The 43,786-nt window shown below is 72.0% G+C and carries 45 protein-coding genes; 28 read left to right on the top strand and 17 right to left on the bottom strand.

The window, feature by feature from the left end:
* The first annotated feature begins 71 nt into the window (after positions 1-71).
* The 4 genes from IPZ69_RS32085 (at position 72) to IPZ69_RS32100 (ending at position 3,968) form a co-directional block, all read left to right on the top strand.
* Positions 72-770: a hypothetical protein gene (locus IPZ69_RS32085; RefSeq protein WP_235458163.1), complete on the top strand. Its 699-nt coding sequence runs from the start codon at positions 72-74 to the stop codon at positions 768-770.
* A gap of 92 nt (positions 771-862) precedes the next feature.
* Positions 863-2,461: an ABC-F family ATP-binding cassette domain-containing protein gene (locus IPZ69_RS32090; RefSeq protein WP_235458164.1), complete on the top strand. Its 1,599-nt coding sequence runs from the start codon at positions 863-865 to the stop codon at positions 2,459-2,461.
* 335 nt (positions 2,462-2,796) lie between these two features.
* Positions 2,797-3,018, top strand: coding sequence for a helix-turn-helix domain-containing protein (locus IPZ69_RS32095; RefSeq protein ID WP_004002281.1), 222 nt, complete (start codon positions 2,797-2,799; stop codon positions 3,016-3,018).
* 146 nt (positions 3,019-3,164) lie between these two features.
* Complete coding sequence (locus IPZ69_RS32100) at positions 3,165-3,968, top strand: enoyl-CoA hydratase/isomerase family protein (RefSeq protein ID WP_235458165.1); 804 nt, start codon at positions 3,165-3,167, stop codon at positions 3,966-3,968.
* A gap of 429 nt (positions 3,969-4,397) precedes the next feature.
* Here IPZ69_RS32100 and IPZ69_RS32105 read toward each other — a convergent pair whose 3' ends face one another.
* The gene (locus IPZ69_RS32105; RefSeq protein ID WP_235458166.1) at positions 4,398-5,129 is read right to left on the bottom strand and encodes a nucleopolyhedrovirus P10 family protein; all 732 of its coding nucleotides are present in this window, start codon (positions 5,127-5,129) and stop codon (positions 4,398-4,400) included.
* An 89-nt stretch (positions 5,130-5,218) separates the two neighbouring features.
* On the opposite strand from IPZ69_RS32105, the gene IPZ69_RS32110 reads away from it, so the two are divergent.
* The 5 genes from IPZ69_RS32110 (at position 5,219) to amaP (ending at position 7,643) form a co-directional block, all read left to right on the top strand.
* The gene (locus IPZ69_RS32110) at positions 5,219-5,704 is read left to right on the top strand and encodes an Asp23/Gls24 family envelope stress response protein (RefSeq protein ID WP_235458167.1); all 486 of its coding nucleotides are present in this window, start codon (positions 5,219-5,221) and stop codon (positions 5,702-5,704) included.
* 67 nt (positions 5,705-5,771) lie between these two features.
* A complete protein-coding gene (locus IPZ69_RS32115) occupies positions 5,772-5,966 on the top strand; it encodes a hypothetical protein (protein WP_235458168.1) in 195 nt (64 codons plus the stop codon).
* A complete protein-coding gene (locus IPZ69_RS32120) occupies positions 5,963-6,385 on the top strand; it encodes an Asp23/Gls24 family envelope stress response protein (protein WP_235458169.1) in 423 nt (140 codons plus the stop codon). The genes IPZ69_RS32115 and IPZ69_RS32120 overlap by 4 nt, the downstream gene beginning before the upstream one ends.
* On the top strand, positions 6,382-7,059 hold the full coding sequence (locus IPZ69_RS32125) for a DUF6286 domain-containing protein (RefSeq protein WP_235458170.1): 678 nt from the start codon (positions 6,382-6,384) through the stop codon (positions 7,057-7,059). Before IPZ69_RS32120 ends, IPZ69_RS32125 begins: the two co-directional genes overlap by 4 nt.
* The gene (gene amaP, locus IPZ69_RS32130; protein ID WP_235458171.1) at positions 7,056-7,643 is read left to right on the top strand and encodes an alkaline shock response membrane anchor protein AmaP; all 588 of its coding nucleotides are present in this window, start codon (positions 7,056-7,058) and stop codon (positions 7,641-7,643) included. The genes IPZ69_RS32125 and amaP overlap by 4 nt, the downstream gene beginning before the upstream one ends.
* A gap of 36 nt (positions 7,644-7,679) precedes the next feature.
* Here the strand turns inward: amaP and IPZ69_RS32135 are convergent, their stop codons facing one another.
* The 5 genes from IPZ69_RS32135 to IPZ69_RS32155 all read right to left on the bottom strand — a co-directional run bounded on the left by IPZ69_RS32135 (position 7,680) and on the right by IPZ69_RS32155 (position 12,482).
* Positions 7,680-8,435, bottom strand: a complete 756-nt coding sequence (locus IPZ69_RS32135) for an SDR family oxidoreductase (protein ID WP_235458172.1) — start codon at positions 8,433-8,435, stop codon at positions 7,680-7,682.
* A gap of 4 nt (positions 8,436-8,439) precedes the next feature.
* Entirely contained in the window at positions 8,440-10,224 is a 1,785-nt protein-coding gene (locus IPZ69_RS32140; protein ID WP_235458173.1) for a glycoside hydrolase family 15 protein, read from the bottom strand.
* A 73-nt stretch (positions 10,225-10,297) separates the two neighbouring features.
* Complete coding sequence (locus tag IPZ69_RS32145; RefSeq protein WP_235458174.1) at positions 10,298-11,089, bottom strand: SURF1 family cytochrome oxidase biogenesis protein; 792 nt, start codon at positions 11,087-11,089, stop codon at positions 10,298-10,300.
* Between the two features lie 48 nt (positions 11,090-11,137).
* Entirely contained in the window at positions 11,138-11,371 is a 234-nt protein-coding gene (locus tag IPZ69_RS32150) for a hypothetical protein (RefSeq protein WP_235458175.1), read from the bottom strand.
* Between the two features lie 79 nt (positions 11,372-11,450).
* The gene (locus IPZ69_RS32155; protein ID WP_235458176.1) at positions 11,451-12,482 is read right to left on the bottom strand and encodes a DEDDh family exonuclease; all 1,032 of its coding nucleotides are present in this window, start codon (positions 12,480-12,482) and stop codon (positions 11,451-11,453) included.
* Positions 12,483-12,673: 191 nt separating this feature from the next.
* Here IPZ69_RS32155 and IPZ69_RS32160 point away from each other — a divergent pair, with 191 nt between their 5' ends.
* The 8 genes from IPZ69_RS32160 to IPZ69_RS32195 all read left to right on the top strand — a co-directional run bounded on the left by IPZ69_RS32160 (position 12,674) and on the right by IPZ69_RS32195 (position 20,476).
* Complete coding sequence (locus IPZ69_RS32160) at positions 12,674-13,474, top strand: acetoacetate decarboxylase family protein (protein ID WP_235458177.1); 801 nt, start codon at positions 12,674-12,676, stop codon at positions 13,472-13,474.
* Positions 13,474-14,358, top strand: coding sequence for an SDR family NAD(P)-dependent oxidoreductase (locus tag IPZ69_RS32165; protein WP_235458178.1), 885 nt, complete (start codon positions 13,474-13,476; stop codon positions 14,356-14,358). Before IPZ69_RS32160 ends, IPZ69_RS32165 begins: the two co-directional genes overlap by 1 nt.
* Positions 14,359-14,370: 12 nt before the next feature.
* The gene (locus tag IPZ69_RS32170) at positions 14,371-15,654 is read left to right on the top strand and encodes an amidohydrolase family protein (RefSeq protein ID WP_235458179.1); all 1,284 of its coding nucleotides are present in this window, start codon (positions 14,371-14,373) and stop codon (positions 15,652-15,654) included.
* Positions 15,651-16,889 (top strand): amidohydrolase family protein, encoded by a 1,239-nt coding sequence (locus IPZ69_RS32175; RefSeq protein ID WP_235458180.1) that lies wholly within the window; start codon positions 15,651-15,653, stop codon positions 16,887-16,889. The genes IPZ69_RS32170 and IPZ69_RS32175 overlap by 4 nt, the downstream gene beginning before the upstream one ends.
* 102 nt (positions 16,890-16,991) lie before the next feature.
* Positions 16,992-17,711 carry a VIT1/CCC1 transporter family protein gene (locus IPZ69_RS32180; RefSeq protein ID WP_374294570.1) on the top strand — a complete coding sequence of 240 codons (720 nt, stop codon included), beginning with the start codon at positions 16,992-16,994 and terminating at the stop codon, positions 17,709-17,711.
* Positions 17,712-17,791: 80 nt separating this feature from the next.
* Positions 17,792-18,694 (top strand): sterol desaturase family protein, encoded by a 903-nt coding sequence (locus tag IPZ69_RS32185; protein ID WP_235458182.1) that lies wholly within the window; start codon positions 17,792-17,794, stop codon positions 18,692-18,694.
* Complete coding sequence (locus IPZ69_RS32190) at positions 18,691-19,359, top strand: lysoplasmalogenase (protein WP_235458183.1); 669 nt, start codon at positions 18,691-18,693, stop codon at positions 19,357-19,359. The genes IPZ69_RS32185 and IPZ69_RS32190 overlap by 4 nt, the downstream gene beginning before the upstream one ends.
* A gap of 70 nt (positions 19,360-19,429) precedes the next feature.
* Positions 19,430-20,476: a zinc-dependent alcohol dehydrogenase family protein gene (locus tag IPZ69_RS32195; protein ID WP_235458184.1), complete on the top strand. Its 1,047-nt coding sequence runs from the start codon at positions 19,430-19,432 to the stop codon at positions 20,474-20,476.
* Here the strand turns inward: IPZ69_RS32195 and IPZ69_RS32200 are convergent, their stop codons facing one another.
* The 4 genes from IPZ69_RS32200 to IPZ69_RS32215 all read right to left on the bottom strand — a co-directional run bounded on the left by IPZ69_RS32200 (position 20,477) and on the right by IPZ69_RS32215 (position 26,210).
* On the bottom strand, positions 20,477-21,508 hold the full coding sequence (locus IPZ69_RS32200) for a CopD family protein (RefSeq protein ID WP_235458185.1): 1,032 nt from the start codon (positions 21,506-21,508) through the stop codon (positions 20,477-20,479).
* A gap of 100 nt (positions 21,509-21,608) precedes the next feature.
* On the bottom strand, positions 21,609-22,994 hold the full coding sequence (locus tag IPZ69_RS32205; RefSeq protein ID WP_235458186.1) for a CoA transferase: 1,386 nt from the start codon (positions 22,992-22,994) through the stop codon (positions 21,609-21,611).
* 106 nt (positions 22,995-23,100) lie between these two features.
* A complete protein-coding gene (locus IPZ69_RS32210) occupies positions 23,101-24,618 on the bottom strand; it encodes a S8 family peptidase (RefSeq protein WP_235458187.1) in 1,518 nt (505 codons plus the stop codon).
* A 65-nt stretch (positions 24,619-24,683) separates the two neighbouring features.
* Positions 24,684-26,210, bottom strand: coding sequence for a S8 family peptidase (locus tag IPZ69_RS32215; RefSeq protein ID WP_235458188.1), 1,527 nt, complete (start codon positions 26,208-26,210; stop codon positions 24,684-24,686).
* 250 nt (positions 26,211-26,460) lie between these two features.
* Here IPZ69_RS32215 and IPZ69_RS32220 point away from each other — a divergent pair, with 250 nt between their 5' ends.
* The 3 genes from IPZ69_RS32220 to moaA all read left to right on the top strand — a co-directional run bounded on the left by IPZ69_RS32220 (position 26,461) and on the right by moaA (position 29,590).
* Positions 26,461-26,817: a DUF485 domain-containing protein gene (locus IPZ69_RS32220; protein WP_235458189.1), complete on the top strand. Its 357-nt coding sequence runs from the start codon at positions 26,461-26,463 to the stop codon at positions 26,815-26,817.
* Positions 26,814-28,445, top strand: a complete 1,632-nt coding sequence (locus IPZ69_RS32225) for a solute symporter family protein (protein ID WP_235458190.1) — start codon at positions 26,814-26,816, stop codon at positions 28,443-28,445. The genes IPZ69_RS32220 and IPZ69_RS32225 overlap by 4 nt, the downstream gene beginning before the upstream one ends.
* A 155-nt stretch (positions 28,446-28,600) precedes the next feature.
* Positions 28,601-29,590 (top strand): GTP 3',8-cyclase MoaA, encoded by a 990-nt coding sequence (moaA, locus tag IPZ69_RS32230; RefSeq protein WP_235458191.1) that lies wholly within the window; start codon positions 28,601-28,603, stop codon positions 29,588-29,590.
* A 291-nt stretch (positions 29,591-29,881) separates the two neighbouring features.
* Here moaA and IPZ69_RS32235 read toward each other — a convergent pair whose 3' ends face one another.
* Positions 29,882-30,115 carry a hypothetical protein gene (locus IPZ69_RS32235; RefSeq protein WP_235458192.1) on the bottom strand — a complete coding sequence of 78 codons (234 nt, stop codon included), beginning with the start codon at positions 30,113-30,115 and terminating at the stop codon, positions 29,882-29,884.
* Positions 30,116-30,342: 227 nt separating this feature from the next.
* Positions 30,343-30,741 carry a DUF3099 domain-containing protein gene (locus IPZ69_RS32240; RefSeq protein ID WP_235458193.1) on the bottom strand — a complete coding sequence of 133 codons (399 nt, stop codon included), beginning with the start codon at positions 30,739-30,741 and terminating at the stop codon, positions 30,343-30,345.
* Between the two features lie 260 nt (positions 30,742-31,001).
* Here IPZ69_RS32240 and IPZ69_RS32245 point away from each other — a divergent pair, with 260 nt between their 5' ends.
* On the top strand, positions 31,002-31,286 hold the full coding sequence (locus IPZ69_RS32245; RefSeq protein WP_235458194.1) for a GlsB/YeaQ/YmgE family stress response membrane protein: 285 nt from the start codon (positions 31,002-31,004) through the stop codon (positions 31,284-31,286).
* A 58-nt stretch (positions 31,287-31,344) separates the two neighbouring features.
* Here the strand turns inward: IPZ69_RS32245 and tyrS are convergent, their stop codons facing one another.
* Genes tyrS through IPZ69_RS32260 form a run of 3 tightly spaced genes read right to left on the bottom strand, consistent with a single transcriptional unit; the run spans position 31,345 to position 35,580 of the window.
* Entirely contained in the window at positions 31,345-32,613 is a 1,269-nt protein-coding gene (gene tyrS / locus IPZ69_RS32250; RefSeq protein WP_235458195.1) for a tyrosine--tRNA ligase, read from the bottom strand.
* Positions 32,614-32,656: 43 nt separating this feature from the next.
* On the bottom strand, positions 32,657-34,060 hold the full coding sequence (locus IPZ69_RS32255; RefSeq protein WP_235458196.1) for a metallopeptidase TldD-related protein: 1,404 nt from the start codon (positions 34,058-34,060) through the stop codon (positions 32,657-32,659).
* The gene (locus IPZ69_RS32260; protein WP_235458197.1) at positions 34,057-35,580 is read right to left on the bottom strand and encodes a TldD/PmbA family protein; all 1,524 of its coding nucleotides are present in this window, start codon (positions 35,578-35,580) and stop codon (positions 34,057-34,059) included. Before IPZ69_RS32260 ends, IPZ69_RS32255 begins: the two co-directional genes overlap by 4 nt.
* Before the next feature lie 238 nt (positions 35,581-35,818).
* On the opposite strand from IPZ69_RS32260, the gene fabG reads away from it, so the two are divergent.
* The 3 genes from fabG to IPZ69_RS32275 all read left to right on the top strand — a co-directional run bounded on the left by fabG (position 35,819) and on the right by IPZ69_RS32275 (position 37,801).
* On the top strand, positions 35,819-36,523 hold the full coding sequence (gene fabG / locus IPZ69_RS32265; RefSeq protein ID WP_235458198.1) for a 3-oxoacyl-[acyl-carrier-protein] reductase: 705 nt from the start codon (positions 35,819-35,821) through the stop codon (positions 36,521-36,523).
* 5 nt (positions 36,524-36,528) lie between these two features.
* Positions 36,529-37,296 (top strand): enoyl-ACP reductase FabI, encoded by a 768-nt coding sequence (gene fabI, locus IPZ69_RS32270; protein WP_235458199.1) that lies wholly within the window; start codon positions 36,529-36,531, stop codon positions 37,294-37,296.
* 160 nt (positions 37,297-37,456) lie between these two features.
* The gene (locus IPZ69_RS32275; protein ID WP_235458200.1) at positions 37,457-37,801 is read left to right on the top strand and encodes a hypothetical protein; all 345 of its coding nucleotides are present in this window, start codon (positions 37,457-37,459) and stop codon (positions 37,799-37,801) included.
* Here IPZ69_RS32275 and IPZ69_RS32280 read toward each other — a convergent pair.
* Positions 37,779-38,471: a FadR/GntR family transcriptional regulator gene (locus IPZ69_RS32280; RefSeq protein WP_235458201.1), complete on the bottom strand. Its 693-nt coding sequence runs from the start codon at positions 38,469-38,471 to the stop codon at positions 37,779-37,781. The genes IPZ69_RS32275 and IPZ69_RS32280 overlap by 23 nt on opposite strands.
* A gap of 70 nt (positions 38,472-38,541) precedes the next feature.
* On the opposite strand from IPZ69_RS32280, the gene IPZ69_RS32285 reads away from it, so the two are divergent.
* The 4 genes from IPZ69_RS32285 (at position 38,542) to IPZ69_RS32295 (ending at position 41,269) form a co-directional block, all read left to right on the top strand.
* Positions 38,542-39,864, top strand: coding sequence for a CynX/NimT family MFS transporter (locus tag IPZ69_RS32285; RefSeq protein WP_235458202.1), 1,323 nt, complete (start codon positions 38,542-38,544; stop codon positions 39,862-39,864).
* Positions 39,865-39,976: 112 nt separating this feature from the next.
* Positions 39,977-40,093: an SGM_5486 family transporter-associated protein gene (locus tag IPZ69_RS47120; RefSeq protein WP_268835308.1), complete on the top strand. Its 117-nt coding sequence runs from the start codon at positions 39,977-39,979 to the stop codon at positions 40,091-40,093.
* Between the two features lie 168 nt (positions 40,094-40,261).
* Entirely contained in the window at positions 40,262-40,468 is a 207-nt protein-coding gene (locus tag IPZ69_RS32290; protein WP_235458203.1) for a hypothetical protein, read from the top strand.
* A 282-nt stretch (positions 40,469-40,750) separates the two neighbouring features.
* A complete protein-coding gene (locus tag IPZ69_RS32295) occupies positions 40,751-41,269 on the top strand; it encodes a SixA phosphatase family protein (protein WP_235458204.1) in 519 nt (172 codons plus the stop codon).
* A gap of 81 nt (positions 41,270-41,350) precedes the next feature.
* On the opposite strand, the gene serB is transcribed toward IPZ69_RS32295, so the two are convergent.
* Positions 41,351-42,559, bottom strand: coding sequence for a phosphoserine phosphatase SerB (gene serB, locus IPZ69_RS32300; RefSeq protein ID WP_235458205.1), 1,209 nt, complete (start codon positions 42,557-42,559; stop codon positions 41,351-41,353).
* Positions 42,560-43,786: the final 1,227 nt, after the last annotated feature.

Below are 43,786 nucleotides of genomic sequence, written 5' to 3' on the forward strand. Positions count from 1 at the left end.
CCCCATGCGTTCGCCACCTGACTACGCTCTGCGCCTGTCCGAGGCCGGCGTCGCAGGGGGTGGGGGTACAGGTGACCGTTCGGCCGAGGGACGGAATCGCCGTCCTCGCGGTCGGCCTCCTCGCAGCGCTGCTGCCGGCCGCCGCCCACCACATCCGCCCCACCCCCTACGGAGATCACCTCACCGTCACCGGGCCCGGCGCGGTGGCCGCCCCGGCGGTGCGGGTGCGGGGTGCCGCCGTGGAGGCGTACGGGCCCTCGGACGAGGACGTGCGGTGGCGATATGCCCGGGAGGGGCGGTGGCCCGTCGCCGTGGTGGGGGTGCGGGGGGTCGCGATGGCCGTCTGGGACGACGGGGTGGTCACCGGTACCGGCGGCCGGGGGGACCGCGTGCGCTGGCACCGGGCCCTGCCCGGGGCCGGCGGCTGGCTCCGTGCGCACGGCGGGAGAGGGGTCCTGCGCCCGATGGGGCCGGGCGTCCTCGCCGTCGTCACCCCGGACCGCGTCACCGCGTATCGCACCTCCGACGGCGACCTCCGCTGGATGCTGCCCGCGCGCGGGGGATGCGCGTTCCGGCCCGAACGTGCCGTTCGTCACGCGGGCGCGCTCCTCGTCGCCCAGCCCTGCGCCCAGGGCGCGTGGACCGCGCAGGTCATCGCCCTCGACGCGTTCGGCCGCATCGCCCCGCACCGCAGACCCCTGGCCAACGACCGCCCCGGCGACCGTCTCGAACGCCCGCACGCAGAAAAAGCGCTTGCCTCGCCCCGTTAGACTTGGCCCATGGCCATTCTCCTCGCGCATTAGACGGCGGGAACGTCCTCAGCCGCCCACCCGCCAATCCCAGTCCGCCCTGGAGTCTGTCCGTGATCTCCGCCTCCGGTATCGAGCTGCGCGCCGGTGCCCGCATCCTCATCGAGAACGCCTCGTTCCGTGTCGCCAAGGGCGACCGCATCGGTCTCGTCGGCCGCAACGGCGCCGGCAAGACCACCCTCACCAAGGTCCTGGCCGGCGACGGTATCCCCGCCGCGGGCACCGTCACCCGGTCCGGCGAGGTCGGCTACCTGCCGCAGGACCCCCGCACCGGCGACCTCGACGTCCTCGCCCGCGACCGCGTCCTCTCCGCGCGCGGCCTCGACGTCCTGATCCGCAAGATGCGCGACAACGAGCAGCGCATCGCCAACGGCCAGGGCGCCACCCGCGAGAAGGCCCTCAAGCAGTACGAGCGCCAGGAGACCGAGTTCCTCACCAAGGGCGGGTACGCCGCCGAGGCCGAGGCCGCCACCATCGCCGCCGCGCTCAACCTGCCCGACCGGGTGCTCGGCCAGCCCCTGCACACGCTCTCCGGTGGTCAGCGCCGCCGTATCGAGCTGGCCCGGATCCTGTTCTCGGACGCGGACACGCTGCTGCTCGACGAGCCGACGAACCACCTCGACGCCGACTCGATCATCTGGCTGCGCGACTACCTGAAGACCTACCGCGGCGGCTTCATCGTCATCTCCCACGACGTCGACCTGGTCGAGACGGTCGTCAACAAGGTGTTCTACCTGGACGCCAACCGCTCCCAGATCGACGTCTACAACATGGGCTGGAAGCTCTACCAGCAGCAGCGCGAGGCCGACGAGAAGCGCCGCAAGCGCGAGCGCGCCAACGCCGAGAAGAAGGCCGCCGCCCTCAACGCGCAGGCCGACAAGATGCGCGCCAAGGCCACCAAGACCGTCGCCGCGCAGAACATGGCCCGCCGCGCCGACAAGCTGCTCTCCGGCCTGGAGGCGGTCCGCCAGTCCGACAAGGTCGCCAAGCTCCGCTTCCCCGAGCCCTCGCCCTGCGGCAAGACCCCGCTGATGGCCGAGGGCCTGTCGAAGTCGTACGGCTCCCTGGAGATCTTCACCGACGTCGACCTGGCCATCGACAAGGGCTCCCGGGTCGTCATCCTCGGCCTCAACGGCGCCGGCAAGACGACCCTGCTGCGCCTCCTCGGCGGCGTCGAGACGCCCGACACCGGCGAGGTCGTCCCCGGCCACGGCCTCAAGCTCGGCTACTACGCCCAGGAGCACGAGACCCTCGACCCCGACCGCACGGTCCTGGAGAACATGCGCTCGGCCGCCCCCGACATGGACCTCGTCGAGGTCCGCAAGGTGCTGGGCTCGTTCCTCTTCTCCGGAGACGACGTCGACAAGCCGGCCGGTGTGCTCTCCGGCGGCGAGAAGACCCGCCTGGCCCTCGCCACGCTGGTCGTCTCCTCCGCCAACGTCCTGCTCCTGGACGAGCCGACGAACAACCTCGACCCCGCCAGCCGCGAGGAGATCCTCGGCGCCCTGCGCACCTACAAGGGCGCGGTCGTCCTCGTCACCCACGACGAGGGTGCCGTCGAGGCGCTCCAGCCGGAGCGGATCATCCTGCTCCCGGACGGTGTCGAGGACCTGTGGGGCGCCGACTACGCGGATCTCGTCGCCCTCGCTTGATCGAATGGATGATCCACAGCGTATGGATCATTCGGCCCATCGGTGATCCATCATCTGTGTGAGATCTCCTCGTATCGAGGTGTGTCGTACATCGATTTCGCGGCCGATCCCTTTGTCGACAAGGGGTCGGCCGCGCCGCGTCTCTGACCTGGCACTTCATCGATGAACCCACCGGGACGCAGGGATGACGTCGATCGGAACTCTGGATTCCGCTTGTGGGGATGCGCTCCTGTCGTCACAAGCTTGTCTCACGGACCTTGCCGAATGGGTGGCCATCACGCCCCGGAGGGGTGATCATGAGGGGACCAGAGCGCACTTCCCATGAGGAGGCACGGGTGGCCGAGACTCTGAAGAAGGGCAGCCGGGTGACCGGCGCCGCGCGCGACAAGCTCGCGGCAGACCTGAAGAAGAAGTACGACTCCGGTGCGAGCATCCGGGCGCTGGCCGAGGAGACCGGCCGCTCGTATGGCTTCGTACACCGGATGCTCAGCGAGTCGGGCGTCACGCTGCGTGGGCGTGGCGGAGCGACCCGGGGCAAGAAGGCCGCATCGTCCTGACCTCGGGCGGCCCATCGGCTTCGATGGTGGCCACCCGGTCGGTTCGCTGATCGGCCGGGTGGTTACTGTGCAGTCACTTAGCTGTGTCGTCGTGCGGCGCGATGTCGTACGGTGCGCAGGATGACCGCACCCATCGGAGGCGCCCCATGGCTTCGCCCGACCAGGACCTCGCTCCTGTACTCGACAAGGACGGCGTACGGCTCACCGTCGACGACGCGCTCGCCACGGTGACGCTGTCCAACCCGGCCAAGCGCAACGCCCAAAGCCCCGCGATGTGGCGGGCGTTGGCCGAGGCCGGGCGGTTGCTGCCGGGCTCCGTCCGGGTCGTCGTGCTGCGTGGCGAGGGCCAGTCCTTCTCTGCCGGGCTGGACCGACAGATGTTCACCCCGGAGGGGATCCCGGGCGAGCCGACGTTCTTCGAACTCGCGCGCCGTGACGACGCCGAGCTGGACGCGACCATCGCCGAGTACCAGGAGGGATTCACCTGGTGGCGGCGCAACGACATCGTGTCCGTCGCCGCTGTCCAGGGGCATGCCATCGGTGCCGGTTTCCAGCTCGCCCTCGCCTGTGACCTGCGCGTGGTCGCCGACGACGTGCAGTTCGCGATGCGCGAGACCAGCCTGGGGATCGTGCCCGACCTGACCGGCACGCACCCGCTGGTGGGGCTCGTCGGTTACGCCCGCGCGCTGGAGATCTGCGCGACCGGGCGGTACGTGCACGCCGAGGAGGCCGTGACGACCGGGCTGGCCAACCTCGCGGTGCCGGTCGCGGAACTCGACGGCGCGGCGCGGGACCTGGCCGCGGCGCTCCTCGCCGCGCCCCGGGACGCGGTCGTCGAGACCAAGGCCCTGCTGCGCGGAGCAACCGGCCGCGACTACGACGCCCAACGCACCGCGGAGCGCGCCGCCCAGGCCCGCCGCCTGCGGGACTTGGCCGACGTGGGCGAATGACGTACGCCCACCGGTCCGACGCACCGCACGCACGCCACGCGGGCTGACTGGCATGCGCCGGCCCGGCGGATCGGCATGCGCCGAGCCCGCCCTGGCCGAATGGCGTGCGCTGCACCGACCACCCGGCGTGCGCCGCCCGGCGGACAGCCGTTCGCCGCGCCCTGGCCAATTGGTGTGCGCCGTGCCACCTGACCGGCGTGCGCCGGCCTCGCCTACCGGCATGCGTCGCCCCGGCGGATCTGCAGGCGCCGCCCCGGCGTGGGCCGCGCCCCGGCGGACGGCCGTGGGCTGCGCCCCGGCCGACCAGTATGCGCCGCCCACGCCCCGACCAACCGGCCCTCACCGCCCTGGCCACCTGGCGTCCATCGGCCAGCCGACCTAGGTCACCCCGGCTCGCCGAGCGCTGTCACCACGGCTCAGCCGCTCTCGTCACCCGGGCTCGCCCACCACCGTCACCACCACCGTCACCGTCGGATGATCTCCCGGATCGCTCAGTGCCTCCCGTACCGCCCTGCGGATGTCCCGGGCCACGGCCAGGGGGCGGTGGGACGTGGACGTCGCCGCCTCCACGCGTACGTGGCGGCGTGGCAGGGCGGTCTCGGTGTCCTGGTGTTCCTCGATGTGTACCGCCCGGCCCAGGACGCCGGTCAGGTGGGTCACGCCGGGGACGGCGAGGGCCGCCTCGGTGGCTCGGGACTCGTCCGGGTCCTTGGTCTCGCGGGCGCGGGGAGGCTCCGGGGAGCGGACCGCCGGGGGCTTTGCCTCTTCCTCCAGCAGGTCCGTCACGCGTAGGTCCACCTCGACGACCGTCAGGCCGAGGCGCTCCGTCGCGGTCGTCGCCAACGTCAGCCGCAGCCGCGAGGCCGTCGCCGGCAGCGGTTCGTCGGCCGTGGCCGCGAAGTCCGCCGTCACCCGGAGCGGGCCCGGGGGCAGCGCCCCCGGCGGTGGCGGCACGGCCGGTTCGTGGGTGTCGTCCGGATCCGCGAGAGCGATCCGCAGCGCGCCGAGCCGCGCCCCCGCCACACCCGCCGCCGCGCGCCGCAGCACCGCCTCGGCCGCCGCCTCCGCGATCCACGCCCCGTCGCCCGGTCCGCCGAGCGGGAGAAGTCTGCCCAGGCCCAGTTGGTGCCGTACGGCCTGTGTCCATCGGTCCGCCGTCATTGCTCCAGCCTGCCGCATCCCCGGCGCGCCGCGGCGCATCCCCACTTACCGTGGTCGAAGGGGACGACGACGGGAAGGGACGTACGGCGATGACCGAGATGACGGAGCGGGACCGGACGACGAGCCCCGAGAGCGCGGCGGAGCCCCCGGTACAGACCCGTAAGGCCACCAAGCGCGGTGGCGGGGACCCGGCGACCCGGGGACGTACGACCATCGCCGACGGGGTGGTGGAGAAGATCGCCGCACTGGCGGCGCGGGACGTGGTCGGCGTGCACGCCCTGGGCAGCGGGCTGGCGCGGACCTTCGGGGCCGTGCGCGACCGGGTGCCGGGCGGCACGAAGTCGGTGACCCGCGGGGTCAAGGCCGAGGTCGGCGAGGTGCAGACCGCAATCGACCTGGAGATCGTCGTGGACTACGGCATGCCGATCGCCGACGTGGCCCGGGCCGTGCGCGAGAACGTCATCGCGGCCGTGGAGCGGATGACCGGACTTGAGGTCGTCGAGGTCAATCTCGCGGTGAGTGATGTCAAGCTTCCGGAGGAAGAGGAAGAAGAGCCGGAACCCCGGATCCAGTGACGACGGGCGACCGGACACGCACGGCTGAGGAGAGACAACGCACGGCTGAGGAGCTGAGGAGCGCAGCATGAGCATGGCTGTGGTCGGCATGATCGCCGGAATGGCGCTGGGCTTCGCCGGATATTTCGGCGGGTTCGGTGCCTTCCTCCTGGTGGCGGCGCTTGGTGCCGTCGGATTCGTCGTCGGCCGGTTCCTGGAGGGGGACTTGGAGCCGGGTGACTTCTTCCGCATCCGCACCGACCGGCGCGACCGACGACCGTGACCGCCGTGAGCGGCGGGGCCGGGGAGGTCCGCGGACCCGTGACCGTCGTCGCGCCGGGCGAGCGCGGCGCGCTGCGGATCGCCGACCGGGTCGTCGCGAAGGTCGCCGCACGGGCGGCGCGCGAGGCGGTCGGACCGCTGACCGAGGACGCCGCCGCACCGCACGCGAGCGTCGTCGTGCACCCGCACGCGCTCGGCTCCGGTCAGGCGGGGGACAGACCCGTCGCCACCGCCCGGATCCGGGTGCACCTCGAACTCGACTATCCCTGCGACATCGGCGCGCGCTGCGCTGCCGTGCGTCGGCATGTGGTCGAGCGGGTAGGCGCGTTGGTGGGCATGGAGGTGCCGGAGGTGGCCGTCCAGGTGGAGCGGCTGCACCCGGTACCCGTGCACGGCGCGGCACACGGGAGGGCGCGATGAGCGAGTCCCAGGGCACCGAGACCACCACCCGACGGCTTCCGGCCGTCGAGAAGGAGACCGGAACCGGGCTGGACCAGGCGGCCTCGGCGGCCGCCTACGAGCCACCGCCGGCCGCGGCCGGGGACGACGGCCGAGGCGGCCGCTTCTGGTCGGTGCGCCGCGTGCCCGCGGGCATCGTCGCCCTGCTGCTCCTGATCGGCGCGGCCGCCTTCCTCTACGACATCGCCGCCGTACGGGCCCACCGGCCCGCCATGCACTGGCGGCGCGAACTGGCCCGGCAACTCGCCGAAAGGCCCCTCGACGACACCTGGGTGCTGGTCGGCGCGGGCGTCACCGCGGCCCTCGGCCTGTGGCTGATCGTGCTCGCCGTCACGCCCGGCCTGCGCAAGTGGCTGCCGATGCGGCCGCCGCACGCCGACGTCCGGGCCGTGCTGCACCGCGACGCGGCCGCCCTGGTGCTGCGCGACCGCGCGATGGAGGTCTCCGGCGTGCGGTCGGTACGGGTGCGGATGCGGCGCAGACGCGCCGACGTCCGCGCGGTCTCGCACTTCCGTGAACTCGACGACGTCCGCGCCGACCTGGACCTGACGCTCGCCGACGCGATCCGGGGGCTCGGGCTCACCCGGCCGCCCGGGCTGTCGGTGCACGTCGCGCGGCCCGGACGGAAGGGGTGAGGGCGGTGCTGAGGACGGTCAACCGCGTACTGCTCGGTGTCGTCGGACTGCTGCTGGTCGTGCTCGGCGGCTCGGTGCTCGCCGTCGGCCTGGGCGTGCGGCCCCCGTCCTGGTGGATCCACCACGGGCGGCACGACGTCCTGCTCAGTCAGGCCGAACGGACCCGGTGGCGGGACGAGGGCTGGTGGTGGCCGACCGTCATCGCGGCGCTGGCCGTCCTCGTCCTGCTCGCCCTGTGGTGGCTCGCCGCCGTGCTGCGCCGACGCCGCCTCGCCGAGGTGCTCGTCGACACCGGCGACGGCGAGGGCGCGCTGCTGCGCGGCCGCGCCCTGGTGGACGTCCTCACCGCCGACGCGGACCGCCTGGACGGAGTGGCGCACGCCCATGCCACCCTGACCGGCCGCCGCGAGGCGCCCGGGGCGCACGTCTGGCTCCAGCTGGACCCGGACGTGGACCCCGGCACGGCCCTGCACGACCTCACCGCCGAGTCCCTGACCCGGGCCCGCGAGTCGACGGGCCTGGCGAAGCTCCCGGCGGAAGTACGCCTGGCGGCGGTCAAGCACCGTGCGGAAAGGGTCACTTGACCGGTCGCGCGGGCGACGACGCCCGGCCCGCGCCCGTCAGAACCCGGAACGCATCCCGCCGTCCACCGGCACCATGATCCCGGTCAGATAGGAGGCGGCCGGCGACAGCAGGAACGCCCCCACCCGCCCGAACTCCTCCGGCGTCCCATAGCGCCGCAGCGGAATCCGCGACTCGTTGGCGGCGCGCGTCGCCTCCGGGTCCGCGGACAGCGCGTCCAGCTCCCGCACGCGGTCCGTGTCGATCCGCGACGGCAGCAGACCCACCACCCGGACACCCCGCGGCCCCAGCTCGTCGGCGATGGACTTGGCGAACCCGGCGAGCCCGGGCCGCAGCCCGTTGGAGATGGTCAGCCCCGGAATCGGCTCGTACACCGACGCGGACAGCACGAACCCGATGACCCCGCCCGCTTCCAGGTCCGCGGCCGCCGCGCGGGCGAGCCGCACCGCGCCCAGGAACACCGACTCGAACGCCGTCCGCCACTGCTCGTCCGTGTTGTCGGCGACGAACCCGGGCGCCGGCCCGCCCACGCTGATCAGGATGCCGTCGAAGCCGCCGAAGCGTTCGCGGGCGGCCGCGATCAGCCGCTCCGGTGCCTGCGGGTCGGCGTTGTCGATGGCGACCCCGGCCGCGTTCGGGCCCAGTTCGGCCGCCGCGTCGGCGACCCGCTGCTCGTCCCGCCCCGTGACGACCACCTTCGCCCCGTCGGCGACGAGCTCGCGCGCCACGGCGTTGCCCAGTCCGCGCGTGGCCCCGGTGACGACGTACACCCGGTCCTTCAGTCCAAGATCCATGGCCCTATCCTGCCCCCTCGCCGTCGAACAGGGCGAGCGCCGTGTTGACCAGGCCGATGTGGCTGAACGCCTGCGGGAAGTTGCCCAGCTGACGGCGGGTCCTGGGGTCGTACTCCTCGGACAGCAGCCCTACGTCGTTGGTGAGGTTCAGCAGCCGCTCGAACAGCTCCCGCGCCTCCTGCGTACGGCCCGTCATGTGCAGCGCGTCCGCGAGCCAGAACGAGCACGCGAGGAACGAGCCCTCCCCGCCCGGCAGCCCGTCCACGAGTGAGTCCTCCGTGTCGTAGCGGCGCACGAAGCCGCCGTGGCCGAGCTGCCGCCTGATCGCGTCGATCGTGCCGATCACCCGCGGGTCCTGTGGGGGCAGGAAGCCGCAGCGGGGGATCAGCAGCAGGGCGGCGTCGAGCTCCTGCGAGCCGTAGTGCTGGGTGAAGGTGTTCCGGTCGGGGTCGTAGCCCTTCTCGCACACCTCCCGGTGCACGTCGTCGCGCATCTGCCGCCAGCCGTGCAGGTCGCCGTGCAGGTGCGGGTGCTCCTCCAGGGTCCGTACGGCACGGTCGGCGGCCACCCACACCATCACCTTCGAGTGCACGAACTGACGGCGGCCGCCGCGCACCTCCCACAGGCCCTCGTCGGGCTGCCGCCACTCCTCCCGCAGCCACTCCATCAGCGCGGCCTGGATCGACCAGATGTGCGGCTTGGTGGGCAGGCCCGCCCGGCGGGACAGCCACAGCGAGTCCATGACCTCGCCGTACACGTCCAGCTGGAGCTGGTCCACCGCGCTGTTGCCGATCCGCACCGGCGCCGAGCGGCCGAAGCCGGACAGCCAGGGCAGTTCGAACTCGGGCAGCCGCCGCTCGCCCGCCAGGCCGTACATGATCCGCAGGTCCGCCGGGTTGCCGGCGACCGCGCGCAGCAGCCAGTCGCGCCAGGCCTCGGCCTCCTTGTGATAGCCGGCCGAGAGCAGGGCGCCGAGGGTGAGGGTGGAGTCGCGCAGCCAGCAGTACCGGTAGTCCCAGTTGCGCACGCCGCCCATCTCCTCGGGGAGCGAGGTGGTGGCCGCGGCGACGATGCCGCCGGTCGGTTCGTAGGTGAGGGCCTTGAGGGTGATCAGGGAGCGGACGACGGCGTCCCGGTACGGGCCGTCGTAGCGGCAGCGGGCCGTCCAGCGCCGCCATTCGCGGACGCTGGCGCGCAGCGCGTCGTACGGGTCGACGAGCGGGGGACGCGGATGGTGCGAGGGGTGCCAGGTGAGCACGAACGCGACCCGCTCGCCCTCCTCGACGGTGAACTCCGAGTGCGTGCCGAAGTCCTGGCCCCAGGTGCGCACGGTGGGCTCGCTGCGCAGCCAGATCGAGTCCGGGCCCGCGACGGCGACGCGGTGGCCGCCGGATCTGCGCATCCACGGCACGACCGCCCCGTAGTCGAAGCGCAGGCGGAGCGTGCTGCGTACGGTGACGCGGCCGCTGACGCCCTCGACGATGCGGACGACGTCGGGGGCACGGTCGCGCTGGGGCATCAGGTCGGTGACGCGGGTCAGGCCGTCCTCGGTGTCCCACTCGGTGTCGAGGACGAGGGTGTCGGGGCGGTACGCGCGGCGGGTGCAGGTGCCCGCGCCCTTGGGCGCGATGCGCCAGTGGCCGTTCTCCTCGTCGCCCAGCAGCTTGGCGAAACAGGCGGCCGAGTCGAAGCGCGGGAGGCACAGCCAGTCGATGGACCCGTCCTTGCCGACCAGGGCCGCCGTTTGTTCGTCGCCGATGAGGGCGTAGTCCTCGATGCGGGGGTGCACGGGGTTCCGGGTTCCCGGTGGACCGGGCGGACAATCAGGGAGCGGGGCCGGGCGGGTGACCCGCCGCGGCGGCTCACACCGCGGCCGGTTCCGCCTCCGCGGCCGCTTCCTCGGACGCCGCCTTCGCGCGCTCCCGTGCCTCGCGGCGGACCAGGACGAACCAGCCGACGGGGACGCCCGCGGCGAACAGCCACCACTGGATCATGTACGCGTAGTTCAGCGGGGCGTCTTCCTTGCCCGGGTCGGAGATCTGCTCGGGCGTGTCGCCCTTGGGCTCGGGGGCCGTCTGCTGGATGTAGCCGCCGAGCACCTGGGCGCCGAGCCGACGCGCCTCTTGCTCGCTGTTGATCAGCATGATCTGCCGGGCCGGCAGTCCCCTGACGTCCTTGATGCCGCTCGCGGCGGTCGTCTCGTCGGCCATCAGCCGCCCGATGACGGTGGTCCGGCCGCTCGGCGGGGCGGGGATCTTCGGGAAGGCGGTCTGCACCCCGTTCGCCGGGATCCAGCCGCGGTTGACCAGCAGCACCTTGCCATCGGTCAGCACGAACGGGGTCAGGACGTGGAAGCCGACCTGGTCGTCCGCGCTCACCCGGCGCCGGACCACGACCTCGTGCTCGGTGTCGAAGGTGCCGGTCGCGGTGACGCCGTGGTACTTCTCCGCGCGGGTCACGACATGCCCGGGGGACGTCAGCCGCTCCACGGGGACGGGCTTGGCCGCCAGCGCGTCGGAGACCAGCTGGTTGCGCGCGCTGCGCTCCTCGTACCGGTGCTGCTGCCAGAAGCCCAGCCTGATCATCGTGGGGATCAGAGCCAGGGCGATCAGGGTGAGGATCACCCACTGCCGGGTCAACAGGAAGCGGTACACCCCACGACCGTACAACTCGGACCGTGGGGTGTTCGCGCAGGGGTGTCCTCAGACGCGGTCGACGATTCCCACCTTCCCCTCCGCGCGGGCGCAGTGGGCGCCGCAGTAGAAGCTGCCGTCGGCCTCCACGCCCTGGCTGATGATCGGGACGTCGCAGCGCTCGCAGACGGGGGCCATGCGGTGGATCGCGCAGGAGAAGCAGTCGAAGACGTGCACCGAGCCCTGGGCGTGGACCTCGAAGGTCATTCCGTAGTCATTGCCGCAAACTTCGCATTTCGCCATGCGCCACAGGGTGAGCGGTCGCCGTCGCTCGGGCGAGCGGGCGCCGGGCGAGTCGCGAAGCAATCACCCGTCCGTACGGTCAGGCCTGAGGCGCCGCGCTCTCCGTGGCCGCCACACCGCTCCCCGCCGCCGGCTCCACGTCTCCGAGCAGCTGCCCGAACGCCGCCTCGTCCACCACCGGTGTCCCGTGCTGCCGCGCCTTGACCACCTTCGACGTCCCCGAGTCGGGGTCGTTCGTGACGAGCAGGCTGGTCAGCCGGGAGATGCTGGTGGCGACGTGCAGCCCCGCCTCGGTCGCCCGGTCCTCCAGCAGCTCGCGCTCGACCGAGGTGTCCCCGGAGAACGCCACCCGCATGCCCTGCTTGAGCCTTTTGCCCTCTTCGTACCGCCCGGGGTTGGGGTACGGGCAGGCGGGCCGCTTGCGGGACGGGCGCCAACTGGTCGGCCGGTAGCCGCCGTACCCCCCGTTCGCCTGCCGGCCGATCCGCGGCGCCGTCCGGTCCGACCACTCGGTCAGCGGCCGGCACTCCAGCAGCGGCAGCCGTACGTCACCCGCCGCCGCGGCCCGCAGACTGGGCCGGAACGCCTCCGCCAGGACGCGCGCGTCGTCCAGCGCGTGGTGCGCCCGCCGCTGCACGACACCGAAGTGCGCCGCCAGCGACTCCAGCTTGTGGTTGGGCAGCGGCAGACCGAGCTCCTTGGAGAGCGCGATGGTGCACAGCCGCTGCCGCACCGGCGCCTCGCGCTCGGCGCGCGCGTACTCGCGGGCGATCATCTGCCAGTCGAAGACCGCGTTGTGCGCGACGAGCACCCGGTCCGCCAGACGGCTCGCGAACTCCTCCGCGATGTCCTCGAAGAGCGGCGCGCCCTCCAGGACGTCACTCGTCAGACCGTGGATCCACACCGGGCCCGGGTCGCGCTCCGGATTGACCAGCGTGTACCAGTGGTCCTCGACCTCGCCGCGCTCGTCCAGCCGGTAGACGGCCGCGGAGATTATCCGGTCGTCCCGGGCCAGTCCGGTGGTCTCCACGTCAACGACCGCGTATCCCTTCGGGTACGCGGCCGGCCACCGGGTGGGGGAGGACGCTGCGGTCGTGCGGTCTTCGAGCATGGTCATTGAGGATACGGGCCGCGACCGACAGCGCCGTCCCGCAGGCGCCTCAGCCGCCTTGCCGGGGCCGCCCGTTCGAACACCGGCACCGAGTCACGAAAGCCCGTGCGCGCGGCTATGGACCTTTTCACCGCCCGGTGCAAGCGTGCTGGCGCCCGGCGATGACGGTCGACGGAAGGGCGGTACGGCGTATGGCACGCGTACGGTACGGCGCACGGACCGAGGCGGAGATCACCGCCTCCCGCACCGCGGGCGCGAAGCTCCCCGACATCTGGTCCACCGGGGTGGTGGCCGTCTGGGAGACCGATCCGGACGCGGTGGCGGCGGTCCTGCCACCCCCGCTCAAGCCGACGGCACGGCCCCTCGTGCGGGTGAACATCAGCAAGGTCGACCTGCCCGGATACCCGCTCGGCGCCGGTTCGTTCGCGGTCGCCGCCGCCCACGAGGCGGTGGAGGGCTGGTACCCGCTCGTCATGCCGATGACCCACGAGCGCGCCCTCACCGGCGGCCGCGAGGTGTTCGGGGAGCCCAAGAAACTCGGCGAGGTCGTCGTCGAGCGCGACGGCCTCGTCGTACGGGCCTCGATGGCCCGGCACGGCATCGCCTTCGTGGAGGTGCGCGGCGCGGTGAGCGGCCCGCTGCCGCTGCCGGAACCGGCCCGGAAGACCGACTTCTACTTCAAGTTCCTGCCCGCGGTGGACGGTTCGGGCTTCGACGGCGACCCGGTCCTGGTGTACTGCGAACGCGACGAGAAGGCGCGCCGGCTGGAGCGGGTGACCGGGGACGTCGTCCTGCGGGAGTCCCTGTACGACCCCGTCGCCGACCTGCCGGTGCGGCACCTCGTCGAGATCACGGTCGGCGAGAAGACCAGCACCCAGCACGGCCGGGTCGTCGAACGCGTCGACGCGCGGGCCCTGTTGCCGTACGTCCACCAGCGCTACGACGATCCTCGGCAGATCCTCGACGCGCCTCCCGAGGACGGGGGCGCGTGATGGAGCTGCGGGTGGGACAGGTCGCCGTCGTCACCGGAGCGGCGAGCGGCATCGGGTTCGCGATGGCCCGGCGGTTCGCCGCCGAGGGCCTGAAGGTGGTCCTCGCCGACGTCGAGGAGGCCGCCCTGGAGAAGGCCGCCGCGGACCTGCGCGCCGAGGGAGCCGAGGTGCACGCGCGCGTGGTCGACGTCGGCGTCCGCGAACAGGTCCTGGAACTCGCCGAGGCGGCCTACGGGACGTACGGCGCGGTCCACGTCCTGTGCAACAACGCAGGGGTCGGCTCGGGCGCCGAGGGACGGATGTGGGAGCACGAACCGAACGACTGGCAGTGGGCGTTCGCGGTCAACGTGTGGGGCGTCTTCCACGGCATCCAGGCGTTCGTGCCCCGGATGCTCGCCGGCGGCGAGCCCGGCCACGTGGTCAACACCTCGTCGGGCGACGGCGGCATCGCGCCCCTGCCCACCGCCTCCGTGTACGCCGTCACCAAGGCGGCCGTCGTCACGATGACCGAGTCCCTGTACGCCCACCTGAAGGCGGAGCACGCGCGCGTGGGCGCCTCGGTGCTCTTCCCCGGGCCGCACATGCTGCGCACGGGCCTGTGGGAGTCGCACCGCAACCGCCCCGCCCGGTACGCCAAGCAGAAGCCGCGCAGAACCCCGTACCGCACCCTCGGCCAGTGGGAGGCCGCGATGCGCGAAGCCGGCCGGGAGGTGCGGTTCACGCCCGTCGAGGAGGTCGCGGAGCTCGTCGTGGACGGCGTCCGCGCGGACCGCTTCTGGCTGCTGCCGGCCGGCGAGCACAGCGACGCCCAGATCCGGGCACGGTCCCGGTCGATGCTCGACCGGGCGAACCCGTCGTACCTCGAACACTTCATCCTGGACTGACAGGGGGCTGTAGTGACCGGACAGGACCCGTACCTGATCATTTCCTCCGACTGCCACGCCGGGCTGCCCACCGAGGAGTACCGGCCCTATCTGGACGCCCGTTTCCACCGGGAGTTCGACGAGTTCCTCGCCGGGCGCGACCGGCGCCGCGAGGAGATGACGCGGCTCGGCATCCGCAACGAGGCGTTCGCGAGCAAGTGGTTCCGGGACAACGAGGAGGGGCTGCGCGGGGGCTGGGACGCCGCGCAGCGCGTCAAGGAGCTCGACGGGGACGGGGTGGCCGCGGAGGTGGTCTTCCCGGACGCCGACGCCGTCGACAGCGGGACCGTGGCGCCGTTCGGGGTCGGCCTCGGCCTGTCCGGCGACCACGACCCGGAGCTGGGCATGGCGGGCGCGCGGGCGCACAACCGCTGGCTGGCGGACTTCGTCTCCGAGCATCCCGAACGCCACTGCGGCGTCGCCCTGTTGCCGGTGACGGCCCCCACCCAACAGGTCGTCACCGAGGTGTACCGCGCCAAGGAGTCGGGCCTCGGCGCGCTGATGATCCCCGCGATGTGGGTCGACAAGGAGCCGTACCACGACCGCCGTTACGACCCGGTGTGGGCGGCCGCCGCCGAGTGCGGGATGCCCGTGATCACCCACTCGGGGGCGGCGCCGCGGCACGAGTACGGCGACCATCTGGGGATCTACGTCTCCGAGGTCACCTGGTGGCCGGCCCGGCCGCTCTGGTTCCTGCTGTGGTCCGGCGTGTTCGAGCGCCACCCCGGCCTGAGGTTCGGCGTCGCCGAGTCGGGCTGCTGGTGGCTGCCGAACCTGCTCTGGTTCATGGACCGCCTCTACCTCGGCGCGCACGGCGGCAAGAAGCTGTCCCCCTTCGAGGAGCTGAGGCGCCCGCCGCACGAGTACCTGGACCGCCAGGTCTTCATCTGCGCGACGAACACCAAGCGCCGCGAACTCGCCCAGCGCTACGAGATCGGCGTGGACAACATCCTGTGGGGCAGCGACTTCCCGCACCCGGAGGGCACCTGGCCCGACACGCGCGCGTGGCTGCGGCGGACCTTCCACGACATCCCGGTGACGGAGACGCGCCGCATGCTGGGCCTGGCGGCGGCGGAGGTCTTCGGCTTCGACGTCGCGGCGCTCACCCCGCTGGCCCGCCGCATCGGCCCCACGCCCGCCGACCTCGGCCAGCCGGACGACCAGGCGGCGGTCGAGGCGTCCTGGGCGCGCTCGCGCGCGGTGGGCCGCCACTGGCTGACGGACAACGACTTCCCGGTCCTGGGGGTGACCACATGAGCGACGACCGCTACACGGTGATCTCGGCCGACTGCCACGCGGGGGCCGATCTGCTGGACTACAAGCCGTACCTGGAGAAGCGGTACCACGACGAGTTCGACGCGTGGGCGGCCACCTACGTCAACCCGTACGAGGACCTGCTCGCCGACTCGGCCGACCGGAACTGGAACTCCGAACGGCGCCTGGCCGAGCAGGAGCGGGACGGGATCGTCGCCGAGGTCCTGTTCCCGAACACGATCCCGCCGTTCTTCCCGTCCGGCTCGCTGATGGCACCGGCGCCGACCGCCGGGGAGTTCGCGCTGCGCTGGGCCGGACTGCGCGCCCACAACCGCTGGCTGGCGGACTTCTGCGCGGCCGCCCCGGGCCGCCGGGCGGGCGTCTTCCAGATCCTCCTGAACGACGTCGACGAGGCGGTCAAGGAGATCCGGTGGGCGGCGTCGGCCGGCCTCAAGGGCGGCCTGATGCTGCCCGGCACACCCCCCGGCTCCGGACTGCCCGAGCTGCACTCGCCGTCGTACGACCCGATCTGGGCCGTGAGCGCGGAACTGGGCATGCCGGTCAACCACCACGCGGGCTCCGCCTCCCCGCCGCTCGGCGACGAACCGGCCGCCCGTGCCGTCTTCATGGTCGAGACGACCTGGTTCTCCCACCGGGCGCTGTGGCACCTGGTCTTCGGCGGCGCGTTCCGCCGCCATCCGGGGCTGCGGCTGGTCCTCACCGAGCAGGGCTCGGGCTGGATCCCCGGCGTGCTCGACATGCTGGACTACTACCACGGGCGCCTGGTCGCGGCGGCGACGAAGGCGTCCACGGCCCCGACCGCCGAGGCGAAGTTCGGCACGGGTCTCGCGGACCGCATGGGCCGGGCCCCGTCCGAGGTGTGGCGCGAGAACTGCTTCGTCGGGGCCAGTTTCATGCGCCCGCACGAGGTGCCGCTGCGCGACCGCATCGGCGTCGACAAGATCATGTGGGGCAGCGACTATCCGCACGACGAGGGCACCTACCCGTACTCCCGGGAGGGCCTGCGCTTCGTCTACGCGGGCGTGCCCCGGGACGAGGTCGCCGCGATGCTCGGCGGCAACGCGGCCCGCGTGTACGGCTTCGACCTGTCCCACCTGGACCCGATCGCGGCGAAGGTGGGCCCCACGGTCGAGGAAGTGGCGCGACCCCTGGAGGAAGGTCCGGCCGACGCGACGAGTCCGGTGTTCGCCCGCGGGGCGTCGGTACGGGTCTGGTGACGTCCGGCGGCGTCGGTACGGGTCTGGTGACGTAAGGCGCGTCGGTGGGTGTCGGGCGACCTCCGGCGGCGTCGCTGGGTGCCAGGTGACGTCCGGGGTGCGATGCTCCCTGCTGTGGAACCAACCCATGACGAAGCCCACGGCGGTGCGCTCGGCTCGCGGCTCAACTGGCTGCGGGCCGCCGTTCTGGGCGCGAACGACGGGATCGTGTCCACGGCGGGGCTCGTCGTCGGCGTGGCCGGAGCGACGGACAACCGCTCCGCCCTGCTGACCGCGGGCCTGGCGGGACTGCTCGCGGGGTCGATGTCGATGGCGGCGGGGGAGTACGTGTCCGTCTCCACGCAGCGCGACTCGGAGAAGGCCGCCCTCGCCCTGGAGAAGCGGGAACTGAGAGAACAGCCGGAGGCCGAACTGGCGGAGCTGACCGGGCTGCTGGAGGAGCGCGGGCTGTCCCGGGAGGTGGCGCGGGAGGCGGCCGAGCAGCTCACCGCGCGGGACGCGCTGCGGGCCCACGCGCGCGTGGAGCTCGGTATCGACCCGGACGAGCTGACCAACCCCTGGCACGCGGCCTGGGCGAGCTTCCTCGCCTTCACCGCGGGCGCCCTGCTGCCGCTCCTCGCGATCGTCCTCCCACCGGCGGGTCTACGGGTCCTGGTCACCGTGGTCTCGGTACTGGGCGCGCTCGTCCTGACCGGCTGGAGCAGCGCGCGACTGGGCGCGGCGCGCCCGAGGCGGGCGGTGCTGCGCAACGTGGCGGGCGGCGCCCTGGCCATGGGGGTCACGTACGCCGCCGGAACGCTGCTCGGCGTGGCCGGGGTCTAGACCCGCGCGGGGCGCCGGCCCGAAATACTTCTGGGTAACAAGCCCTAGCCGCGGTCGGCCGGCGCCTCTACCGTGCACCCATGCCGAACCTCCCGGATGCCGTGGTCTGGTCGATACCCGCCTTCGTGCTGCTCACCGTCGTCGAGATGATCAGCTACCGCCTCCATCCCGACGAGGACGCGGCCGGGTACGCGGCGAAGGACGCCGCCACCAGCGTCTCCATGGGGCTCGGCAGCCTCTTCTTCGACGCGCTGTGGAAGATCCCGATCGTCGTGATCTACACGGCGGTCCACGCGGCCACCCCGCTGCGCGTGCCCGTCCTGTGGTGGACGGTGCTCCTGATGCTGCTCGCCCAGGACTTCTTCTACTACTGGTCCCACCGCGGCCACCACGTGATCCGCATCCTGTGGGCCTGCCACGTCGTCCACCACTCCAGCGAGAGGTTCAACCTCTCCACCGCGCTGCGCCAGCCCTGGACGAGCCTCACCTCCTGGCCGTTCTACGTCCCGCTGATCGCCGTCGGCGTGCACCCGGCCGCGCTCGCCTTCTGTTCCTCGGTGAACCTCGTCTACCAGTTCTGGATCCACACCGAGCGGATCGACAGACTGCCCCGCTGGTTTGAGTTCGTCTTCAACACGCCGTCGCACCACCGGGTGCACCACGCCTCGCAGGGCGGCTATCTGGACCGCAACTTCGGCGGGATCCTGATCGTCTGGGACCGGCTCTTCGGGTCCTTCGTGCCCGAGGCCGAGCGCCCCGTGTACGGGCTGACCAAGAACATCGGCACGCACAACCTGATCAAGGTCGCCACGCACGAGTACGCCGCCATCGCCAGGGACCTGAAGCGGGCCACGGGTTGGGGCGAGCGGGCCGGACGGGTGTTCCGGGGGCCGGGCTGGCAGCCGCGGGCGACGGGGGACGAGACCGCGGCCGGTGGGCCCTCGGCCGGTACGGCCGCGACCGGGGAGGCCGCTGTCGCGTGAGATCGCCCCGTCTGCTCGTCATCGCCTTCGCCCTCGTCGCCGATGTCGACCTCGCCTCCCTGGCGGCGGGCCTCCACACCGGACACATGGTGGCCAAGGTGCTGCTCATGCCCCTGCTCGCCGCCTACGCGTTCGCGAGCGGCGCGCCCCGGCTCCTGATCGCCGGGCTGCTGTGCGGCTGGGGCGGTGACGTGCTGCTGCTGTCCGACGCGGACCCCGCGTTCATGGCGGGCATGGCCTGCTTCGCGGCCGGCCACGTCTGCTACCTGGTCCTGTTCGGCCGCTTCCCCGCCCCACGCGCGCGTGCCCGTCGCCTCGTCCCCCTCTACGCCGTCGCCCTCGCCACCACCGTCACCCTGCTGTGGCCGGACCTGCCCGCGGACCTGAGGGTCCCGGTCGCCGGTTACAGCGCCCTGCTCACGGCGATGGCCTGCTCGGCGGCCCTGAGGCTCGGCCCGGTCGCCGGCCTCGGCGGCGCGCTCTTCATGCTCTCCGACACCATGATCGCGACCTGTATCGCGGGCTGGCCCCAGGCGCCCCGGCCCGACTTCTGGATCATGCTCACCTACGCCGCGGCGCAGTACCTGATCGTGAGCGGCACCCTCGACGCGCCGCCCGCGCCGGCCACGGCGTACCGTGAAGTGCGCTCCTCGATCACCCCCTGAGCACCGCACTCACCGAGCACAGCACCCCCTGAGCACCGGTCCCCGCACTCGCACGAGAAGGATCCTCGCCATGCGCGCCACCACCATCCACGCCCCCTTCGACATGCGTGTGGAGGACGTGCCCGAGCCCGTGGTGCAGCTGCCCACCGACGCGGTGGTGCGTGTGCTGCGGGCCTGCATCTGCGGCAGCGACCTGTGGGCGTACCGCGGCGAGGCGTCCCGGCAGCCGGGGCAGCGGATCGGGCACGAGTTCCTCGGCCTCGTCGAGGACACCGGCTCCGAGGTGGGCACGGTCGGGCGCGGCGACCTCGTGGTGGCGCCCTTCGTGTGGTCCGACGGGGTCTGCGACTACTGCCGCGAGGGCCTGACCACCTCCTGCGAGCACGGCGGCTTCTGGGGCTCCGTCGGCTACGACGGCGGCCAGGGCGAGGCCGTGCGCGTCCCGTTCGCCGACGGCACCCTCGTCCAGCTGCCCAAGGACGCGGCCTCCGACGAGCGCCTGCTGTCCGCGCTGCTGACCCTCTCCGACGTGCTCGGCACCGGCCACCACGCCGCCCTCGGCGCGGGCGCCCGCCCGGGCGCGACCGTCGCCGTCGTCGGGGACGGCGCCGTCGGCCTGTGCGCCGTCCTCGCCGCCAAGCGGCTCGGCGCCGAGCGGATCATCGCGCTCGGCCGCCACGAGGCCCGTACGGACATCGCGCGCCGCTTCGGCGCCACCGACGTCGTCGCCGAGCGCGGGGAGGCGGCCGTCGAGGCGGTCCGCGCGCTCACCCGCGGCCAGGGCGCGCACGCGGTCGTTGAGGCCGTCGGCACCGAGCAGTCGATGCGTACGGCGGTCGACATCGCCCGCGACGGTGGCGCGATCGGCTTCGTCGGCGTGCCCCACGGCAGCGGCACCGGCCTGGACCTCGACGTGATGTTCGACCGGAACATCGCGCTGCGCGGCGGCGTCGCACCGGTCCGCACGTACATCCCGCAGCTGCTGCCCGACATCCTCGACGGCACCATCGACCCCTCGCCCGTCTTCGACATGACGGTCGGCCTGGAGGGCGTACCGGAGGGCTACAAGGCGATGGACGAGCGCACCGCGCTGAAGGTGCTGATGACCAACGGCTGATCAGGACCAGCGGATCGGCAGCGGCAGCGCCGTCAGCAGTCCCGACACCGCCACCACCACGCCCAGCACGACGACTTCGGCGCGCGCGGGCGTGTAGGCGGTGAGCGGATCGGGCGCCCGGCGCAGCCGGATCCGGGCCCATACGGCGAGCACGGCGACGGCGGTCACGAAGGTCACCTTGGCGAGCAGGGTGCGCCCGTACGCCGTCGTCGTCAGCTGGTCCAGCACGGTGGCCGCCGGCATCCTGCGCAGGGCGCTGCACACGCCCGTGGCGGTGATGGCCGCGAGCAGGAGGGCGGCCACGCGCGCGTAGAGCCCCAGCAGCGCGACGCTTGCGTCTACGGTGCCCGCCTGTTCAGTCCCGCCGCGCCACAGCCGCAGGGTCCGCAGCACCTGCAGCAGGGCCCCCACCCATAGCGCCGCGCACGTCAGATGCACGAGCGTCAGGGAGGAGCCGAACAGGGGATTGTGCTCGGTCGTGGGGTGGGCGCGCAGGGCCTCCGCGCCCACGATCGCCGCCAGCGGCCAGACCTGGGTGCCGGGCCGGCGCGAGAGCGCGCACAGGCCGGCCACGAAGAACGCGTTGACCTCCAGGAGCGCGAGCGCGCCGTCCCGGGTGCCGTACAGGCCGCCGACGTCGATCTGGGAGAGGCCGCTCGGCACGAGGTTGCCGGTCGCCACGACCGAGGCCAGCCCGAGCGCCGCGACGAAGCCGGCGGCGGCCGCGTACGGGGCCCGGCTGCGGGGGACGGCGGCGGGGCCGCCGGGCAGCCGGCGGGCCAGCCGGTTCACGAACAGCTCGCCCGCCGGTACACACAGCGCCGCGAACAGCACCATGCGCAGCAGGGCGATGCCGCCGACGCCGGGCGCCGCGGCCTCGCCGGTGCCGTGCAGCGCGGTGGAGGGGCCCAGCAGGGCGATCAGCGCGGCCAGGGTCACCAGGGCCAGGGCGGCGACGGCCCGGAGCGCCCCGGGCCGGCCGCCGCTCCTGCTCGTGCCGTCCGCCTTGACCGTCGGTCGTATCAACGTCACCCCTGGATCTTGGCCAGCCGCTACAAAACGGGGCAAGTACCGGAAAGCAACCGGGAGATGGGAATTCCGCCCCTTGATACGGATCCGGCCACCCGCCCGCTCAGTCCCAGCCCGGCGCGTCCGTCCCCCAGGGCACGGGCGGCCGCGCCCAGTCGACGGGTCCGCCGACGAAGGACACGGCGGGCAGGGCGTACCGCACCCGCCCGAAGACACTGTCCCGCTCGCCGAACCGAGGATCCAGCGCGGTGCTCCGCCCGTCGGGCACGACGTCGCCCGCCTCCTCGTGTTCGACCTCCTCCGTCAGCCAGCGCGCGGTCCGGGCCAGGGCCAGTCGTACGCACCTGCTGCCGCCGTCCTGCGACTGCTCGGTCAGGGCCCGCAGCACCGCACCCGCCAGCAGATAGCCCGTGCCGTGGTCCAGGGCCTGCGCGGGCAGCGCGCCGGGCCGTTCGGCGGACCCCTCGACCGTCGCGATGCCGGTGGCGACCTGCACCAGGCTGTCGAAGCCGCGCCGCCCGGCCCACGGTCCGTACGCGCCCCAGGCCGACACCTGGGCCACGACCAGCCCGTGCCGCCGCTCGGCGAGCGCCTCGGGGGAGAGCCCGAAGCGGTCCAGGGCGCCCGGCCGGTAGCCGGTCACCACGACGTCCGCCGCGGCCAGCAGCTCCTCGAAGGTCCGCCGATCCGCCGCGAGGTCCAGCGTCGCCGACCGCTTCCCGATGCCCGTGTCCGCGTGCAGGTCGGGGAGTTCGGGCAGCCGGGGCGCGTCCAGACGCAGCACGTCCGCGCCGAGCAGGGCGAGGGTGCGGGTGGCGACCGGGCCCGCCAGGACCCGGGTCAGGTCCAGCACACGCAGTCCGGCGGCGGGCAGCAGGGGAGCGGAGTCCGCGAGCGGCGCGAGCACGCGCGCGGGTGCCGAGTCCAGTCGTACGCGCTCGACCAGCGGCCGTCCGGCCAGGACCGCGGACTGCTCGTGCGCGGCCCACTGCTCGGGGGTGCGCAGGGCGACGGCGAGGCCTCCGGCGCCGTACACGGTCTCCTCCGCCTCCCGCGCGGAGCGCTCGGCGAACCGGGCGGCGACGTCCTCCGGCGAGGCGTGCCGGGGCAGCTTCAACGCGTCCAGCAGTCTCGCCCGGTGATGCGGATAGTTGGCGTGGGTGCGCACCCAGCCGTCCGCCGTCCGCCAGAGCCGGGACAGGGGTGCGAAGGAGACCGGCGCCCGCCCGTCGACCCGCAGCAGCCGCTCACTGAGAAAGGCGGCCGCGACCGCCGCGTCGTCGACCCGAACCTCCGGCACCTCGGCGAGCCCCGCCCGCCGCGCCCCCAACTCGGCGGCGGCCAGCGCACACGCCCCCACACAGGCGCGCCCCAACTCCCGTACCGGCAGCCTCGCTTCGAGCGCTTCCCGGCGTACGACGGTGCCCACCCGCGAGAGCAGAGCGGGATCGCCGCCCACCGCGTCCCATGCGAACTTGATTCCAGTCATGACTGCACTATGCAGTATTGATTCAATCAACCTGAGAGGGGCGGCCGCGGAAAACGCCCGGGCCGGGCGGTCGTGCCGCCCGGCCCGGGTCTTGTGCGCGGAGGCTCTACTTGGTGACGGCGGCCAGTGCGTCCGCCATGCCCCAGCCGTAGAAGCTGTTGTGGTTCTTCGGGCCCTGGCACACCGCGTCGACCTTGCCGTCGCCGTTGATGTCGTACGGATCCGTGCACGGCGTGGCGTCGGCCTCGGCGTACAGGAGCGCCTTCACCAGGGCCGCGGGCGCGTGCGGGTGGGTCGACTTGATCAGCGCGGCCACACCCGCCACGTGCGGCGACGCCATCGACGTGCCGGCCATGTAGCCCCACTTGCCGCCCGGCAGCGGGCCCAGGATCAGGCCGCTCGTCGCCGGGGGCGCCGGCTTCTGGTACGCCGTCGAGTCGCCGCCGGGCGCGGCGATGTCGATGACCCCGAAGCCGTAGTTGGAGAAGGACGACTTGAGGCCCTTGGCGCCGGTCGCCGCGACCGTGACGACACCCGGCAGCTGGGTCGGTATGTCGTAGCACTTGTGCGGGTCGATCACCCGGTCCGACGGGGTGCCGTCGTTCGGGGAGACCGGGTCGGTGATCGAGTCGGCGTCCAGGTCGTAGTTCTCGTTGCCCGCCGCCGCGACGTTGACGGTGCCCTTCTTCTCCGCGTACCGCGAGGCCCGGGTGATGGCGTCCACGAGCGCCCTCTGGTCCGGGTCGTCCTTGCAGTTGAAGTACCACGGGTCGGTGTAATAGCTGTTGTTGGTCACGTCGACGCCGTGCTCGGCCGCCCACATGAAGCCGCAGACCACGGCCTCCGTGTAGAAGTAGCCGTCCGGGTTCGCGACCTTGATGCCCGCGACCCTGACGCCCGGCGCCACGCCCGTGATGCCGACGCCGTTCTTCGCTCCCGCGATCTCACCGGCCACATGGGTGCCGTGCGGGCTCTCGGACGCGCTGGGCCGCCAAGAGCCGTCGGTCGTGTCCGGCTTGCCCGACACGCAGTTGGCGGAGGCGTCGCGGTCGAAGTTGGGCGCGATGTCGGGGTGGGTGTCGTCGACGCCGGTGTCGATGACGGCGACGGTGACGTCCCTGCTGCCGAGGAACTTCTCGTGCGCCTTGTCCGCCTTGATGGCGGGCAGGTCCCACTGCAGCGGCTCCAACGGGTCCTGCCCGTCGGCGGCCTGCGCGTTCGCGACCTGCTCCGCGCCGAGCACCTTCGGGGTGCCGACGTCGGTGGTCGACTGCGCGGGCAGCGGCGTGTGACGCGTGGCGCCCGCCGACTCGACGCCGGGCACCGTGCGGATCGTCTTCGCGAAGTCGGGGTTCGACGAGTGGACGACGATCACGCCGATCCGGTCGTACGAGATCACCACCGTGCCACCGGCCTCGGCGATGGCCTTCCGCACATGTGCGGAGAGCGCGTACCCGGGGTGGACGTTGACGACATAGCTGAGCGAGGTCGCGTCACTGGTGACCGTCGTCGTGGAGTCCGCGGCGGACGCCGTGACGTTGGGCAGGAACGCGAGGGCCGTCGCCAGGGCCATCCCGGCCGGGATCGCCATGGCGCGACGGTAGCGCGGGTGAGGCGCTGTCATGTGTCTGTGTCTCCAGTTCGTTCGCGGTACGAGGGGGCCGTGCGGGAAGTCCCGTGCCTCGGGCCCTACTTGACGGCACGCAGTGCGTTGACGACGCCCCAGCCGTAGAAGCCGTTGACCCGCTTGCCGCCCACACAGGTCGCGTCCACGACGCCGTCACCGTTGCCGTCGTACGGCTCCGCCGGGCAGCCCGGGTTGTCCGCCTCGGCCTTGAGCAGCGCCTGTAGAGCGGCCGGAGTGGCGTAGGGGTGGGCGGACTTCAGCAGCGCGGCCACGGCGGCCACGTGCGGGGAGGCCATGGAGGTGCCCTGGAGGAAGCCGTACTGGTTGTTCGGCAGCGTCGACAGGATGCGGCCGTTCTTCGACGGCGTGTCCGGGATCTGGTACTTGTCGCCGCCCGGGCCCGCGACGTCGACGACGCCCATGCCGTAGCTGGAGTAGTACGACTTGGCGCCCTTGACGCCCACCGCGCTCACGGTGACCACGCCGGGCAGCTGGGTGGGCACGTCGAAGCACTCGTGCGGGTCGACCGTGCGGGTCGTGGCCGTCGAGTCGTCGGGGCTGGAGGCGTCGACGAGGGCGTCCGCGTCGAGGTCGTCGTTGGAGTTGCCCGCCGAGGCGACGTTGAGCGTGCCCTTGCGCTGGGCGTACTGCTGGGCCCTGTTGACCGCGTCGACGATGGCGCGCTGGTCCGGGTCGTCCATGCAGTTGTACAGCCACGGGTCGACGTAGTAGCTGTTGTTGGTGACCTCGACGCCGTGGTCGGCGGCGAACACGAAGGCGCAGACGACGCTCTCCGGGTAGAACAGCTGGGTCGAGTCGGGCTGGGCGACGGTGATGCTCGCGACCTTCACGCCGGGAGCGACACCCGCCACGCCTATCCCGTTGCGGGCCGCGGCTATCTCACCCGCCACGTGCGTGCCGTGGTAGTGGTCGGCGTCCGCCGGCCGCCAGGCGCCGTACGTCGTGTCCGGCTTGCCGCTCACGCAGTTCGCGGACTGGGAGGCGGAGAAGTTCGGCGCGATGTCCGGGTGGGTGTCGTCGACGCCGGTGTCTATGACACCGACGGTCACGCTCCTGCTGCCGGGGTTGATCGTGGCCGCCTTGTCGGCGCCTATCGCCCGCAGGTCCCACTGGTCGGCCTCCAGCGGCTCCTCCCCGGCCGCCGAACCCCGTGCCACCTTCGCGGCCTCCGCCTTCGACAGGACCTGCACCGCGCCCTCGTCGGTGGTGCCCGCGGGGCTCAGCGGCGCCGTCCGGGTGGCACCGGCGGACCGCACGCCGCGGACCGCGCGCATCTCCTTGCCGAAGTCGGGGTTCGACGAGTGGACGACGATCACGCCGATCCGGTCGTACGTCACCACGATCGTTCCGCCGTGCGCCGTGATCGCCTTCTGTACCGACGCGATCGTGTGGTGGTCCGTTCCGGTATTGACCACATAGGCGAGGTTCGGGCCGTCGGTCGCCTGGGTCGCCGTGCCGGTCAGCGGGGCCGCCGCGGCCCCCGACGGCAGGAAGCCCAGCGAGGCGGTCAGCGACAGCACGACCGGTACGGCGAGTGCGAGCCGGCGTCTGGAGCGCAGATGAGCCATGGGATCTCCACATCATCCTGAAACGAAACCGCCCGGGCACAGGTGTGGTGCTCGGGCGGGTACATGACGGGTGGTGCACGGCGAAGCTATCTCCCTGTCTCATCGGCCAGCAATGACTTGGTCAAGATGACTTCCGAAAGAACTCATAGGACTTGAACCGCTCCTCGCGTGGCGCCGTGACCTCCGACAGGGAGCACGAGCACGATCGTGCTTCCCCTTCGCAAATCCACCCGCAGCACGAGGAGACTCCGTGGCCACCGAGACACCGCCCCCCGCGAAGGAGCAACACCGGCTCCCGTCCCCCGAGGAGTTCGCCGAGGTGCAGCAGAGCGCGGAGTTCGGTGAACTGCGCCGCTCCTACCGCTCCTTCGCCTTCCCGCTGACCGTCGGCTTCATCACCTGGTACCTCCTGTACGTCCTGCTCTCCAACTACGCGGGCGACTTCATGGGCACCAAGGTCGTCGGCAACATCAACATGGCCCTGGTCCTGGGGCTCGCCCAGTTCCTCACCACGTTCCTCATCGCCTGGTGGTACGCGCGGCGTGCCGCGACCGAACTCGACCCCAGGGCCGAAGCCATCAAGTCGCGTATGGAGGCCGGAGCATGAGCCCCGCGATCAACCCCGCGATCACCCTCGCGGCCGGAGAGGCGAGCGAGCACCGGCCGCTGATCATCTCCCTGTTCGCGGTGTTCGTCGCCGCGACCCTCGTCATCACGGTCTGGGCGGGCCGCCAGACCAAGGACGCCGCCGACTTCTACGCCGGCGGACGGCAGTTCACCGGTTTCCAGAACGGCCTCGCCGTCTCCGGCGACTACATGTCCGCCGCGTCCTTCCTCGGCATCGCGGGCGCCATCGCCCTGTTCGGCTACGACGGCTTCCTTTACTCCATCGGCTTCCTGGTGGCCTGGCTGGTCGCCCTGCTCCTGGTCGCCGAGCCGCTGCGGAACTCTGGCCGCTACACGATGGGCGACGTGCTGGCCTACCGGATGCGCCAGCGCCCGGTGCGGACGGCGGCGGGCACCTCCACCATCGTCGTCTCGATCTTCTACCTGCTGGCCCAGATGGCGGGCGCGGGCGTCCTGGTCTCCCTGCTGCTCGGCATCACCAGCGACGGCGGCAAGATCGGCATCGTCGCCCTGGTCGGCGTCCTGATGATCGTCTACGTGACCATCGGCGGCATGAAGGGCACCACCTGGGTCCAGATGGTCAAGGCGGTGCTGCTGATCGTCGGGGCCCTGCTGCTGACCTTCCTGGTCCTGCTGAAGTTCCACTTCAACGTCTCCGATCTGCTCGGCAAGGCCGCCGACAACAGCGGCAAGGGCGCCGCCTTCCTGGAGCCCGGTCTGAAGTACGGCGCGACGGGCACCACGAAGCTGGACTTCATCTCGCTCGGCATCGCCCTGGTCCTGGGCACCGCGGGCCTGCCGCACATCCTGATCCGCTTCTACACCGTGCCGACCGCCAAGGCCGCCCGTAAGTCCGTCATCTGGGCGATCGGCCTGATCGGCGCCTTCTACCTGATGACGCTCGCCCTCGGCTTCGGCGCCGCCGCGCTGATCAAGCCGGACGAGATCATCGCCTCCAACAAGGCGGGCAACACCGCCGCCCCGCTGCTCGCCCTGCACCTGGGCGGAGTGGACTCCAACTGGGGGGCCATCCTGCTCGCCACCATCTCCGCGGTCGCCTTCGCCACGATCCTCGCGGTCGTCGCGGGACTGACCCTGGCCTCGTCCTCCTCGTTCGCCCACGACATCTACGCGAACGTCATCAAGAAGGGCCAGGCCAGTGAGAAGCAGGAGGTCAACGCCGCCCGCTACGCCACCGTCGGCATCGGCGCCGTCTCCATCCTGCTGGGCGCCCTGGCCCGCGACCTGAACGTGGCCGGACTGGTGGCCCTCGCCTTCGCGGTCGCCGCCTCCGCCAACCTGCCGACGATCCTCTACAGCCTCTTCTGGAAGCGGTTCACCACCAACGGCGCGCTGTGGTCGATCTACGGCGGCCTGGTCACCGCCGTCGGACTGGTGCTGTTCTCACCGGTGGTCTCCGGCAAGCCCACGTCGATGTTCCCGGACGCCGACTTCCACTGGTTCCCGCTGGAGAACCCCGGCATCGTCTCGATCCCGGTCGGCTTCCTGCTCGGCGTCGTCGGCACCCTCCTGTCGAAGGAGGAGCCCGACACCATGAAGTACGCGGAGCTGGAGGTGCGGTCCCTGACGGGCACCGGAGCACACTGAGCGCTTCGCACGGACGGCCGCGTCGTGGGCATTGTACGGTCCTACGACGCGGCCGCTTCGTCCCTAGTGGTATCGGGCCTCGGCCAGTGTCAGTGGTGTCACGTAGGCTCGCAGGTGACGGAAAACAATTGGTCCGGATGCGGGAGGGGGCCCACGTGCTCATCGACACCTACGGCCGAGTGGCCACCGACCTGAGGGTCTCGCTCACCGACCGGTGCAACCTGCGCTGCACGTACTGCATGCCGGAGGAGGGCCTGCAGTGGCTGGCCAAGTCCGACCTGCTGACGGACGACGAGATCGTCCGCCTGATCGACATCGCGGTGCGGACGCTGGGCATCGAGGAAGTCCGCTTCACCGGCGGCGAGCCCCTGCTGCGCCCCGGTCTGGTCGGCATCGTCGAGCGCGTCGCGGCCCTGGAACCGCGCCCACAGACCTCCCTCACCACCAACGGCATCGGTCTCAAGCGCACCGCCGCCGCGCTGAAGGCGGCGGGCCTGGACCGGGTCAACGTCTCCCTCGACACCCTGCGCCCGGACGTCTTCAAGGCGCTCTCCCGCCGCGACCGCCACCAGGACGTCATCGACGGCCTCCAGGCAGCCCGCGAGGCGGGCCTCACCCCGGTGAAGATCAACACGGTCCTGATGCCGGGCCTGAACGAGGACGAGGCCCCGGACCTCCTGGCCTGGGCGATTGAGCACGAGTACGAGCTCCGCTTCATCGAGCAGATGCCCCTGGACGCCCAGCACGGCTGGAAGCGTGAGGGCATGGTGACGGCCGCGGACATCCTGACCTCCCTGCGCACCCGCTTCGACCTCACGCCCGAGGGCACGGGGGAGCGCGGCTCGGCACCGGCCGAACGCTGGGTGGTCGACGGCGGCCCGCACCGCGTCGGCGTCATCGCCTCCGTCACCCGCCCGTTCTGCGCCGCCTGCGACCGCACACGCCTGACGGCCGACGGCCAGATACGGACGTGCCTGTTCGCCACCGAGGAGACGGACCTGCGCGCCGCCCTGCGCTCGGGCGCCCCCGACGAGGAGATCGCCCGCATCTGGCGCCTGGCGATGTGGGGCAAGAAGGCGGGCTCGGGCCTCGACGACCCGTCGTTCCTCCAGCCCGACCGGCCGATGTCGGCGATCGGCGGCTAGGGGGTGTCGTTTGGATCAGGCCGGCCGTGACGAACGGTGCGGATCGGCCGACCCCGAGTGGGGTCATGGGGGTGCCCCCTGCTCGAGCGAAGTCGAGAGCTTGGGGGAGCGTGCAGCTGCAAGGCGGAGGAGGGAGTCGACGCGATGGGGGTCCCCCCCTGTTCGAGCGAAGTCGAGAACTTGGGGGAGTCGGCGAGTGACGACAACGCGGCTGGGGGTCCCCCCTGCTCGAAGAGCTTGGGGGAGTGCGTGCCAGGGCCCGCGACGCCGGGATGATCCAAACGACACCCCCTAGGAACCCGAACCCTCCGGGGCCTCGCGTGTCTCCCACTCCTTCAGCAGGACCACGTCCTTGAGGAAGCCCCGTACCCCGAGGAACTGCGACAGGTGCTCCCGGTGCTCGTCACAGGCGAGCCAGGTCTTGCGGCGGTCAGGGGTGTGGATCTTCGGGTTGTTCCACGCCAGCACCCACACGGCGTCGGCACGGCAGCCCTTGGCGGAGCAGATCGGGGTCTCGTCACTCACGGGTTCGTCTCACAGGGATGCGTTCAGAAGCGCTGCAAACAAGGCGACGCCGAGCAGCCACGGGGGGAGCTGCCCGGCGTCGGTCCGTCGCTCCGACGGGGGATGCGGAGCGCGTACGCAGTATGTCATGGGACACACGCCGCCCGGCACCGGAACAGCATGATTGATCTGAGCTTTTCTTGAGCTTTGAGCGGAGCCGCCATCCGGTTGCCCGGTGTCGGCGATGGTCACACCGGGTCGGCCGACTCGCCCCGCATCCCGGCCGCCGAGTCCCCCGGAACGTCCTCCGGGACGGATTCCGCGGGCGTGTCCCGAGCCTCGGGCGGGGCGAGCATCGGCCGCGGCGGCACGGCCACGAAGGTCGAGGGAAGCGACGGCGGCCGCTCCCGGCCCGCGTTGGCGGCGACCACGGCGACATAGGGGAGCAGCGCTCCGAGCACCAACGCCACCAGCGCGACGTGCCGTTCGACGTTCCAGAGGGTGGCCGCGAGGATCACCGAGGCGGTGCGTACCGTCATCGAGATGATGTACCGGCGCTGCCGGCCGCGCACGTCCTCGGCCAGCCCTGTTCGGGCCCCGGTGATCCGGAATACCTGGACGTTGCCGCCGCCATGCTGCTTCCGCATCACATTCCACCATCCGCCCGTATCGGACTCTCCCCGGCCCGCGAACGCGCCCCACCCGTACGGGGAGCCGGACCGGGACACGGTCCACGTTACGCCGCGGCTGCGCCGCCTTCGAGACCGGGGCACCTCCCGTCCGGGCGAACATCCTGCGCAGCGCTGCGTACGCCCGTACGTCGTACAGCCGTACCCGACGTGCGCCGTACGGCTGACCGGTCGACACTGGCCGTAATGCTCACGTCGAGCCGTACGAGGAGGCAGCCATGGGCTGGTTGTGGGCGATCATCGTGGGATTCGTGCTGGGTTTGATCGCCAAGGCCATCATCCCCGGCAAGCAGCACAGCCCACTCTGGCTGGTCACGATCTTCGGCATCCTGGGCGCCGTCGCCGGCAACGCGATCGCCGCCGCGTTCGGCGTCGCCCAGACCCGCGGCATCGACTGGACCCGGCACCTCTTCCAGCTCATCGCCGCGATCATCATCGTCGCCCTTGGCGACATGGCGTACATGGCCCTGTGGGGCAAGAGGAAACAGCAGCGGGTGACCTGACGACGGTCCGGCACGGCGAAGGGCGGCCCCCCTCGGGGAGCCGCCCTTCGCCGTTGTCTCAGGCCCCGACGACCTCGATCGCCGCCAGGTTCTTCTTGCCCCGGCGCAGCACCAGCCAGCGGCCGTGCAGCAGGTCCGCCTCGGCGGGGACCGCGTCCTCGGCGGTGATCTTCGCGTTGTTCACGTAGGCACCGCCCTCCTTGACCGTGCGGCGCGCGGCCGACTTGCTGGCCACCAGGCCGACCTCGGAGAACAGGTCCACCACCGGCGCGAGCTCGGCGACCCGGGCGTGCGGCACCTCGGACAGGGCCGCGGCCAGCGTCCGCTCGTCCAGGTCCGCCAGCTCGCCCTGGCCGAACAGCGCCTTGGACGCGGCGATCACGGCGGCCGTCTGGTCGGCGCCGTGCACTAGCGTCGTCAGCTCCTCGGCCAGCGCCCGCTGCGCGGCACGGGCCTGCGGACGCTCCTCGGTCTGCTTCTCCAGCTCCTCGATCTCCTCACGGGACTTGAAGCTGAAGATGCGCAGGAACTTGGAGACGTCGCGGTCGTCGGCGTTCAGCCAGAACTGGTAGAAGGCGTACGGCGTGGTGAGCTCCGGGTCGAGCCAGACCGTGCCGGACTCCGTCTTGCCGAACTTGGTGCCGTCCGCCTTGGTGATCAGCGGCGTGGCCAGTGCGTGCACCGCGACGTGCGGCTCGACCTTGTGGATCAGGTCGGCGCCCGCCGTGAGGTTGCCCCACTGGTCGCTGCCACCGGTCTGCAGCGTGCAGCCGTACCTCCGGTACAGCTCCAGGAAGTCCATGCCTTGCAGGATCTGGTAGCTGAACTCGGTGTAGCTGATGCCCGCGTCGGAGTTGAGCCGCCGGGAGACGGCCTCCTTCGCGATCATCTTGTTGACCCGGAAGTGCTTGCCGATGTCGCGCAGGAAGTCGATGGCAGACAGGCCCTGGGTCCAGTCCAGGTTGTTGACCATGGTCGCGGCATGCGGTCCCTCGAAGTCCAGGAACTTCTCGATCTGGCCGTGCAGCCGCGCCACCCAGCCGGCTACCACCTGCGGATCGTTCAGCGTGCGCTCTGCCGTCGGCTTCGGGTCGCCGATCAGGCCCGTGGCGCCGCCGACCAGACCCAGCGGGCGGTTGCCCGCCCGCTGGATCCGCCGCATCGTCAGGATCTGCACGAGGTTGCCGAGGTGCAGGCTGGGCGCGGTCGGGTCGAAACCGCAATAGAACGTGACAGGACCGTCCGCGAACGCCTTGCGCAATGCGTCCTCGTCCGTGGAGAGGGCGATCAGCCCCCGCCACGTCAGCTCGTCGACGATGTCCGTCACGGTTCTCGTATCTCCTTGAGTGGTCTCGTAATCAGGTACGAGGTTATACGCCCTGGCTGACAGAGCTCATATTGAAGTCGGGCACCCGCAGCGCGGGCATCGCAGCCCTAGTGAACCAGTCGCTCCATTCCCGGGGCAGCGTCTTTTCCGTGCGCCCGGCCTCCGTCGCCCGGCCCAGCAGGTCCACCGGCGACTCGTTGAACCGGAAGTTGTTCACCTCGCCGGTCACCTCGCCGTTCTCGACGAGGTAGACGCCGTCCCGGGTCAGGCCGGTCAGCAGCAGCGTCGCCGGGTCGACCTCGCGGATGTACCACAGGCAGGTCAGCAGCAGCCCGCGCTCGGTGGCCGCGACCATCTCCTCCAGGGAGCGGTCCTGGCCGCCGTCCAGGATCAGGTTCCCGATCACGGGCGCCACCGGCAGCCCGGTCAGGCCCGCGCTGTGCCGGGTGGTGGTCAGGTGCTTCAGATCGCCGCCGCCGACCCACTCGGTGGCCTGGACGGGAAGTCCGTTGTCGAACACCGACTGGTCGCCGCCGGAGGAGTGCGCCACGACGAACGGGGCGCTCTCCAGACCCGGCTCGTTCGGGTCGCTGCGCAGGCTCAGCGGCAGCTCGGTCAGCTTCTCGCCGACCCGGGTGCCGCCGCCCGGCTTGGAGAACACCGTCCGGCCCTCGGCCGCGTCCCGGCCCGAGGCCGACCACAGCTGGTAGATCAGCAGGTCGGCCACCGCGGTCGGCGGCAGCAGCGTCTCGTAGCGGCCCGCGGGCAGCTCCACGCGCCGCTCGGCCCAGCCGAGGCGTACGGCCAGCTCGGCGTCGAGCGCGCCCGGGTCGACGTCCTTGAAGTCCCGGGTGGCGCGACCCGCCCAGGCCGAGCGCGTGCGGTCAGGGGACTTGGCGTTCAGCTCCAGCGTGCCGGTGGGCTGGTCGTGCCGCAGTCGAAGCCCGGTCGAGGTGCCCACATAGGTGGAGACGCACTCGTGATTGGCGAAGCCGTACAACTCGCGGCCGCCCGCCCGCGCGCGTGCGAACGCCTCGCCGAGCGCCGGCGCGAAGTCCGCGAACACCGCCGACGAGGTCTCGGCCGGCGCGTCCGTGAAGTCCGGCGACTGAGGCACGCCGGTGACCAGCGGCTGCGCGTCCTCCGCGGGGCCGGCCCCGCGCGCGGCGGCCTCGGCGGCCCGCACCAGCGGCTCCAGCTCCTCGGCGGTCACGGCTGAGCGGGTCACGACCCCCGACGCCGTGCCCTCCTTGCCGTCCACCGTGGCGACGACCGTGAGCGTACGGCCGCGGGTGACCCCGTTGGTGGTCAGCGCGTTGCCCGCCCAGCGCAGGTTGGCGGTGGAGTGCTCGTCGGCGATGACGACGCAGCCGTCCGCCCGGGACAGCTCCAGCGCGCGCTCGACGATCTCGTGCGGCTTGTCCGCCTGGTTGGTGCGCGCGCTCATCGACCGGCCTCCTGGGTGGTGTTGAGGATGTTGACGCCCTTGAAGAGGGCGGAGGGGCACCCGTGCGACACGGCGGCCACCTGCCCCGGCTGGGCCTTGCCGCAGTTGAAGGCACCGCCCAGGACGTACGTCTGCGGGCCGCCGACGGCCGCCATGGAGCCCCAGAAGTCGGTGGTCGTGGCCTGGTAGGCGACGTCCCGCAGCTGGCCGGTGATCCGGCCGTTCTCGATCCGGAAGAAGCGCTGCCCGGTAAATTGAAAGTTGTACCTTTGCATGTCGATGGACCAGGAACGGTCGCCGACGACGTAGATGCCCCGGTCCACCCCCCCGATGAGGTCCTCCGTGGACAGCCCCGCCGGGTCCGGCTGGAGCGACACGTTGGCCATGCGCTGCACCGGCACATGCCCGGGGGAGTCGGCGAACGCGCACCCGTTGGAGCGGTCGAAGCCGGTCAGCTTCGCGATGCGCCGGTCCAGCTGGTAGCCGACGAGCGTGCCGTCCTTCACCAGGTCCCAGGACTGCGCCTCGACGCCCTCGTCGTCGTACCCGACGGTCGCCAGGCCGTGCTCGGCGGTCCGGTCACCGGTGACGTTCATCCGCTCGGAGCCGTACCTGAGCTTGCCGAGCTGGTCGAAGGTGGCGAAGGAGGTGCCGGCGTACGCGGCCTCGTAGCCGAGCGCGCGGTCCAGCTCGGTGGCGTGGCCGATGGACTCGTGGATGGTCAGCCACAGGTTGGACGGGTCGACGACGAGGTCGTACAGACCCGCCTCGACGCTGGGCGCCCGCATCTTCTCGGCGAGCAGCTCCGGGATCTGCTCCAGCTCGGAGTCCCAGTCCCAGCCGGTGCCGGTGAGGTACTCCCAGCCGCGCCCGACCGGCGGCGCGATCGTGCGCATCGAGTCGAACTCGCCGCTCGACTCGTCGACCGACACCGCGGTCAGCTGTGGGTGCAGCCGCACCCGCTGCTGCGTGGTCACCGTGCCCGCGGTGTCGGCGTAGAACTTGTTCTCGTGCACGGTCAGGAGCGAGGCGTCGACGTGGTTGACGCCGCTCGCTGCCAGCAGCCGCGTGCTCCAGTCCGTCAGCAGCGCCGACTTCTCCTCGTCCGGCACGGAGAACGGATCGATCTCGTACGACGAGACCCACGTCTTCTCGGCGTGCACCGGCTCCCCGGCGAGCTCCACCCGCTCGTCCGAGCCCGCCGCCTTGATCACCTGCGCGGAGAGCTTCGCCATCGCCACGGCCTGCGAGGCCACCTTGGCGGCGGCGTCGAGGCTCAGGTCCACACCCGACGCGAAGCCCCACGTCCCGCCGTGCACGACCCGCACCGCGTACCCGAGGTCGGTGGTGTCCGACGTACCCGCCGGCTTGGCGTCCCGCAGCCGCCAGGACGCGCTGCGCACCCGCTCGAACCGGAAGTCCGCGTGCTCGGCCCCCAGCGCACGCGCGCGCGCCAGCGCGGCGTCGGCCAGGGCCCGTAGCGGAAGCGCCGTGAAGGCTTCGTCGATGGAATGAGGCACGGAGGTCTCCCTGCTGTCGTGGCCTGTTCCTCCGATCATGTCGCGCGAGCGGGTGCCCGGACCACAGATTTCGGCCCGGCATCCGGACTTTCTGTAGGGATCCGACAGTGGCGCCCCCGCGCCACTGTCGGTGCCCGCTTCTTTGCGAGAGCGGACGTACCGATAGGTTTTTGATAAAGCCGCCTGTCATCCAGGTGTCCGGGCGGATGTGCCAGACCGCTATCGAAAGGGTGATCCGTTGAGCCGCTCGGTTCTCGTCACCGGAGGCAACCGGGGCATCGGCCTCGCTATCGCCCGCGCCTTCGCCGACGCCGGCGACAAGGTTGCGATCACGTACCGCTCGGGTGAGCCGCCGGCCGGCTTCCTCGCCGTGAAGTGCGACATCACCGACTCCGAGCAGGTGGAGCAGGCCTACAAGGAGATCGAGGCGGAGCACGGCCCCGTCGAGATACTGATCGCCAACGCCGGCATCACCAAGGACCAGCTCCTGATGCGCATGTCCGAGGAGGACTTCACCTCGGTCATCGACACCAACCTCACCGGCACCTTCCGCGTCGTCAAGCGCGCCAACCGCGGCATGCTGCGCGCCAAGAGGGGCCGCGTCGTCCTCATCTCGTCGGTCGTCGGGCTGTACGGCGGCCCGGGCCAGGCGAACTACGCCGCGTCCAAGGCCGCCCTCGTCGGCTTCGCGCGCTCCCTCGCCCGTGAGCTGGGCTCGCGCAACATCACCTTCAACGTCGTCGCGCCCGGCTTCGTCGACACCGACATGACCAAGGTGCTCACCGACGAGCAGCGAGAGGGCATCGTCAAGCAGGTGCCGCTCGGCCGGTACGCGCAGCCGGAGGAGATCGCCGCGACGGTGCGGTTCCTCGCCTCCGACGACGCCTCGTACATCACTGGAGCCGTCATTCCCGTTGACGGCGGACTGGGAATGGGTCACTGATCACCATGAGCGGAATTCTCGAGGGCAAGCGCGTCCTGATCACCGGTGTGCTGATGGAGTCCTCCATCGCCTTCCACACCGCGAAGCTGGCCCAGGAGCAGGGTGCCGAGATCATCCTGACCGCGTTCCCGCGGCCCACGCTGACCGAGCGCATCGCCAAAAAGCTGCCCAAGCCCACCAAGGTCATCGAGCTCGACGTCACCAACGACGAGCACCTCGGCCGCCTGGCCGACGTGGTCGGCGAGGAGCTCGGCGGCCTCGACGGCGTCGTGCACTCCATCGGCTTCGCCCCGCAGGACGCCCTCGGCGGCAACTTCCTGAACACGCCGTTCGAGTCGGTCTCCACGGCCATGCACGTCTCGGCGTTCTCCCTGAAGTCGCTGACCATGGCCTGCCTGCCGCTGATGCAGAACGGCGGCTCGGTCGTCGGCCTCACCTTCGACGCCTCCTTCGCCTGGCCGCAGTACGACTGGATGGGCCCGGCCAAGGCCGCCCTGGAGGCGACCAACCGCTACATGGCGCGCGACCTGGGCAAGCAGAACATCCGCTGCAACCTCATCTCCGCGGGCCCGATCGGCTCCATGGCCGCCAAGTCCATCCCGGGCTTCGCCGAGCTGGCCTCGGTGTGGGACAACCGCTCCCCCCTGGAGTGGGACCTGAAGGACCCGGAGCCGGCCGGCCGCGGTGTGGTCGCCCTGCTGAGCGACTGGTTCCCGAAGACCACCGGCGAGATCATCCACGTGGACGGCGGTCTGCACGCCATCGGCGCCTGATCTCCGGAACGCCTCGACGCCCCGTCCCCCGCGCCCGCGGGCGGCGGGGCGTCACTCGTTCGGCGTACCCGACCGGGCGGGGCAGGGGGCCGACGCCGCACCCTGGAATACGAGTTCACCTCGCGAATTCCCTCCCCAGCACGGCCGAGGAGGTCCCCTTGTGCGCCTGTCCCGCAGCCTGGCCTCGGCGACCGTGGCCCTCGCGCTCGTGCTCTCCCTGCCGTACGAGGCGGCGCCGCACACGCGCGTGAAGGGGCCGTCGGCACCGCGTCTGTTCGGAGCGGAGTGCCGTACGACCGTCAGCGGCTCCCATGTCGTGGCGTACTGCCACAACCCCTATGTCGACACCGATCGCGTGCGGCTGCACATCGAGTGCGCCCGCTGGTGGGACCTCGACACCGACGGCGACCCGGTCGACGCCGGGCCGGCGATGACCGTCCGGCTCAGCGGCCGGTGCTGGAAGGACGTCCGCTCGGCGTGGATCAGCCACCAGAAGGCGGGCTGAGGCGCGCCGGACGGCACAGGAACGGATAGCTCGCGGCCTCGGCCGCGGCCGCCTCCGCGTCGCCCGTCCGGATCGCGTCCACCAGCCGCGTGTGATCCATGTGCGTCTCCGGCGTCAGCACCTCGCCGACGTCCGCGCGGAGCCAGTCCCGCAGTACCTCGCCCAGATCCGCGTACATCGCGGTCATCACCTCGTTGTGGGAGGCGGACACCACCGCCAGGTGGAAGGTCGCGTCCGCCGCCACGAAGGCCTCCGCTTCCCCCGACTCCCAGGTCTGCTCGCGCCGCAGCAGGAGCGCGTCGAGCTGCTTGAGGTCCTTCTCCGTACGCCGCTCGGCCGCCAGCTTCGCCGCCGCCGACTCCAGAGTGGAGCGCAGTTCGGCGATGTGCCGCGGGTCGGCCTCCGCGAAGCGGCGGTGCATCACGCCCGCCAGCTCGCTGGTCGCCACCACGTAGGTGCCGGAGCCCTGGCGGATGTCCAGCAGGCCGTTGTGCGCGAGCGCGCGCACCGCCTCGCGGACCGTGTTGCGGGCGACGCCTAGCTGCTCGACCAGTTCCGGCTCGGTCGGGATGCGCGAGCCGACCGGCCACTCGCCCGAGGTGATCTGGTTCCGCAGCTCGGCGATGACCTGCTCGGACAGCGCCGAACGGCGGGGGTGGCTCAGGGGCATGGCACACCTTCGCACGGGAGGACCGGGAGGAGACCGCCCGGGGATGGACAACCAATCATCCCATGATTCTATGATGGGTCTCATGGTGAGCGAGGAAACCCGGGCCCGAACGTCCACGACCGACGACAGCACGACCCCCGGCCACGACGGCGCAGCGGCCCCGAAGGCGGCGACAGCGCCCCCGCGCGCGTGGGCGACCCGCCTGGTCGTCGTCGGCATCGTGCTCTCCGCGCTCAACCTCCGCCCGGCCATCACCAGCCTCGGCGCGCTCCTCGAAGAGGTCCGCGACGGGCTCGGCATGAGCGGCAGCGTGGCCGGCCTCCTCACCTCGGTGCCCCCGCTGTGCTTCGCCGTCTTCGGCGTCATGGCACCCCGCCTCGCCCGCCGCTTCGGAGCGCCCGCCGTGGTCTGCGCCGGCATGGCCGCCATCGCCGCGGGCCTGCTCATACGGCCGTACGTCGGCTCGACCGCGGGATTCCTGGCGGCCAGCGCCCTCGCGCTGATGGGCATCGCGGTCAGCAACGTCCTGATGCCGGTCATCGTCAAGCGCTGGTTCCCGGACCGGGTCGGCTCCATGACCGGCCTGTACTCCATGGCCCTCGCCCTCGGCACCTCGACCGCCGCCGCGGTGACCGTGCCCATGACCGAGGCGCTGGGCGGCAGTTGGCGGTCGGGGCTCTGCGTGTGGGCGGTGCTCGCCACCGTGGCGGTGCTGCCGTGGCTCGGGCTGATCCGGGACCGGGGGGCGGCGCCCTCCCACGGGGCGGCCGTACCGCGGCCACGCGCGCGTGCGGAGCAGCCGCCCGCACTGCGGATCACCCGGAGCCGTACGGCCTGGGCGCTCGCCGTCTTCTTCGGGCTCCAGGCGACCGCCGCGTACATCACGATGGGCTGGATGGCGCAGATCTTCCGCGACTCGGGCGTCCCCGCCGGCACGGCGGGCGTCCTCCTCGCCGTCACCATGGTGATGGGTGTGCCGCTGGCCTTCGTCATCCCGCGCCTGGCCACCCGGCTGCCCCACCAGGGGCCCATCGTGCTGGCGCTCGGCGCCTGCGGCCTGGCCGGCTACGCGGGCCTGTACTTCGCCCCGGCCGGCGGTGCCTGGGCCTGGGCCGTGCTGCTGGGCATCTCCAACTGTGCCTTCCCGCTGGCCCTCACGATGGTCGGCATGCGGGCCAGGACCGGCGCGGGCGTCGCCCAGCTCTCCGCCTTCGCGCAGAGCACCGGCTACCTGATCTCCATCCCCGGGCCGCTCCTGGTCGGCGTGCTCTACCAGCACAGCGGCGGCTGGGGCATCCCGATCGCGCTCATGGCCGGCCTCATGATCCCTCAGATGGCGGTGGGCGTCCTCGCGGGCCGCGACCGGACGGTGGAGGACGAGGCGGGCCGCTGACCCCGCCCGGCATCTCCCCAGGGGCTGCCGCCCCCGGAGCTCGCTCCTGCCTCGCCCGGCCTCGCCCGGCCCCGGCCGGTCGCGCGGGGGAGAAGGGTGCGACACTGACCCCATGCCAGTGCTCGACCCGAACCCCCCGAACGGCCAGAAGAAGCTGCTGATCGTCCTCGGCGCGTTCTTCGCCATCTTCGTCGTCATCGCCGTCATCGCGACCCTCGCGTCCCCCTGACCTCGGCCTCGCGGCCCATGGTGGGGCTAGCACCACCATCCCCTAGGGGGTGAGTGTCAGGGTCAAGTGGGTGGATCACCGGATGGGTTGGCGACCGGGGATTCCGTAGCTTCGAGATGTGACCGCGGGACGCGGCCGCGGACCACTCGGAGAGCAGCGGAGGCGAGCATGTCGGCCCGTACCCACACCCGGCCCCACCCGGCGACCACGGGCGGCGTCGACATCCGGTTGCCCTGGTGGGCGCTCGCCCTGCCCGCGCTCGCCTTCGTCGCCCTGCTCCTGCTCATACTCAACCCGTCCCACGCCCAGGCGGCCACCGGCGACCCGGCGGTCACCCACCTCGTCGAGCGGGTGCAGGAGCTGATCGCGCGCTAGGGCCTGTCGTCACATTCCCGTCTGCCCCGCGACGCCTGGCACTCCCCCAAGCTCTTCGAGCAGGGGGGACCCCCACTCGCCGCACCGGGCGAAAGCCCCAGTACGTCCAGTACGAGGACTTCCGTCCGGCACACCGAGAACACGCACCGGACGCCGCAGGGCCGCCCTTCGGGCGACGACGGGAATGTGACGACAGGCCCTAGGCCCAGGGCGGCCTCGCGGGGAGAAATCGCATGTCAACTCCCTGCGCCGTGTGGCATGTTTCATGCGAAGCTGAGACGCATGAGCGTCGCAGAACCCCGCAGGATTGTCCTCTTCCGGCATGCGAAAGCAGACTGGCCCCAGGTGACCGATCACGAGCGGCCGCTCGCTGAGCGGGGCCGCATGGACGCCGCAGTCGCCGGACGCAAGCTGGCCGACAGCGGCATCCCCTTCGACCTGGCCCTGTGCTCCACCGCCGTCCGGACCCGCGAGACCTGGAAGCTCGCCGTCCACGAGCTCCCGCACCGGCCGAGAACGGTCTACGAGGAGCGGCTCTACGAGGCCTCGCCCGGCGAGCTGATCGCCGCGCTGAACGAGATCACCGACGACGTGCAGAACGTGATCCTGATCGGTCACAACCCGAGCGTGCACGGTCTCGCCGAGATCCTCCCCGGCTCCGCCGAGGGCGACGCCCGCGATCGGATGAGCCGCCGGGGCTTCCCCGCCGCCGCCTTCGCGGTCGTGACCTTCGACGGCTCCTGGAAGGGCCTGGAGCCGGGCGTGGGCACACTGGCCGACTACTGGGCGCCGTCCGAGTGACCCGGTCCGCGTGACGGCACACGGCGAGGGGCCCGGCACCGTGGTGGTGCCGGGCCCCTCCGCCGCTGCCTCGCGGGCGGCTCAGTCCTCGTCGTGCATGTCCGCGGCCTCGACCTCTTCGCGGGTGACGCCCAGCAGGTACAGGACCGTGTCCAGGAAGGGGAAGTTCACCGCGGTGTGCGCGGCCTGGCGGACGACCGGCTTGGCGTTGAAGGCCACGCCCAGGCCCGCCGCGTTCAGCATGTCCAGGTCGTTGGCGCCGTCGCCGATCGCCACCGTCTGGGAGAGCGGGACACCGGCCTCGGCCGCGAACCGGCGCAGCAGCCGCGCCTTGCCCGCCCGGTCCACGATCTCCCCGGTGACCCGGCCCGTCAGCCTCCCGTCCACGATCTCCAGGGTGTTGGCCTGGGCGAAGTCCAGCCCCAGCCGCTCCTTCAGATCGTCCGTCACCTGCGTGAACCCGCCGGAGACGACGCCGACTTGGTAGCCGAGCCGCTTCAGCGTACGGATCAGGGTGCGCGCGCCCGGCGTCAGTCGCACCTCGCCGCGCACCTTCTGCACCACCGAGGCGTCCAGCCCCTCCAGCAGGGCCACGCGCGCGTGCAGCGACTGCTCGAAGTCCAGCTCGCCGCGCATCGCGGCCGCCGTGACCTCGGCGACCTTGTCCTCGCAGCCGGCGTGCGCGGCGAAGAGCTCGATCACCTCGTCCTGGATGAGGGTGGAGTCCACGTCCATGACCACCAGGCGCTGGGCCCGCCGGTGCAGGCCCGCCGACACGACCGCGATGTCGACGCCGAGCGCGGCCGCGTCGGACACCAGGGTGGTGCGCAGCGGCTCGGTCTCCACGCCGGACACCGCGAACTCGACGGCGGTCACGGGGTACTTGGCGAGCCGGAAGATACGGTCGATGTTGCCGCCGGCCTTGGCGATCCGGGCGGCGATGGCGGCGGTCGACTCGGCGGTGAGGGGGTGACCGAGGACGGTCACCAGGGAGCGGCCATGACCACGCGGGCGGTTGTCGCCGTGCCCGGAGATGATCTCCGCCTGCATCTTCATCAACTCGGCCCAGCTGTGCACGGTGGCCCGGAGGTCGCCCTCCAGTCCGGCGGGTGGCTGGGTCACGAGCGCGCACAGGACGAGACGGCCGCGGGTGACGACCTGCTCGATGTCGACCACGTCGACGGAATAGGCGGCAAGGGTGTCGAAGAGGCCGGCCGTGATGCCCGGCCTGTCCTTGCCGAAAATCTTGACGAGGAGAGTGGGGACCTCGGAGGTCTGCGTAGCGCTCATGGTGCAACCACCGTATCCGGCACCCAGTGCCTTGGGCCCATGCGGTCCGTCTAGCGGACACCGAACAGTAGGTGTCGGTCCGGTGTCGAGGCCCTGACCTCCCGGCCACACTTCGATCACCCTCCCACTCCGCTCCGCTACGCGCACGACGGGAACACCGCCGGCGGCTCTGCCGACGAGGTGGGACTGCACGGGGGTGTCGCCACGCCCGGTCCACCGACCATTGTCCCGCCGGCGCGCAGGGGGCTCCGCCGGCTTGGCAGCGATGGCTCCGCGGGCTTGGCAGTGAGGGGCCCGCGGGCGCGGCAAGGGGGTCCCCGTGGGCGCGGCCGGGTGGGCTGTGCAGGCCTGCCGTAGTGCTGCCGCGGGCTCGGTCGGGTGGGGTCCGCGGGCTTGGCCGCATTGCTCTCACGAGGCTGGCGGCATCGGCAGCGGCTGACCTGTCGGTCTGGTTGTGGTGGCCCTGTCGGCTCGGCTGTGCGATAGCTGTCAGCTTGGCCGCATCGGTCATGCTGGCACGGCGGGTGGGCTGCGTAGGCCTGCCGTAGTGCTGCCGCGGGCTCGGTCGGGTGGGGTCCGCGGGCTTGGCCGCATTGCTCTCACGAGGCTGGCGGCATCGGCATCGGCTGCCCTGCCGGTTTGGTTGTGGTGTCTGCTGGCTTGGCTGCGATAGCCGCCGGTCCGGCCGCAACGGTCCCCGCTGTATCGGCCGGGTGGGCCCTGCAGCCTGGCCGTACTGCTCCCGCCAGCCCGGCCGCATCGGCGCCGTCGGCCCTGCCGGTCTGGCTCTGGTGGCCTTGCCGGCTTGGCTGCGATAGCCGTCAGCTTGGCCGCAGTGTTCCCGCTTTCTCGGCCGTGTGGGCTCCGCAGCCTGGCCGCAGCGCTGCTATGAGCCTGGCGCAACGGCACCTCCAGCCCCTGCCGGTCCGGCTGTAGGGGCTCTGACGGCTTGGCTGCGCGATAGCCGTCAGCTAGGCCGCAACCGTCCCGCCGGCCCGGCCGCGTGGGCTCCGCAGCCTGGCCGCACCGCTCCCACCAGCCCGGCCGCAACGGCACCGCCAGCCCCGCCGGCCCGGCTGTGGTGGCCCTACCGGCTTGGCTGCCGTAGCCCCGCCAGGCCAGCAGCAACGGTCCCGCCAGCCCAGTCGCAACGGTCCCGACGGCGCGTCCGCAGTGGCACCCTCCGGCCCGGCTCCGTGTTCCCGCCGGGCCCACCGCACGGGCTCC

The organism is Streptomyces olivochromogenes (genome assembly GCF_021538895.1).
GTDB lineage: Bacteria > Actinomycetota > Actinomycetes > Streptomycetales > Streptomycetaceae > Streptomyces > Streptomyces olivochromogenes_A.

What these genes read in the sequence shown, in the direction of transcription:
- IPZ69_RS32100 (WP_235458165.1), top strand. Translation starts at nt 3,165, where the DNA reads ATGGCTTCGCCCGACCAGGACCTCGCTCCTGTACTCGACAAGGACGGC.
- IPZ69_RS32105 (WP_235458166.1), bottom strand. Translation starts at nt 5,129, where the DNA reads ATGACGGCGGACCGATGGACACAGGCCGTACGGCACCAACTGGGCCTG.
- IPZ69_RS32110 (WP_235458167.1), top strand. Translation starts at nt 5,219, where the DNA reads ATGACCGAGATGACGGAGCGGGACCGGACGACGAGCCCCGAGAGCGCG.
- IPZ69_RS32115 (WP_235458168.1), top strand. Translation starts at nt 5,772, where the DNA reads ATGAGCATGGCTGTGGTCGGCATGATCGCCGGAATGGCGCTGGGCTTC.
- IPZ69_RS32125 (WP_235458170.1), top strand. Translation starts at nt 6,382, where the DNA reads ATGAGCGAGTCCCAGGGCACCGAGACCACCACCCGACGGCTTCCGGCC.
- IPZ69_RS32135 (WP_235458172.1), bottom strand. Translation starts at nt 8,435, where the DNA reads ATGGATCTTGGACTGAAGGACCGGGTGTACGTCGTCACCGGGGCCACG.
- IPZ69_RS32150 (WP_235458175.1), bottom strand. Translation starts at nt 11,371, where the DNA reads ATGGCGAAATGCGAAGTTTGCGGCAATGACTACGGAATGACCTTCGAG.
- IPZ69_RS32155 (WP_235458176.1), bottom strand. Translation starts at nt 12,482, where the DNA reads ATGCTCGAAGACCGCACGACCGCAGCGTCCTCCCCCACCCGGTGGCCG.
- IPZ69_RS32160 (WP_235458177.1), top strand. Translation starts at nt 12,674, where the DNA reads ATGGCACGCGTACGGTACGGCGCACGGACCGAGGCGGAGATCACCGCC.
- IPZ69_RS32165 (WP_235458178.1), top strand. Translation starts at nt 13,474, where the DNA reads ATGGAGCTGCGGGTGGGACAGGTCGCCGTCGTCACCGGAGCGGCGAGC.
- IPZ69_RS32175 (WP_235458180.1), top strand. Translation starts at nt 15,651, where the DNA reads ATGAGCGACGACCGCTACACGGTGATCTCGGCCGACTGCCACGCGGGG.
- IPZ69_RS32180 (WP_374294570.1), top strand. Translation starts at nt 16,992, where the DNA reads ATGCTCCCTGCTGTGGAACCAACCCATGACGAAGCCCACGGCGGTGCG.
- IPZ69_RS32185 (WP_235458182.1), top strand. Translation starts at nt 17,792, where the DNA reads ATGCCGAACCTCCCGGATGCCGTGGTCTGGTCGATACCCGCCTTCGTG.
- IPZ69_RS32195 (WP_235458184.1), top strand. Translation starts at nt 19,430, where the DNA reads ATGCGCGCCACCACCATCCACGCCCCCTTCGACATGCGTGTGGAGGAC.
- IPZ69_RS32205 (WP_235458186.1), bottom strand. Translation starts at nt 22,994, where the DNA reads ATGACTGGAATCAAGTTCGCATGGGACGCGGTGGGCGGCGATCCCGCT.
- IPZ69_RS32210 (WP_235458187.1), bottom strand. Translation starts at nt 24,618, where the DNA reads ATGACAGCGCCTCACCCGCGCTACCGTCGCGCCATGGCGATCCCGGCC.
- IPZ69_RS32215 (WP_235458188.1), bottom strand. Translation starts at nt 26,210, where the DNA reads ATGGCTCATCTGCGCTCCAGACGCCGGCTCGCACTCGCCGTACCGGTC.
- IPZ69_RS32225 (WP_235458190.1), top strand. Translation starts at nt 26,814, where the DNA reads ATGAGCCCCGCGATCAACCCCGCGATCACCCTCGCGGCCGGAGAGGCG.
- IPZ69_RS32240 (WP_235458193.1), bottom strand. Translation starts at nt 30,741, where the DNA reads ATGCGGAAGCAGCATGGCGGCGGCAACGTCCAGGTATTCCGGATCACC.
- IPZ69_RS32245 (WP_235458194.1), top strand. Translation starts at nt 31,002, where the DNA reads ATGGGCTGGTTGTGGGCGATCATCGTGGGATTCGTGCTGGGTTTGATC.
- IPZ69_RS32255 (WP_235458196.1), bottom strand. Translation starts at nt 34,060, where the DNA reads ATGAGCGCGCGCACCAACCAGGCGGACAAGCCGCACGAGATCGTCGAG.
- fabI (WP_235458199.1), top strand. Translation starts at nt 36,529, where the DNA reads ATGAGCGGAATTCTCGAGGGCAAGCGCGTCCTGATCACCGGTGTGCTG.
- IPZ69_RS32280 (WP_235458201.1), bottom strand. Translation starts at nt 38,471, where the DNA reads ATGCCCCTGAGCCACCCCCGCCGTTCGGCGCTGTCCGAGCAGGTCATC.
- IPZ69_RS32285 (WP_235458202.1), top strand. Translation starts at nt 38,542, where the DNA reads ATGATGGGTCTCATGGTGAGCGAGGAAACCCGGGCCCGAACGTCCACG.
- IPZ69_RS47120 (WP_268835308.1), top strand. Translation starts at nt 39,977, where the DNA reads ATGCCAGTGCTCGACCCGAACCCCCCGAACGGCCAGAAGAAGCTGCTG.
- IPZ69_RS32290 (WP_235458203.1), top strand. Translation starts at nt 40,262, where the DNA reads ATGTCGGCCCGTACCCACACCCGGCCCCACCCGGCGACCACGGGCGGC.
- IPZ69_RS32295 (WP_235458204.1), top strand. Translation starts at nt 40,751, where the DNA reads ATGAGCGTCGCAGAACCCCGCAGGATTGTCCTCTTCCGGCATGCGAAA.
- serB (WP_235458205.1), bottom strand. Translation starts at nt 42,559, where the DNA reads ATGAGCGCTACGCAGACCTCCGAGGTCCCCACTCTCCTCGTCAAGATT.